This window comes from Methylobacterium sp. J-068 (assembly GCF_022829445.1).
GTDB lineage: Bacteria > Pseudomonadota > Alphaproteobacteria > Rhizobiales > Beijerinckiaceae > Methylobacterium.
The window spans coordinates 1-56,811 of record NZ_JAKSXY010000100.1; the positions used below are offsets into that span (position 1 = coordinate 1).

Annotated in this window: 49 protein-coding genes (1 of these 49 only partly in view); 22 read left to right on the plus strand and 27 right to left on the minus strand. The window is 70.9% G+C overall.

Annotation, left to right across the window (positions count from 1 at the left end):
• Window positions 1-277: 277 nt before the first annotated feature.
• From MKK54_RS16940 to MKK54_RS16970, 7 genes are all read right to left on the minus strand, one after another.
• Window positions 278-1,987, minus strand: coding sequence for an OFA family MFS transporter (locus MKK54_RS16940; RefSeq protein ID WP_244012375.1), 1,710 nt, complete (start codon window positions 1,985-1,987; stop codon window positions 278-280).
• 247 nt (window positions 1,988-2,234) lie between these two features.
• A complete protein-coding gene (pyk, locus tag MKK54_RS16945; RefSeq protein WP_244012376.1) occupies window positions 2,235-3,656 on the minus strand; it encodes a pyruvate kinase in 1,422 nt (473 codons plus the stop codon).
• 78 nt (window positions 3,657-3,734) lie between these two features.
• Window positions 3,735-4,274 (minus strand): gamma carbonic anhydrase family protein, encoded by a 540-nt coding sequence (locus tag MKK54_RS16950; protein ID WP_244012377.1) that lies wholly within the window; start codon window positions 4,272-4,274, stop codon window positions 3,735-3,737.
• Between the two features lie 26 nt (window positions 4,275-4,300).
• Window positions 4,301-5,086: an enoyl-CoA hydratase gene (locus tag MKK54_RS16955; RefSeq protein ID WP_244012378.1), complete on the minus strand. Its 786-nt coding sequence runs from the start codon at window positions 5,084-5,086 to the stop codon at window positions 4,301-4,303.
• The gene (locus tag MKK54_RS16960; RefSeq protein ID WP_244012379.1) at window positions 5,083-6,306 is read right to left on the minus strand and encodes a CaiB/BaiF CoA transferase family protein; all 1,224 of its coding nucleotides are present in this window, start codon (window positions 6,304-6,306) and stop codon (window positions 5,083-5,085) included. Before MKK54_RS16960 ends, MKK54_RS16955 begins: the two co-directional genes overlap by 4 nt.
• Window positions 6,307-6,438: 132 nt before the next feature.
• A complete protein-coding gene (locus tag MKK54_RS16965; protein ID WP_244012380.1) occupies window positions 6,439-7,761 on the minus strand; it encodes an MFS transporter in 1,323 nt (440 codons plus the stop codon).
• A 127-nt stretch (window positions 7,762-7,888) separates the two neighbouring features.
• Window positions 7,889-9,064, minus strand: a complete 1,176-nt coding sequence (locus MKK54_RS16970; RefSeq protein ID WP_244012381.1) for a pyridoxal-phosphate-dependent aminotransferase family protein — start codon at window positions 9,062-9,064, stop codon at window positions 7,889-7,891.
• Between the two features lie 184 nt (window positions 9,065-9,248).
• On the opposite strand from MKK54_RS16970, the gene MKK54_RS16975 reads away from it, so the two are divergent.
• Window positions 9,249-10,067 carry a GntR family transcriptional regulator gene (locus tag MKK54_RS16975; RefSeq protein ID WP_409564198.1) on the plus strand — a complete coding sequence of 273 codons (819 nt, stop codon included), beginning with the start codon at window positions 9,249-9,251 and terminating at the stop codon, window positions 10,065-10,067.
• A 48-nt stretch (window positions 10,068-10,115) separates the two neighbouring features.
• Here the strand turns inward: MKK54_RS16975 and MKK54_RS16980 are convergent, their stop codons facing one another.
• On the minus strand, window positions 10,116-11,165 hold the full coding sequence (locus MKK54_RS16980; RefSeq protein WP_244012382.1) for a threonine aldolase family protein: 1,050 nt from the start codon (window positions 11,163-11,165) through the stop codon (window positions 10,116-10,118).
• 134 nt (window positions 11,166-11,299) lie between these two features.
• Here MKK54_RS16980 and MKK54_RS16985 point away from each other — a divergent pair, with 134 nt between their 5' ends.
• A complete protein-coding gene (locus tag MKK54_RS16985; protein ID WP_244012383.1) occupies window positions 11,300-14,275 on the plus strand; it encodes an FAD-binding and (Fe-S)-binding domain-containing protein in 2,976 nt (991 codons plus the stop codon).
• 274 nt (window positions 14,276-14,549) lie between these two features.
• Here the strand turns inward: MKK54_RS16985 and MKK54_RS16990 are convergent, their stop codons facing one another.
• The 7 genes from MKK54_RS16990 to MKK54_RS17020 all read right to left on the minus strand — a co-directional run bounded on the left by MKK54_RS16990 (window position 14,550) and on the right by MKK54_RS17020 (window position 22,910).
• Window positions 14,550-16,022: an amino acid permease gene (locus tag MKK54_RS16990; protein ID WP_244012384.1), complete on the minus strand. Its 1,473-nt coding sequence runs from the start codon at window positions 16,020-16,022 to the stop codon at window positions 14,550-14,552.
• A gap of 877 nt (window positions 16,023-16,899) precedes the next feature.
• Window positions 16,900-17,235: a helix-turn-helix domain-containing protein gene (locus MKK54_RS16995; RefSeq protein WP_244012385.1), complete on the minus strand. Its 336-nt coding sequence runs from the start codon at window positions 17,233-17,235 to the stop codon at window positions 16,900-16,902.
• Window positions 17,236-17,545: 310 nt separating this feature from the next.
• Window positions 17,546-18,208 (minus strand): DJ-1/PfpI family protein, encoded by a 663-nt coding sequence (locus MKK54_RS17000; protein ID WP_244012453.1) that lies wholly within the window; start codon window positions 18,206-18,208, stop codon window positions 17,546-17,548.
• Between the two features lie 137 nt (window positions 18,209-18,345).
• Complete coding sequence (locus MKK54_RS17005; protein ID WP_244012386.1) at window positions 18,346-18,723, minus strand: response regulator; 378 nt, start codon at window positions 18,721-18,723, stop codon at window positions 18,346-18,348.
• Window positions 18,724-18,755: 32 nt separating this feature from the next.
• Window positions 18,756-20,027, minus strand: a complete 1,272-nt coding sequence (locus MKK54_RS17010; protein ID WP_244012387.1) for an ATP-binding protein — start codon at window positions 20,025-20,027, stop codon at window positions 18,756-18,758.
• 472 nt (window positions 20,028-20,499) lie between these two features.
• The gene (locus tag MKK54_RS17015) at window positions 20,500-22,035 is read right to left on the minus strand and encodes a M48 family metalloprotease (protein ID WP_244012388.1); all 1,536 of its coding nucleotides are present in this window, start codon (window positions 22,033-22,035) and stop codon (window positions 20,500-20,502) included.
• A 5-nt stretch (window positions 22,036-22,040) separates the two neighbouring features.
• Window positions 22,041-22,910 (minus strand): DNA-binding protein, encoded by an 870-nt coding sequence (locus MKK54_RS17020; protein WP_409564199.1) that lies wholly within the window; start codon window positions 22,908-22,910, stop codon window positions 22,041-22,043.
• A 589-nt stretch (window positions 22,911-23,499) separates the two neighbouring features.
• On the opposite strand from MKK54_RS17020, the gene MKK54_RS17025 reads away from it, so the two are divergent.
• Window positions 23,500-23,754, plus strand: coding sequence for a DUF6894 family protein (locus MKK54_RS17025; RefSeq protein WP_244012389.1), 255 nt, complete (start codon window positions 23,500-23,502; stop codon window positions 23,752-23,754).
• A gap of 63 nt (window positions 23,755-23,817) precedes the next feature.
• On the opposite strand, the gene MKK54_RS17030 is transcribed toward MKK54_RS17025, so the two are convergent.
• Window positions 23,818-24,027 (minus strand): DUF2735 domain-containing protein, encoded by a 210-nt coding sequence (locus MKK54_RS17030; protein WP_244012390.1) that lies wholly within the window; start codon window positions 24,025-24,027, stop codon window positions 23,818-23,820.
• Between the two features lie 152 nt (window positions 24,028-24,179).
• On the opposite strand from MKK54_RS17030, the gene MKK54_RS17035 reads away from it, so the two are divergent.
• From MKK54_RS17035 to MKK54_RS17060, 6 genes are all read left to right on the plus strand, one after another.
• Window positions 24,180-24,365, plus strand: coding sequence for a hypothetical protein (locus MKK54_RS17035; RefSeq protein ID WP_244012391.1), 186 nt, complete (start codon window positions 24,180-24,182; stop codon window positions 24,363-24,365).
• The gene (locus tag MKK54_RS17040; protein WP_244012459.1) at window positions 24,362-24,535 is read left to right on the plus strand and encodes a hypothetical protein; all 174 of its coding nucleotides are present in this window, start codon (window positions 24,362-24,364) and stop codon (window positions 24,533-24,535) included. The genes MKK54_RS17035 and MKK54_RS17040 overlap by 4 nt, the downstream gene beginning before the upstream one ends.
• Window positions 24,536-24,693: 158 nt before the next feature.
• Entirely contained in the window at window positions 24,694-25,113 is a 420-nt protein-coding gene (locus MKK54_RS17045) for a helix-turn-helix domain-containing protein (protein ID WP_244012392.1), read from the plus strand.
• 145 nt (window positions 25,114-25,258) lie between these two features.
• Complete coding sequence (metK, locus tag MKK54_RS17050; RefSeq protein ID WP_244012393.1) at window positions 25,259-26,437, plus strand: methionine adenosyltransferase; 1,179 nt, start codon at window positions 25,259-25,261, stop codon at window positions 26,435-26,437.
• A 4-nt stretch (window positions 26,438-26,441) separates the two neighbouring features.
• Complete coding sequence (locus MKK54_RS17055) at window positions 26,442-27,200, plus strand: tRNA (guanine(46)-N(7))-methyltransferase TrmB (protein ID WP_244012394.1); 759 nt, start codon at window positions 26,442-26,444, stop codon at window positions 27,198-27,200.
• A gap of 262 nt (window positions 27,201-27,462) precedes the next feature.
• A complete protein-coding gene (locus MKK54_RS17060; protein ID WP_244012455.1) occupies window positions 27,463-29,151 on the plus strand; it encodes an HWE histidine kinase domain-containing protein in 1,689 nt (562 codons plus the stop codon).
• Window positions 29,152-29,173: 22 nt separating this feature from the next.
• Here the strand turns inward: MKK54_RS17060 and MKK54_RS17065 are convergent, their stop codons facing one another.
• Complete coding sequence (locus MKK54_RS17065) at window positions 29,174-30,193, minus strand: hypothetical protein (RefSeq protein WP_244012395.1); 1,020 nt, start codon at window positions 30,191-30,193, stop codon at window positions 29,174-29,176.
• 237 nt (window positions 30,194-30,430) lie between these two features.
• Between MKK54_RS17065 and MKK54_RS17070 the strand changes: the two genes are divergently transcribed.
• Together MKK54_RS17070 and murJ are read left to right on the plus strand one after the other, a co-directional pair.
• Complete coding sequence (locus MKK54_RS17070; protein ID WP_244012396.1) at window positions 30,431-31,030, plus strand: superoxide dismutase; 600 nt, start codon at window positions 30,431-30,433, stop codon at window positions 31,028-31,030.
• A gap of 297 nt (window positions 31,031-31,327) precedes the next feature.
• Window positions 31,328-32,863 carry a murein biosynthesis integral membrane protein MurJ gene (murJ, locus tag MKK54_RS17075; RefSeq protein WP_244012397.1) on the plus strand — a complete coding sequence of 512 codons (1,536 nt, stop codon included), beginning with the start codon at window positions 31,328-31,330 and terminating at the stop codon, window positions 32,861-32,863.
• A 71-nt stretch (window positions 32,864-32,934) separates the two neighbouring features.
• On the opposite strand, the gene MKK54_RS17080 is transcribed toward murJ, so the two are convergent.
• A complete protein-coding gene (locus MKK54_RS17080) occupies window positions 32,935-36,591 on the minus strand; it encodes an AsmA family protein (protein WP_244012398.1) in 3,657 nt (1,218 codons plus the stop codon).
• 239 nt (window positions 36,592-36,830) lie between these two features.
• On the opposite strand from MKK54_RS17080, the gene MKK54_RS17085 reads away from it, so the two are divergent.
• The 4 genes from MKK54_RS17085 to MKK54_RS17100 all read left to right on the plus strand — a co-directional run bounded on the left by MKK54_RS17085 (window position 36,831) and on the right by MKK54_RS17100 (window position 41,456).
• Window positions 36,831-39,203, plus strand: coding sequence for an ATP-dependent helicase (locus MKK54_RS17085; RefSeq protein WP_244012399.1), 2,373 nt, complete (start codon window positions 36,831-36,833; stop codon window positions 39,201-39,203).
• A 408-nt stretch (window positions 39,204-39,611) separates the two neighbouring features.
• Window positions 39,612-40,328, plus strand: coding sequence for a PhoH family protein (locus tag MKK54_RS17090; protein WP_244012400.1), 717 nt, complete (start codon window positions 39,612-39,614; stop codon window positions 40,326-40,328).
• 134 nt (window positions 40,329-40,462) lie between these two features.
• Window positions 40,463-40,708 (plus strand): hypothetical protein, encoded by a 246-nt coding sequence (locus MKK54_RS17095; RefSeq protein WP_244012401.1) that lies wholly within the window; start codon window positions 40,463-40,465, stop codon window positions 40,706-40,708.
• A 124-nt stretch (window positions 40,709-40,832) separates the two neighbouring features.
• Window positions 40,833-41,456, plus strand: coding sequence for a LysE family translocator (locus tag MKK54_RS17100; RefSeq protein WP_244012402.1), 624 nt, complete (start codon window positions 40,833-40,835; stop codon window positions 41,454-41,456).
• Between the two features lie 16 nt (window positions 41,457-41,472).
• Here MKK54_RS17100 and MKK54_RS17105 read toward each other — a convergent pair whose 3' ends face one another.
• From MKK54_RS17105 to MKK54_RS17115, 3 genes are all read right to left on the minus strand, one after another.
• A complete protein-coding gene (locus MKK54_RS17105; protein WP_244012403.1) occupies window positions 41,473-43,005 on the minus strand; it encodes a murein L,D-transpeptidase family protein in 1,533 nt (510 codons plus the stop codon).
• A 354-nt stretch (window positions 43,006-43,359) separates the two neighbouring features.
• Window positions 43,360-44,313 (minus strand): acetyl-CoA carboxylase carboxyltransferase subunit alpha, encoded by a 954-nt coding sequence (locus MKK54_RS17110; protein ID WP_244012456.1) that lies wholly within the window; start codon window positions 44,311-44,313, stop codon window positions 43,360-43,362.
• 197 nt (window positions 44,314-44,510) lie between these two features.
• On the minus strand, window positions 44,511-45,440 hold the full coding sequence (locus tag MKK54_RS17115) for an AEC family transporter (RefSeq protein WP_244012404.1): 930 nt from the start codon (window positions 45,438-45,440) through the stop codon (window positions 44,511-44,513).
• 285 nt (window positions 45,441-45,725) lie between these two features.
• Between MKK54_RS17115 and MKK54_RS17120 the strand changes: the two genes are divergently transcribed.
• Window positions 45,726-46,511: a 3-hydroxybutyrate dehydrogenase gene (locus MKK54_RS17120; RefSeq protein WP_244012405.1), complete on the plus strand. Its 786-nt coding sequence runs from the start codon at window positions 45,726-45,728 to the stop codon at window positions 46,509-46,511.
• 66 nt (window positions 46,512-46,577) lie between these two features.
• Here the strand turns inward: MKK54_RS17120 and MKK54_RS17125 are convergent, their stop codons facing one another.
• The 3 genes from MKK54_RS17125 to meaB form a co-directional block, all read right to left on the minus strand.
• A complete protein-coding gene (locus MKK54_RS17125; protein ID WP_244012406.1) occupies window positions 46,578-46,922 on the minus strand; it encodes a CsbD family protein in 345 nt (114 codons plus the stop codon).
• Between the two features lie 183 nt (window positions 46,923-47,105).
• Window positions 47,106-47,738, minus strand: coding sequence for a peptidase C15 (locus MKK54_RS17130; protein WP_244012407.1), 633 nt, complete (start codon window positions 47,736-47,738; stop codon window positions 47,106-47,108).
• On the minus strand, window positions 47,735-48,739 hold the full coding sequence (meaB, locus tag MKK54_RS17135) for a methylmalonyl Co-A mutase-associated GTPase MeaB (RefSeq protein ID WP_244012408.1): 1,005 nt from the start codon (window positions 48,737-48,739) through the stop codon (window positions 47,735-47,737). The genes MKK54_RS17130 and meaB overlap by 4 nt, the downstream gene beginning before the upstream one ends.
• A 271-nt stretch (window positions 48,740-49,010) precedes the next feature.
• On the opposite strand from meaB, the gene MKK54_RS17140 reads away from it, so the two are divergent.
• From MKK54_RS17140 to MKK54_RS17150, 3 genes are all read left to right on the plus strand, one after another.
• Complete coding sequence (locus tag MKK54_RS17140; RefSeq protein ID WP_244012409.1) at window positions 49,011-50,054, plus strand: alpha/beta hydrolase; 1,044 nt, start codon at window positions 49,011-49,013, stop codon at window positions 50,052-50,054.
• 143 nt (window positions 50,055-50,197) lie between these two features.
• On the plus strand, window positions 50,198-50,575 hold the full coding sequence (locus tag MKK54_RS17145; RefSeq protein WP_244012410.1) for a hypothetical protein: 378 nt from the start codon (window positions 50,198-50,200) through the stop codon (window positions 50,573-50,575).
• A 207-nt stretch (window positions 50,576-50,782) separates the two neighbouring features.
• A complete protein-coding gene (locus MKK54_RS17150; RefSeq protein ID WP_244012411.1) occupies window positions 50,783-51,121 on the plus strand; it encodes a hypothetical protein in 339 nt (112 codons plus the stop codon).
• A 102-nt stretch (window positions 51,122-51,223) separates the two neighbouring features.
• Here the strand turns inward: MKK54_RS17150 and MKK54_RS17155 are convergent, their stop codons facing one another.
• Entirely contained in the window at window positions 51,224-52,879 is a 1,656-nt protein-coding gene (locus MKK54_RS17155; protein WP_244012412.1) for a murein L,D-transpeptidase, read from the minus strand.
• A 141-nt stretch (window positions 52,880-53,020) separates the two neighbouring features.
• Between MKK54_RS17155 and MKK54_RS17160 the strand changes: the two genes are divergently transcribed.
• The 3 genes from MKK54_RS17160 to MKK54_RS17170 all read left to right on the plus strand — a co-directional run bounded on the left by MKK54_RS17160 (window position 53,021) and on the right by MKK54_RS17170 (window position 56,380).
• Window positions 53,021-53,887, plus strand: coding sequence for an SDR family NAD(P)-dependent oxidoreductase (locus tag MKK54_RS17160; RefSeq protein WP_244012413.1), 867 nt, complete (start codon window positions 53,021-53,023; stop codon window positions 53,885-53,887).
• 158 nt (window positions 53,888-54,045) lie between these two features.
• Window positions 54,046-55,524, plus strand: coding sequence for a glucose-6-phosphate dehydrogenase (gene zwf / locus MKK54_RS17165; protein ID WP_244012414.1), 1,479 nt, complete (start codon window positions 54,046-54,048; stop codon window positions 55,522-55,524).
• A 157-nt stretch (window positions 55,525-55,681) separates the two neighbouring features.
• A complete protein-coding gene (locus MKK54_RS17170; protein WP_244012415.1) occupies window positions 55,682-56,380 on the plus strand; it encodes a GntR family transcriptional regulator in 699 nt (232 codons plus the stop codon).
• Window positions 56,381-56,451: 71 nt separating this feature from the next.
• Here the strand turns inward: MKK54_RS17170 and MKK54_RS17175 are convergent, their stop codons facing one another.
• A complete protein-coding gene (locus MKK54_RS17175; protein ID WP_244012416.1) occupies window positions 56,452-56,628 on the minus strand; it encodes a ribosome modulation factor in 177 nt (58 codons plus the stop codon).
• A gap of 66 nt (window positions 56,629-56,694) precedes the next feature.
• Window positions 56,695-56,811: the 3' end of a hypothetical protein gene (locus tag MKK54_RS17180; RefSeq protein WP_244012417.1), read on the minus strand. 120 nt of this gene lie beyond the right edge of the window; 117 of the gene's 237 nt are visible here — the last part of the coding sequence; its start codon lies beyond the right edge, outside the window; the stop codon is at window positions 56,695-56,697.

Consider the following 56,811-nt stretch of genomic DNA (forward strand, 5'->3'; position numbering starts at 1 on the left):
CGGCTACCCGAGGTCCAGAACCGTATCGAGCAACGCTGCCGACACCTCGAAGCCCAGCCAGACACCCTGCGCGCCAACACCCTCTTCCACTGGTGGCCCCAGCAAACCATGCCGAGCTAATCACACGGATTTGGTATGAGACCGTCTTCCGCCTGATCGAAGCCCGAATCCGCCATCCCGAAGGGATCAGCCGGACCCGGTCCGAGAGGCCGAACGAAGCGAGGGAGGCGGGGGCCGCGACGGGGCCCCCGCCTCCTTGTCGTGAGTCCCGAACCGCTCAGCCGAACAGGATCAGCGCCTTGGTGAGGGTGGTCCAGATCCCCCAGGCGATGGGAACGCCCACCGCGATCCAGGCGAGGAGCGCCAGCGTCGTCAGGCCTCCGCGTCCGATGCCGAAATCGCCGGCCCGGCCGGGCGCGCCCGTGACACCGCCCTTCGAGACACTGCCCTTCGAGACACCTGCCTTCGAGACACCGGCCTTCGAGACGGCGGCGAGTTCGGCGTCGCTCATGAACCAGCGCGCCGCCAGGGGACGGACCAGGAGGTTGGCCACGAAGCCCGCCGCCAGGAAGGCCGCCAGGATGTACATCGTGCGCGTGTAGAGTTCGGCGCCCTGGATGCCCGCATCCACCTGCGCCTGCCGGATCGCCGTGACCACGAAGGGGCCGACCACGCCCGCCGTCGACCAGGCGGTGAGGAGCCGTCCGTGGATGGCGCCCACGAACTGCGTGCCGAAGACGTCGGCGAGGTAGGCCGGGATGGTGGCGAACCCGCCGCCATACATCGACAGGATCACGCAGAAGAACGCCACGAACAGCGCCTTCGAGCCGATGCCGGCGGCCCAGGGGGCCGCCGCGTAGAGCACGCAGCCCAGCGCGAAGAAGGTGGCGTAGGTCACCTTGCGGCCGATCTTGTCCGACATCGAGGCCCAGAAGAAGCGGCCGAGGATGTTGAACAGCGAGAGCATGCCGACGAAGCCGGCCGCCACGGCGGCGATCTGCGTCTTCTGTCCGGCATCGAGCTGCGCGAAGCCGAGGCCCGGCTGCCCGATCAGCGCGCCGCCGAAGATCTCCTGAAGCATCGGCGAGGCGAGCGCCAGCACGCCGATACCCGCCGAGACGTTGAGGCAGAGTACCGCCCAGAGCAGCCAGAATTGCGGGGTCTTGTGGGCCTTGTCGAGATGGACGTGGCCCGAGGTGATCATCGCGCTCTTCGAGGCCGGCGCGGTCCAGCCTTCCGGCTGCCAGCCGGCGGGCGGCACCCGGTAGCCGAAGGCGCCGCAGAGCATCGCCAGGATGTAGAGGCCGCCCATCACCGCCAGCGTCTGCCAGACGCCGGCCGCGTTCGGGGTCTTGAAGGTGTTGATGAGGAGGGTCGCCAGGGGCGAGCCGATCATGGCCCCGCCGCCGAAGCCCATGATGGCCATGCCGGTGGCCATGCCGCGCCGGTCGGGGAACCACTTCACCAGGGTCGAGACCGGCGAGATGTAGCCGAGGCCGAGGCCGATGCCGCCGATCAGGCCCATGCCGAGCCAGATCAGCCAGAGCTGATGGAGATAGACGCCGGCCGAACCGATGAGGAAGCCGCCGCCCCAGCACAGGGCCGCCGCGAGGCCCGCCTTGCGCGGCCCGGCCCGCTCCAGCCATCCGCCGAACACCGCGGCCGACAGGCCCAGCATGACGATGCCGATGGAGAACACGATGACGAGGTCGCTGACGCGCCAGTCGCAGGTCGTCGTGAACAGGGCCGTGGCGAGGCCCATGTCCGGGCATGCGGCGGGGGCCGGTTGGCCGACGCTCAGCGCCCGCGACAGCGGCAGCCAGAACACGGACAGCCCGTAGGACATCCCGATGCAGAGATGGATGGCGAGCGCCGCGGGCGGCACGAGCCAGCGGTTGAAGCCCGGCTTGGCGATGATGTTTTCGCGGGAGAGCCAGCCTGGTGCGCGCGCGTCCGCGAGGGACGCGTCACCGACGCGAACATTCATGTCCAGTCTCTCCCCGTAGATGACCATCAGCGGTCATTTTTCCGAGGATTAATACACGCTCCGAAACGTGGCGCCATGCCTCGAGGCCGGAAGATCCGACGGACGAGCCGCATCCGAGCGTCATCGGGCGCGGTTTGTCCGGGCTTGTGCCGACTTTCACGACGCCGGCCCGCGGATCTCGCACGGCGATCTCGCGCCACCACGGACACCGCGCGCACGAGAACGAGCGTCGGGTCCGAGCGAAGGCTCAGGCCGGCGGGACCTGGGCGATGCGGATGTTGTTGGTGGTGCCGGCGACCGCGAAGGGGATGCCGGCGGCGATGACGACGCGGTCGTTGGCCCTGGCGAAGCCCTCCTCCACGGCGTGGGCGACCGCGCCCGCCACCATGGCCTCGTAGGTGTCGACCTCGTCCGCCCGGACGCTGTGCGCCCCCCAGAGCAGGCAGAGCCGGCGCGAGGTCGCCTCATCCGGCGTCAGCGCCAGGATCGGCACCTCCGGGCGGCGGCGCGCGACCCGGGCCGCGGTCGTGCCGCTCAGGGTGTAGGCCACGATGGCCGCCGCCCCCACCGCATCGGCGAGTGTGGCGGTGGCCGTCGCGACCGCGTGGGGCGGGGTCTCCTCCTCGCCGGGATCGGACGCGGTGATGATCGAGCGGTAGAGCTTGTGCGTCTCGGTGCGGTGGATGATGCGCGCCATCATCGCCACGGTCTCGACGGGAAAGCGCCCCGTGGCGGATTCGGCCGAGAGCATCACCGCGTCCGCCCCGTCGTAGATCGCGGTGGCGACGTCCGAGGCTTCCGCGCGGGTCGGCGTCGGGGCCGAGACCATCGAGTCGAGCATCTGCGTCGCCACCACCACGGGCTTCACGGCCAGGCGACAGGCGCGGATGAGCTCCTTCTGGCGCCCCGGCACGTCCTCGTGCGGGATCTCGACGCCGAGATCCCCGCGCGCCACCATCACGGCGTCCGAGAGGCGGATGATGTCCGCGATGCGCTCCAGGGCCTGGGGCTTCTCGACCTTGGTCATGATGCCGGCCCGGTCCCCGATCAGCCCGCGTGCCTCGATCACGTCGGAGGGCTTCTGCACGAAGGACAGCGCCACCCAGTCGACGCCGAGGTCGAGGCCGAAGGCGAGGTCGGCCCGGTCCTTGGGCGTCAGGGGCGAGACGTCGAGAAGGGTTCCGGGCAGGTTGACGCCCTTGCGGTTCGAGAGGGCGCCGCCGATCACCACCTCGGCCGTGAGGCTGTCGGCGGTCAGGCCGGTGACGCGCACGCGCACGCGTCCGTCGTCGATGAGCAGGTCCTGGCCGGGCGCGATGGCGGCGAAGATCTCGGGGTGCGGCAGCGGGATCGCGTCGCGGTTCCCCTCGGCGCCCTCGAGGACGAAGCGCAGGCGCTCGCCGGGCGCCACGTCGAGGCGTCCGCCGGCAAGCGTGCCGAGGCGGATCTTGGGCCCTTGCAGGTCCTGCAGGATGCCGATGGGCCGGCCGACGTCGCGCTCCAGGGCGCGGATGGCGGCATGCACCGTCGCGTGGTCGTCCTGGCTGCCGTGGCTGAAGTTGAGGCGGAAGGTGTCGACGCCGGCCAGGAACAGGGCGTGCAGCATTTCGGGCGAGGAGGAAGCCGGCCCGACGGTGGCGACGATCTTGGCGTGGCGGTTGCGGCGCATGGCTCATCCGGCCGCGAACGGCCGCCTTCTGGGCAAGGAGAATCGCGGCGGCGAGGCTAGACTTGCGCGCCGCCGATGTCAGGTCCCGTCGGACAACGCCCGCAGATCGGCCGCGAAGCGGCGGCCGTTGGCGACGTAGTTCCCGGCCGTCCGGGCGAGCCCGGCCGCCGCGTCGGGGTCCAGTGTGCGGATGGCCTTGGCGGGGGCGCCGACGATGAGGCTGTTGTCCGGGAACACCTTGCCCTCGGTCACCAGGGCGTTGGCGCCGACGAGGCAGTTGCGGCCGATGCGGGCGCCGTTGAGGATGGTGGCCCCCATGCCCACCAGGGACCCGGCCCCGATGGTGCAGCCATGCACGATGGCGCGGTGCCCGACGGTGACGTCGTCGCCGAGTTCCAGCGGAAAGCCCGGATCGGCGTGCAGCACGGCCCCGTCCTGGACGTTGCAGCGGTCGCCGAGCCGGATCGTGTCGTTGTCCCCCCGCAGCACCGCCCCGAACCAGATCGAGACGTCGAGGCCGAGTTGGACCTGCCCGATGACGTGGGCGCCGGGCGCGATCCAGGCGCGCGCCGCGTCGGCGAGCCGGGGGTGGTGGGGGCCGAGCGCGTAGAGGGTCATGGATCGTCCTTGGTCGAAGTCCCGGGTCAGCCGCCGGTCCAGGCGGCGGGGCGCTTGGCCACGAAGGCCGCGACGCCCTCGGCGAAGTCCCGGCTGCCATAGCATTCCGCGATCAGGTCCGTCGCCTCGGCCTCGGGGTCGCGTTCGAGGCGGCGCAGCATCTCGCGGGTCACCCGCATCGTCACCGGGGCATGGCCGAGGAGGCGCTCGCAGACCTTGGCCAGCTCGGCCTCGAGCCCGCCCGGCTCCGTCACGGCGGCGAGGTAGCCCAGCGGCGCCAGGGTCTCGGCGGTGGGCATCTCGGCCAGCAGCATCATGCGGCCGACGAGGCTCCGGCCCAGCGTCGCGGTGAGGCGGCGCAGGTTGGCCGGCGAGAGGCAGTTACCGAGGGTCCGGGCGATCGGCACGCCGAAGCGGGCGCCGGCCTCCGCGATGCGGATGTCGCAGGCATTGGCGATGGCGAGGCCGCCGCCCACCGCGAAGCCCTCGATCACCGCCACGGTCGGCACGCGCGCGCGTTCCAGCCCGGCGATGTAGCCCTCGATGCGCGCCTCGTAGGCGACGCCGTCCGCCCCGGTGAAGCCGACGAACTGCTCGATGTCGGTGCCGGCCACGAAGGCCTTGCCGCCGGCCCCGCGCAGCACCGCGACGCGCACGGAGGGGTCGGCCTCGATGCGCGCCAGCCCCTCGGCCAGGGCATCGTACATCGCGAAGGTCATCGCGTTGCGCGCGGCCGGGCGATCGAAGGTGAGGTGGGCGATGCCGCCCTCGACGCGGTAGCGGACCGCGCCCTCGTGGGGGATCGCACTCATGCGGTGAAGGCTCCGGCGGCGCGCAGGGCCTCGACCGCCTCGGCCGAGAGACCGAGTTCGGTCAGGATCTCGTCCGAATGCTCGCCGAGCAGGGGCGCGTGCCGCCGCGCCCGCGCGGGCGTGCCCAAAAGCTTCACCGGGAAGCCGATGTTCGGCACGCTGCCCTCGATCGGGTGCGGCACCTCGATGCGCATCTCGCGGTGGCGCCCATGCGCGCTCTCGAAGGCTTCCGGGTAGGTGTTCATGCGCCCGGCCGGGATGCCGGCGGCGAGGAGGTCGGCCACCCAGGCCTCCGCGTCCTTGGCGGCGAAGCTCGTTTCCAGCTCCGCGATCAGGGCCTCGCGGTTGGCGAGCCGCCCCGCGATGTCGAGGAAGCGTGCATCCGTGAACAGGTCCTCGCGGCCGAGCGTGTCGCAAAGCAGGCGCCAGAGCTTCTGGTTCGTCGCCCCCATGACGAAGTAGCCGTCCGCCGCCCGCACGGCCTGGTAGGGCGCGCTCATGCGGTTGGCGGTGCCGAGCGGTTCCGGAATCCGCCCCGTGCCCCAGTATTCCGAGACGTCCCAGATCGAGAAGGCGAGGGCCGAGTCGAACAGGGAGGCGTCGATGTACTGGCCCTCGCCGCCGGCCTGCCGGCCGATATAGGCGCTCAGGATGCCGTAGACCGCGAAGAGCGCGCAGCCGATATCCGCCACCGGCACGCCGGCCTTGACCGGCGGTCCGCCGGGATGGCCGGTCACGCTCATCACGCCCGACATCGCCTGGGCCATCAGGTCGTAGCCCGGACGCTTGGCCCAGGGGCCGGTCTGGCCGAAGCCCGAGATGCTGGCATAGATCAGACCCCGGTTGCGCGCCCGCATCGCCTCGTAGCCGAGGCCGAGCCGGGCCATGACGCCGGGGCGGTAATTCTCCACCACGATGTCGGCGCTCTCCGCCATGTCGAGGAGCAGGTCGCGCCCCGCCGGGCTCTTCAGGTTCAGGGCGAGGCTGCGCTTGTTCCGGTTCATGTTGAGGAAGCCCATGCTGTCGGGCCCCTTCATCTTGAACCCCATGGCGCCCCGGGTCTGGTCCCCCGTGCCCGGCGGCTCGATCTTGATCACGTCGGCCCCGAGATCGGCGAGCAGCATGCTGCAGACCGGCCCCGCCATCACCTGCGTCACGTCGAGGACGCGCAGGCCCGCGAGGGGGAGGGGGCGGGGTGTGTCGTGCACGGGTTCGTCCATCGTGCTCGGTTCCCTGTGTGGCTCGCGTCGCTCTCCCGCCCCGTGCGAGGCGGCGTTGGATGTGAGGGTCCGTTCGCTTCCCCCTCCGCGGGCACCCTCTCCCACGGCGGGGAAAGGGTGAGATCCGGGGCGCTACTCCGCCGGCACCGCCCGCCCGACGGGTGCGGCCGGCTCCTCCTCGAAGGGGCGCTCCGGGTGCATGGTGAAGGCGAGGCCGGCGCCCAGCAGGCAGAGGCCGATGGACCCGACGAAGGGCAGGGTCCAGCTTCCCGTCATGTCGACGATCATCCCGAACACGATCGGCGAGATGATGGCCGCCACCGCCGAGCCGGTGTTCATCAGGCCGGCGGCCGTGCCCGAATAGGTCGGCGCGATGTCCATCGGCACCGACCAGATCGGGCCGATGACGAGTTCGGCGAAGAAGAAGCCCGAGCTGAGCAGCAGCGCCACCAGGGTCAGGTCCTTGGTGAAGAACACGCCCGTCAGGCTCGCCGCCGCCCCGAGGAAGCCGACGACGATGACGCTCAGCCGGGCGAGCTTGAGGTTGCCGGTGCGCTTGAGGATGCGGTCGCTGAAGACGCCGCCCAGGGTGTCGCCGACGACGCCGGCGAAGAACACGCCGGAGGCGAACAGGGCCGAGCTCTTCAAGTCGAGGCCGTAATTGAGCTTGAAGAAGCTAGGCAGCCAGCCGAGGAACAGCCACAGGGTCCAGCCGTAGCAGAAATAGGTCAGCGTCACCGGCAGGATGCGCATCGTCAGCCGCCCCCAGGGGATGGTCTGCTTGGCGCCGACCTTGCGCGGCTCCGGCAGGACCGCGAGCTCCTCCGGGGTGATGCGGGGGTGATCCTTCGGATCGTCGCGGAAGTAGAGATACCAGACCACGACCCAGGCGAAGCTCGCCGCGCCGAGGACGACGAAGCCGAGGCGCCAGCCGACATGATAGATCAGGAAGGCCACGATGGGCGGCGCCACGGCGTTGCCCAGCCGCGCGAAGGCGTGGGTGATGCCTTGCGCGAAGCCGCGCTTGCCCGGCGCCGTCCAGTTCTGCATGGCGCGGGTGGCGGTGGGGAAGGTCGCGCCCTCGCCGAAGCCGAGGAGCACGCGGGCGAGGAACAGGCTGACGAGGCCGCCGACGAACCCCGTGAGGATCGTCGCCGAGGCCCAGATCAGGCCGCAGACGAGGAGCGTGCGGCGCGCCCCGAACTTGTCGCCGACCGAGCCGCCGATGACCTGGAAGATGGCGTAAGGGTAGGCGAAGGCGGACAGGATGAGGCCGAACTGGGTGTTCGACATCCCGAGATCCTTCATGATCTCGCCGCCCGCCGTGGCGATGTTCACCCGGTCGAGATAGGTGACGAAATACATCAGGCAGAGCAGGAACAGCACCATGTTCGACGCAGAGACGCGTTTCTTGGTGGTGGCCGACGCGGGGACGCGTCCATTGGCAGGCGTCATCGGGGGTTCCTCCGGTTGAACGCGTCCCCCCGCCCGATCTGATCGCCGGGCTGTTGTCAGGGCGGTGCGTGGATGTTCGGTGTCGTCCGGGCCGTTCCCCTCCCCGCGAGGGGGAGGGACGGTCTCCTTAATCGTCCAGCCCGGTGCGCAGGGCGTCCATGGCGGCCAGCACGCCGCCGCGCTCGTGCGGGACGCCGCCGGCCTTGAGGCCCATCTCGACGCCGGACAGAGCAGCCATCAGCGTGAGATCGTTGGTCTCGCCGAGATGGCCGATGCGGAACACCTTGCCGGCGACCTTGGCGAGGCCGGTGCCGAGGGAGAGGTCGTACTTCTCGAGGATCAGGTTGCGCAGGGCGTCCGCGTCGTGGCCCTCCGGCATCACCACGGCGGTGAGCACGGGGGAATAATCCGCGGGCTCCTGGCACAGGACCTCCAGGCCCCAGGCCTCGACGGCGGCCCGGGTGGCGGCGGCGAGGTGCTGGTGGCGGGCGAAGACCTGGGGCAGGCCTTCCTCCAGCAGCATGGCGATGGCCTCGCGCAGGCCGTAGAGCAGGTTGGTGGCGGGCGTGTAGGGGAAGTATCCGGCCGCGTTCGGCTTGAGCATCTCCTGCCAGTCCCAGTAGGAGCGCGGCAGCGTCGCGGTCTTCGTCGCGGCGAGCGCCTTGTCCGAGAGCGCCACGAGGCCGAGCCCCGGCGGCAGCATCAGGCCCTTCTGCGAGCAGCTCACCGAGACGTCGACGCCCCACGCGTCGTGGGCGTACTCGGCCGAGCCGAGGCCCGAGATGGTGTCGACCAGGAACAGGGCGGGATGGTTCGCCCGGTCGATGGCCCGGCGGATCTCGGCGATCCGGCTCGTGGCGCCGGTGGAGGTCTCGTTGTGGACCACCATCACGGCCTTGATGGACTTGGCGCGGTCCTCGGCCAGGATCGCCTCGACGCGTGCCGGGTCGACGCCGCGGCGCCAGTCGCCCGGGACGAACTCGACCTCGATGCCCCAGCGCGCCGCCATCCCCCGCCACAGGGTGGCGAAGTGGCCGGTCTCGAACATCAGCACCCGGTCGCCGGCCGAGAGCGTGTTGACGATGGCGGCCTCCCAGGCCCCCGTGCCGGAGCCCGGATAGAGGATCACCGGCGACCGGGTCTGGAACACCGCCTGCGACCCCTCCAGCACGGCCCGGCCGAGCTTGGCGAAGTCCGGCCCGCGATGGTCGATCACCGGCATGTCCATGGCGCGCAGGACGCGCTCGGGCACCGGGCTCGGCCCCGGAATGTGCAGGAAGTGGCGTCCGGTCCGTGTCGTCATCGGGGCCTCGCAGGCTGTTTTGGAGACGGCGCGCGTCGCCCGTATGGCGATCGGGATCGTCGGCGATCCGGCGCTCGTTCGGTTTGATGGAGCGGAAAATTGCATTCATTTTTGGAAGACACAAGCACTATTTTGCGAACCGTTCTGCTCGACCTCGGCATGCGAGGCTGCTAGAAATGGAACGATGATGCTTGATTCCACCCTGGATTCCGCGACCGACGCGGGCGCTGCCACGCAGCCTGTACCCCCGGCCGGCGTCGCATGGGGCGCATCGCTGCACGGCGCCCTGCTCGCGCATCTGCGCGACTACATCGTCGAGGGAAATCTGGCCCCCGGGGCGCGGGTGCCGGAGCGGGCCCTGTGCGAGCGCTTCGGCGTCTCGCGCACGCCCCTGCGCGAAGCCCTCAAGGTCCTGGCCTCGGAGGGGCTGATCGAACTCCTGCCGAACCGGGGCGCGCGGGTGCGCCAGCTCGGCGCCGACGAGATGGTCGCGCTCTTCGACGTCATGGGCGGTCTCGAGGCCCTGGCCGGCCGGCTCGCCTGCGAGAAGATCACCGAGTCCGGCTACGCGGTGATCGAGCGCCTGCACCACGACATGTACGCCGCCTACCTGCGCCGCGACCTGCACGGCTACTTCACCTGCAACCAGGCGATCCACGACCGGATCGTCGAGGCCGCCGACAACGAACCCCTGGCGACGACCTACGCCAACTTCGCCGGGCGCCTGCGGCGGGTGCGCTACGCGGCCAACCTGGACAAGAACCGGGACCGCTGGGGCGAGGCCATGCGCGAGCACGAGGAGATCCTCGACGCCCTGCGCCGCCGCGCCGGCCCGGAACTCAGCGACATCCTGTTCCGGCACCTGCGCAACAAGCGCAAGGCGGCGGCCGTTCAGGAGACGGTCGTGCAAGGGACGACCGTGCAAGGGACGACCGTGCAAGAGGCGGCCGTGCAGGAGACGGGCGCGAAAGAGACGGCCGCGCCGGCTCCGGCCGTTGGCTGACCGCGCGCCATGGCAGCCTCCCGGTCGGTCGCAGGGCTTCGTCGGACCTCAATCCCCGCGCGGGGTGGACAGGCGCTCGGCCTCGGCGCGGATCGCCGCCGCGGCCCGCAGGATGCCGGCCTCGTCCACCTCCAGATGGGTGGTGGCGCGGATCTGATACGCGCCGATCGCCCGGACCCGGACCTCGTGCGCCAGGCAGGCCTTCGCGAAATCCGAGGCCGTCACGCCCAGCGGCTCCACCGAGAAGCACAGGATGTTGGACTGGGCCGCCCCAGCCTCGATGGCGAGCCCCGGCGCCCCCGCGATCCGGTCGCGCAGCAGCGCGGCGTTGGCGTTGTCGCGGCCGAGCTGGTCGAGATGGTGGTCGAGGGCGTAGAGCCCGGCCGCCGCCAGGATGCCGGACTGGCGCATGGCGCCCCCGAGCCGGTACTTCCAGCGCCAGGCTTGCACGACGAAGTCGCGCGTTCCGCACAACACCGCCCCGACCGGGCAGCCGAGGCCCTTGCTCAGGTCGATCCAGGCGCTGTCGAACCCCTGCGCGTAGTCCCGGGCCGGGATGCCGGTGGCGGCCACCGCGTTGAGGAGGCGGGCGCCGTCGATATGCGCCTTCAGCCCGCGCCCCTGGGCGATGTCGCGGATGCGCCGCATGTCCTCCAGCGCCCAGACCGATCCGCCGGAAAAACTCGTGGTCTGCTCGATGGAGACCAGGGCCGAGCGCGGCGCCGTGCGCGCCGGCGCCCGGATGGCGGCCTCGAACGCCTCCGGGGTGTAGACCCCCGCCGGGGTCTTCAGGGCCGCCACCGACACCCCCGCGACGGCCGCCGAGCCGGCGGCCTCCGTGTTGTAGATGTGGGACTGGTCGTCCACGACGATCTCGTCGCCGGGCCGCGTCTGGACCAGGATCGAGACGAGGTTGCACATCGTGCCGGACGGCATGAACACGCCGGCCTCCAGGCCCAGCAGGTCCGCCACCCGCGCGCACAGGGCCAGGGTCGTCGGATCGGAATCCGACTGCTCGTCGCCCACCTCGGCCTCCGCCATGGCGGCGCGCATTCCCGCCGTCGGCCGCGTCTGGGTGTCGCTGAACAGGTCGATCATCGTGCGAGTCCGTTTGAATACAAAACTTGGCCCATATCTTAGCCCGAATGGCTGCGACCGCCATCCCGCTCCCGCCCGCCGGACCCGAGCTTTCGGGCGTGGAGCCGTTTTCCGCCACGCGAGGACGATGAAGCATGACCGCCACGGCTGAGCCCGCGACCACGCCCCGCGCGGCGACCCGTCAGAACGCCGGGCTCGCACGGCGGCTCGCCGAGGCCCTTCAGGGCGAGGCCCGCTTCGACGCCTTCACCCGGGGCCGCTACGCCACGGATGCCTCGATCTACCAGATCGTGCCGGCCGGCGTGGTCTTCCCCCGGAGCGCGGCCGACATCGCCGCCACCCTGAAGATCGCCGCCGAGCACGACGTCCCGGTGATCATGCGCGGCGGCGGCACCTCGCAGAACGGCCAGCCCATCGGGCACGGCCTCGTGGTCGATTGCTCGCGCCACTTCAACGGCATCACCGCCTACGATTCGGAGCGCGGCACCGTCACGGTGCAGCCCGGCATGGTGCTGGAGCGCCTCAACACGCGGGTGAAGGCCGATGGCTGGTTCTTCCCCGTGGAGCCCTCCACCGCCACCCGCTGCACCATCGGGGGCATGGCGGGCAACAATTCCTGCGGCGCGCGCTCGCTCCGTTTCGGCAAGATGAGCGACAACGTCCTCGCGATGGAGGCCCTGTTCCACGATGGCGCGGCCTTCGGCTTCGGGTTGACCGGCAACGACGCCTCGGGCGTGACCGGGTCCGGCCGGGCCGAATCGCTCGCCGCCGCCATGCTCGCCCTCGCCGAATCGGAGCGCGCCGAGATCCTGGCGCGGTTTCCGCAGGTCCAGCGCCGGGTCGGCGGCTACAACCTCGACGCCCTGATCGAGCCGCGCCCGAACCTCGCCCATCTCCTCGTCGGCTCGGAGGGGACGCTGGCGGCCACCACCGGCGTGACCCTGAAGCTGTCGCGCCTGCCGGCCCACCGGGTCATGGGCGTGTGCCACTTTCCCTCCTTCCGCTCCGCCATGGAGACCACGAAGGCGCTGGTCGATCTCGGGCCCGTGGCCGTCGAGCTCGTCGACAACAACGTCCTGGTGCTGGGCGCCGACATCCCGCTGTTCCGCACCACGCTCGCCGACATCACGCGGGGCAGGCCGAACTGCCTGCTGCTGGTGGAGTTCGCGGGCGACGACCGCGACGCGCTGCTGCGCGACCTGAAGCGCCTCGACGCCTGCATGAGCGATCACGGCTTCGCCCAGGCCGTCGTGGAGGTGCCCGAGCCGGTCCGGCAGAAGTCGGTCTGGGAGGTGCGCGAGGCCTGCCTCAACATCATGATGTCGATGAAGGGCGACGCCAAGCCCGTCTCCTTCATCGAGGATTGCGCGGTGCCGCTGGAGCATCTGGCCGACTACACCGACGCGGTGACCGAGGTCTTCACCCGGCACGGCACGCGCGGCACCTGGTACGCCCATGCCTCGGTCGGCTGCCTGCACGTCCGGCCCATCCTCGACATGAAGCAGGGCGGCGACGTCGCCAAGATGCGGGCCATCGCCGAGGAGGCGAGCGCCGAGGTCCGCCGCTTCAAGGGCTCCTATTCCGGCGAGCACGGCGACGGCATCTCGCGCTCGGAATACATCGCGCCGATGTTCGGCGCGCGCCTGACCCGCGCCTTCGAGGCGGTGAAGGACGGCTTCGATCCGGACAACCGGCTGAACCCCGGCAAGATCGTCCGCCCCCTGCGGATGGACGACCGTTCGCTGATGCGCTTCCAGCCCGGCTACGCCGTGACGAAGCCCGACGCGCCGGCCCTCGACTGGTCGGATTGGGGCGGCTTCGGCCCCGCGGTGGAGATGTGCAACAGCAACGGCACCTGCCGGAAGCTCGCCGGCGGCGCGATGTGCCCGTCCTATCGCGTCACCGGGGAGGAGCAGCACCTCACCCGGGGCCGGGCGAATTCCCTGCGGCTGGCGATCTCGGGGCAGCTCGGGCCGGATGCCTTCACCAGCCCCGAGATGAAGCGCACCCTGGATCTCTGCGTCTCCTGCAAGGCCTGCCGCCGCGAATGCCCGACCGGCGTCGACATGGCCAAGATGAAGATCGAGTTCCTGCACCATTACCACGCCCGGCACGGCCTGCCCCTGAAGGAGCGGCTGGTGGCGGCCCTGCCGCTCTACGCGAGCACGGCCGCGCGGCTCGCCCCCCTCCTGAACCTGCGCGATCGCCTGCCCGCCCTCGCCCGGTTGTCGGAGCGCCTGGTCGGCCTCTCCGCGCGCCGGACCCTGCCGCAATGGCGCAGGCCCTGGAGCGAGGGGGGCGAGCCGGCGCATCCGGCGGATGTCACCGGCGATTTTCGCGACGTCGTCCTGTTCGGCGACACCTTCAACCGGGCCTTCGAGCGCGAGAATCTGGAGGCCGCCGAGCGGGTCCTGATCGCCGCCGGATACCGCCTGCACCGCGTCTTCCCGAGCCGGGGGCGGCGTCCGCTCTGCTGCGGACGCACCTATCTGGCCTCGGGCCAGACCGATCGGGCCCGCGCGGAGGCGCGGCGCACGCTGACGGCGCTGCTGCCCTACGTGCGGGCCGGCGCCCGGGTCGTCGGACTCGAGCCCTCCTGCCTGCTCACCTTCCGGGACGAGTTCGCCTCGCTGCTGCCCGGCCCCGAGGCGGCCGAACTCGGCAATGCGAGCGTCCTCTTCGAGGAGTTGCTGGCCGTGGACCTCAAGGCCGGGCGCATCGCCCTGCCGCTCGCGGACCAGCGCGGGCGGGTGGCCCATCTCCACGGCCATTGTCACCAGAAGGCCTTCGCGGCCATGGGGGCGGTCGAGACGGTGCTGCGCGCGGTGCCCGGGCTCGACGTGCGGATGATCGAGTCGAGCTGCTGCGGCATGGCGGGCGCGTTCGGCTACGGCGCCGACACCATCGACGTCTCCCTGGCGATGGCCGAGCTGTCGCTGTTCCCGGCCCTGCGCAAGGCGGGCCCCGACGACCTCGTGGTCGCCGACGGCACCAGCTGCCGCCACCAGATCCACGACGGCCTCGGGCTCGAGGCCCGCCACGTCGCGCGGGTGCTCGACGCGGCTCTGCTGGATCCCTCCGGGGCGCCCTCGCCGGCCGGGATGCCCTGATCCGCTCTTCGATGGATCACCCCGGTCGTGACAGGCGCGATCCGCCGAAAGGCGAGGCGATCGGATGGGGCGCCACCCGGTCATTCCGGGTCGCTGGAGGCGAGCCCTGCGGCTGTCCTATGCCGGTTCCGGTTGCTCCCTTCGGAACGATCAGACGCGACGGGCTCCCTCTCCTGGAAGGAGAGGGGACCCGCGAGTCACCACATCACCGAACGGATCAGGCCGAAACAGTAAGATGCCAGACCTCGATGAGCATCCTCATCGAGGTCTGGTGTCACGCCGCCTCCTCGCGCCCGATGCGGCTGTGGCGCCGGCTCCAGCCGAAATAGATGACGAGACCGATGGCGAGCCAGACGACGAGGCGCAGCCAGGTCTCCCCGTCCAGCGACACCATCATGGCAAAGCAGCTCAGGATGCCGAGGATCGGCACCAGGGGCACCAGAGGGGTCCGGTAGTCGCGCCGCGCATCGGGCTGGGTCCGGCGCAGGATGATCACGCCGACGCAGACCAGGATGAAGGCGAGCAGGGTGCCGATGCTGGTCATGTGGCCGAGCTGGCTGATCGGCAGGAAGCCGCCGAGCGCGCTGGTGAACACCATGAAGAACAGGTTCGAGCGGTAGGGCGTCTTCCAGGTCGGGTGGATCTTCGAGAAGAAGCCCGGCAGCAGCCGGTCCTGGCTCATGGAATAGAACACGCGGCTCTGGCCGAGCAGCAGCACCAGGATCACCGTGGAGAAGCCCGCGATGACGCCCAGCGTCACGAGGCTGCGCAGCCAGGGAAACGGCGTCTGCGCGATGGCGGTGTTCACCGGGGCGGCGTCGCCCCGCATCTGGTCGTAATGGACGAGGCCGGTGAGCACGCCCGCGAAGGCGATGTAGATCACCGTGCAGATGGCGAGCGAGCCCAGGATGCCGATCATCATGTTGCGCTGGGGGTTCTTGGCCTCCTGCGCCGCCGTCGAGACCGCGTCGAAGCCCACATAGGCGAAGAACACCACGCCGGCCCCGCGCATGATCCCGCTCCAGCCGTACTCGCCGAAGGTGCCGGTGTTCTCGGGGATGAACGGCACGTAGTTCTGCGCCTTGATGTAGAACAGGCCGACGCCGACCACGACCGCCACCACGGCGAGCTTCACCAGCACCACGACGGCGTTGACCCGGGCGGATTCGCGGATGCCGATCATCAGGAGCGCCGAGGCCGCCACGATGATGAGGATCGCCGGCAGGTTGACGAGGCCGTGCGCCATTGCCCCGTCGGCGAGCTTGTAGGTCTCGAAGGGCGAGTGGACGAGGCTGGGCGGCAGGTTGATGCCCAGCGTGTCGCGCAGGAAGCGCGTGACGTAGCTCGACCAGCTCACCGAGACCGTGGCGGCGCCGACCGCGTATTCGAGCACGAGGTCCCAGCCGATGATCCAGGCCACGAACTCGCCCATGGTGGCGTAGGCGTAGGTATAGGCCGAGCCCGCCACCGGGATCATGCCGGCGAGCTCGCTGTAGCACATGCCCGCGAAGGCGCAGGCGATGGAGGCGATGGCGAAGGAGATCACCACCGCCGGGCCCGCGTGCTCGGCCGCCGCGATGCCGGTGAGCGAGAACAGGCCGGCGCCGATCACCGCGCCGATGCCGAGCGCGATCAGGCTCCAGGGGCCCAGGGTGCGGGCGAGCTTGTGTTCACCGCCCTCCGCGTCGCTGTTCAGCCGTTCCAGCGATTTCGTCCGCGTGAGGTCGCCCGCGAGGCCTGCCGCCATGGGTTCGTCCTATTCCTGATCAATCTTGGTCGGAAGCGGGTAATGTCTCAATTTGAAATTAGGGGCGATCGTTCCACGCAGACATGAATGTGCAGGATGCTTCGGCAAAGGCGTGAGTTGCAGGACACATTGCAGCTACAATCCGCTGGAGATCACGGTGCCGTTGCTCCAAAGGTAGACAGAAGATGGGTTCATGATGAGCGATGCGGTTTCTCAAAGATAGAAGCTCATCAGAAATTGTCCAAGCCGATCGTATTTGCAATGCGGCGTCATGTGGGAAAATGCGCGCTAAGTTGTAGCGCCAGACGTGAGGCACCTCATAGCTCCTAGAAAGTTGAGAAACCCAAAATCCTGCCGAGAGGTCAGCAACAATCGAAGGTAGAGGAGCGGGTGAAATTCCTCGCGACCTCTCTTGGCGACCCACCGCATCCTGCAGCCGGGATAGATCCATGCGGGTCAATTGTCTCCGTGCCTTTCGCTCGTCATATGCCCAGGCGGGACTATACTTCCAGCAGAGAAACTCATTCATGCGGTTGCGGAAGCATACTTCCCAAGCCTGCAGATAGATATACATCGCTTGAGAAAGCTTTGAGTTCCAATGATATAGGCATATTGCCCTAACATCATCGCCTCTAGAGGCCGATAAATACCTCGCAAATCTCGGAGAACTTAGAGAAATTTTTAAGGAGCGGGTAAGTATTTGGTTTTCACCAAAAATCTCTTGCATCATACGCTGGACCGCTCTATGTAGGCATGGTGAGCCTCAGGACCCGGTCACTGCGCTTTGACGCACACCCCCAAAGGACGGGACTAAGGTGAGGGCGAGCTTGAAAAAGCTCGCCCTTCGCTTTTAAAGATTTATATAATTAGATTGCATCTATTTTTCAGGAAGTATCTCAAGTCGAAGTTTCACTCTATCAGCGGGAACACCGTTTAGTGCCGCTATTTTTATTTCGGCAAGCCTAATTATCTCGGCCGGAGCTTGAGCTAGGCTTTCCTTGTCGGACTTATCTCCGCTTATTATGTATTCCTGGCTTACTTGCAGAGCTTTTGCTATTTCCTGCAGAACGTCTTTGCGCGGTTTTGAGCCATTTTCTTCCCAATTCCAAACGGCCGTCGTTGTTACATTAACGGCACGCGCTAAATCCGCTTTGGAAAGCCCAAGGGATTCCCTTTTGCACTTTATACGCTCTGCCATAGTTCGAGTGGCCATTAAGCGCCTCGTACGATCTGTCATTGATATATGCAGCGATCTGAAAAATTCGTCAAGCGAAATGAAGCAAAAAATTCATGTTACGTGATGCGCTTCTTACATTAGTTCCGCTTGCCAGAGACAGGCGCGGCGGTCTCCACAAGTGCCGCCACGTCTTCCATGCTCCAAGCCGATTGGGCACGCCAGCAGCTATGGCCGGACTCGTGGCGTCCAGGGTCGGCCCGCGATCTCGGTGCTCAATCTTTGCGCATGCCGCAGACGCTGGCAAACGGCGAATCATGGCATGGCCGGGTTCCGGGCCGCCTCCGCTTTACCGGTGCAGGCTCGCCTCGGCGGCGGCTTCGGATTCGGCGATCAGGGACGCGAGGATCGCCCGCGCCCGCGCGGTGATCGCGGGGCCGGCCGCCTCCGGCGTTCCCGCCGCGAAGGGCGGCGCGGGGGCGTATTCGGCGACCAGCTGACTCGTGCGGGCCGAATCGGGTCCACGCAGGCGCGCCGCGAGGGCCAGGGCGAAGTCGAGCCCCGCCGAGATCCCCGCCGCCGTGACGCGGTTGCGGTCGAACACCACGCGTTCGTTCACCGGGATCGCGCCGAGGCGCGGCAGCACGCGGTCCCGCACGCACCAGTGCGAGGTGGCGCGGTAGCCCTCGAGCAGCCCGGCCGCGCCGAGGATCAGGGAGCCGGTGCAGACGCTGGTGACCCAGGCCGCCCGCGCGCCCCGGTCGCGCAGGAAGGCGAGGGTCTCGGCGTCGCGCATCTGCGCCGGGGTGCCGTCGCCGCCCGGCACGAACAGCACGTCGAGGTCGCGCGGGCAGGTTGTGAAATCGTCGCCGGCCATCAGGACGAGGCCGGTGTCGGAGGGCACGGGCCCGGCCGCCCGCGCCACGAGGCGCAAGCCGCCCTCCGCGATCCCCGCCAGCAGCGCCTGCGGGCCGACGAGGTCGAGGGCGGTCATGCCGGGATAGAGCAGCATCGCGATCCGCAGGGGGCCGGTCTCCGTCTCCGCCGCCCGCCCCGCCGCCCGCGTCCGCGCGGTGGCGACGGCCAGCGACGTCCCGGCCGCGAGGGCGGCGGCGGCGAAGGCGCGCCGGCTCGGGCGGGGCGCGCGGCTCACGCCCCCGGCGCGGCCGTGAGGGACTGGATCGCCCGGATGATGGCGGTGGCGCGATAGGGCTTGGTGAAGAACAGGCTGCCGTCGATGAGCCGGGGCGGCGTCTGGGAGAAGCCCGTCGCGTAGATGACCGGCAGGTCGGGCCGCAGGGTCCGGGCGGCCTCCGCGAGCTGCCATCCGTCCATCTGGCCGGGCAGGCGGATGTCCGTGAACAGAAGGTCGACCGACGAGCCAGCCCTAAGGATGTTCATGGCGCCCTCGGCGGTCTCGGCCTGGAACACGCCGAATCCCGCATCCTCGAGGTCCGCGGTGATGACCTCGAGCAGGAGGGCCTCGTCCTCGACCAGCAGGATCTGGAGTTTGGGGGGGCCGCTCATCGTCGACAGGGTTCCGTCACGTCAAGATTCCGTCACGCGAAGCCGAGGCACGGTGGGGGAGAGGTCCGTACAGCCTCCGCCCCCGGCTGCGCCGACGATAGCCCGGTTCGGTCCCGTGGCAAGTAGAGCCAGACGGTGGTGCCGCTGCCCGGGTGGCTGACGATCTCCGCATGACCGTCGGATTGCTTGGCGAAGCCGAAGACCTGGGACAGGCCGAGGCCGGTGCCCTCGCCCACGGCCTTGGTGGTGAAGAACGGCTCGAAGGCCCGCGCGATCACCTCCGCGCTCATGCCGCTGCCTTGGTCCTCCACCGCGATCCCGACGTGATCGACGGGGTGCAGTCCGGCGATGTCGGCGGCCTCGGCGGCCGGCACGTTGCGGGTGCGGATCACGGCGCGCCCGCCGCCCGGCATCGCGTCGCGGGCATTCACCGAGAGGTTGAGGAGGGCGTTCTCCAGCTGGTTGGGATCGACGCGGACGGGCCACAGATCGGGCGCGAGGGCCATCTCGGGCATCTCGACGGTCCCGAGCGCGCCGCGCAGGAGCTCCGACAGGTCCCCGATGAGCCGGTTCGGCTCCACCGGGACGGGCTGGAGGGGCTGGCGCCGCGCGAAGGCCAGCATCTTCTGCACCAGCGCGGCGGCGCGCTCGGCCCCGCTCATGGCGCTGCGCAGGGAGCGGCGGGCGCCGCTCTCGGCGGGCAGGAAGCGCTCGATGCGATCGAGGTTGCTGATGACGACGCCGAGCAGGTTGTTGAAATCGTGCGCGACGCCTCCGGTGAGGGCGCCGATCGCGTCCATCTTCTGGCTCTGGCGCAGCATGTCCTCGGCGCGGTCGCGCTCGGCATAGGCCTCGCGCAGGGCCTCGAGGGCCGCGTCGCGCTCGCACACGCGCGCCTCGAGGTCGGCATTGGCCCTGCGCAGCTGTTCGGGCGAGGGAAGGGCGAGCGCCTGGGGCAGCAGCATCCAGAGCAGGACCGCGGTGACGATCGAGCCGGAGGCCGTCACCGCCTTGACCGCGGCCTCGGCCGCGTAGTCCGGCACCCACAGCGTCCAGATCGCGAACAGGTGGGTGATGCCGCAGGCCATGATGAAGACCGCGAAGGCCCAGAACATCCATCGGAACGCGATATCGCGACGCCGCGTCACGAAGAGGCCGAGGGCCACGGGAATCGTGAAATAGGCGAGCGCGATGGTGGCGTCCGATACCACGTGGGTCCAGATCAACTCCGGCCGCCACAGGAGGCAGATCCCGTGCGGCGCGAGGCTGCTTCGATCGAGGAAGCCGGTCAGGGTCTCGAGCATATCGGGTCTCGACGGATCATGGGCTCGGCCGCGCGCCGAGGGCGGCCGCGGCGGAGGGGAATGCCGCACATCCTATAGCCGGAAATCTTGTCGCCAGAAGTTGATTCGGCTTCGCAAAGTCGAGAGGTCTCGCCTAAAATGAACTTATTCAGTTCAAATCGGACGCGCGATACACTTTTATCAAGGCGGTCTCGATCGTGGTCTTCGGCCGACTTGGTTAAGGTATGTCATACTGGGTCTCGATGAGCCCGACCCATAGGTCGGGCTCATCGAGGTTCGGCGGACGCCCGCCGCCGCGCGGTCGCGCGGGCAGACCTCGCCGAGTCGGTCTCACCGAGGTCTGGCATCAGGCGCGAACGCCCCGGATCGCGTGCCGAGAACACGACGCGGCGGCGCGGCGCGGCCTTCGCCGGCGTCTTCCCGTTCCGGGCAGGCATCGTTCCGGCCGGTCCGAGGCTCAGCGCCGGCGGGGCTATTCCACCACGATCTTGTAGCTCTGGCCGGTCCGCACGCTCGCGCCGCGCTCGAGGCCGTTGAGCACCAGGAAGCGCTCCAGGGCCTTGTCGGGCACCGCCATGCGCTGGGCCAGGGCCTCGGCCGTCTCGCCGGGGCCGGCGGTGACGACGGCGAGCCGCAGGGGGCGCAAGGCGCGGGTCTCGGCGGGGTCGAGCGTCGACAGGCTCTCGGTCCAGCGCCGGAAGGCGCCGTCCGGATCGGTGCTGCCCTTGGCGGCCATGATCATCCGGAAGGTGGTGTCGCCCACCCGGATCGCGGCGAGGCGGAAGGTCCAGTCCTTGCCGCGCGACAGGGCGGTCACGCCCGGATTGCCCGCCACCACACGCGCCTCCAGGGAGCCGGGCTCGATGACGTCGTTCCAGGTTCCCTTGAGCACCGCGTCGAGGCCCTGGCCGGCATGGCTCTCGACCTGGTCGAACAGCAGGCGCCGGCTGCCCTCGCCCGTGGTGCCGAGCACCGCGTTCCGGGTGTTCTCGATCGAGAAGCCCTCGGGCACCTCGAAGGCGATGCCGAGGCCGGGATGCAGGAAGCGGCGTCCGCGCACGAGGCCGTCGCCGGGATTGTCGCCGTAGGCGATGCCGTCGATGGCCGCGAGGTAGCGCGCGCGCTCGTCGACGCCGAGGCCCGGCGCGCCGATGAGGCGGGCGGCGCGGGTCACCAGGGTGACGCGCTCCGCGGTGCCCGGATGGGTCGCCAGCATGTCCGGTTCGCCCGCCAGGCCGGTGCCGGTCTTCAGCGCCGTGGTCCGGTTCAGGGCGGTGAGGAAGCGCCCGGCGCCGAACGGGTCGTAGCCCGCGCGGGCGAGCGTGCGCACGCCGACGCCGTCCGCCTCAAGCTCCTGGTCGCGCGAGAAGCGCGCCAGGGCGAATTTCGACTGGTTCTGGAGCTGGGCGCCCGTGACGGGGTCGTTGAGCACGTCGGCCACGACCTTGCTGACGAGCTGCGAGCGCAGGGCCAACTCGGTGCGCGCGGTGGCGTGGCGCAGGGTGACGTGGGCGATCTCGTGGGCGAGCACCGCCGCGATCTCGGAGGTGTCGCTCGCCAGGGCGAGCAGCCCACGCGTGACGTAGAGCCGGCCGCTCGGCAGCGCGAAGGCGTTGACGACGGGCGAATCCAGCAGGGTGACCGCGTAGGTCTCCTCGGGGCGCTCGGTGGCCCGCACGAGGCGGTCGGTCACCTCCGTGAGGAGCCTGAGGCTCGTGGGCGCCCGGTACTCGCCGCCGAAGGAGGAGACCAGCTTGGCGTGGTCGGCATCCGAGCTGTTGCGCTCGCGGCCCGTGGTGCGCGGCGCCTCGCGCGGTACCGCGATGGCGGCCGGCTGCACCGTGGCGCCGGTCTGGTCGCCGATGCAGCCCGAGAGCAGCAGGGGGACGAGCAGGGCCGTGGCGGACCAGATGCGGGTGCGAGTGTGGGTCCAGGCGCACGTGCGCCGGGGGCCGCCGGGTGTCGGTCCGGCGCGGAGGGTCGGGCGGAGATTCGGGATCGAGGCCATGCCGTTCAGCGCCGCTGCGCCCGCTCCCCATCCAGGACTTCGGCCGCCGGACCTTCGGCGGGCAGGATTTCGATCATGTCGGCACTCGCGACGTCGAGGGTCGGGCCGCGCCACGCCTCGAGCCGTCCCCGCACGCGGACCTGCCGGCCCCGCAGGTTCGCGGCACTCAAACCACGTTCCTGCAACTGGCGCCAAGTGCGTTTCGACACGGTCACGGTGAGCCCGTTCTCACCCTTTCGCGCGAAGTCGAGATAGGTCCGCCGCGCCCGCTCGCCGACCCACAGCACCGCGCCTTCCGCGACCACGAACCGGCCCATCCGGGCCCGCAGCGCGGCGCCGTCGCGGACCCCCGGCCCCGTCGCGTTCCAGATGCCCCGTCCCGCCCGGCGGGCACCCGCCTCGACGGCGAGGAGGGCCGGCCGGCACAGGGAGTCACGCTCCCCCGCATCGACCTGCGCGAGCCCGGCCTCCACCAGGCCGGCCGCGAGATCCGCGACCTCCGCGTCCTCGCTCCGCCCCCCGGGCAGAACACCGGCATCCGCACTGGCGTCGACATGCGCCCGGCCCCAACGGTCGGTCTCGCCCCGCGCCACGAGGGTGAGGCGGCGGCCGCGATGCCGGAGGAGGCGGGCTTCCGCCGCTTCCGCCTCGGGGCCGGGCTCGGGCCAGTGGATGCCGTCGAGCACGGCGCGGGCGCCGGAGGCGAGGTGCAGTTCGCCGCGCGGCCCGAGGCCGGCGAGGACGTCCGTGCGCGCGGGCGCCTCCCGGCACTCGGGAGCGGCGGCCGGGGCCGGACCCGCTGACCCCGGCGCCGCCAGGGCGCCGAGGAGCAGCGCTCCCGGTCCGATCGGCGATCGTCGCTGCGCGCCCCCCACGAAGTCGGCTCCCGAAGGTTGTGTGCGAATCCGTTCGTATTGTGCCGCCCGGATACCGGCCCAGGCAAGGAAGGCGGAGCCTCCGGGACGACGGTTCGCCCCGCATTGCGGCAGGATCGCCACAGGTCGGCGGGCCATTCGCGGCGCGATCGCGCGGCACGCGCCGGTTGGCGGGCCGGCGCGATGATGCTAGGACGCCCTCGGTGAGTCTCCGTAGCTCAGCTGGACAGAGCACAGGTTTCCTAAAGTCAAAATTGGGCGTCGCGAGGGGAAACCGCGCGGCGGATCCGCTCAAATTCGGGGAACGCTCACCGCCCACGGGTCCGTGGACGCAGCCGATCCCGAGCCAAGCCCGGATGTCTCGCCTCGCGGGGCGCCGGGACGGTGTAGAGACTAGACGGGCGGCACCTAAGGGCCCCGGCGACGGGGCCTACGGTGAAGGGATAGTCCAGACCACGAACGCAGCCCGCGCGGGCTGCGGCGGCGGAAGCCGAAGTGGGATGAAACCTGGGGTCGCAGGTTCGAGACCTGCCGGGGACGCCACCCGCTTTTTTTCGCAGCGCGTTCCGCTGCGCCCGGATCGGCACGCATGCCCCGCTACTTCTTCCATACCCGGATCGGCGACGATCGCGTCGCGGATGCCGAAGGCACGGACCTGCGTGACCCCGACCGGGCCTGGGAGGTGGCGCGCGACACGATTCGGGCCGCCATGGCCGAGCCCGGCAATCAGGCGCGCCTGATCGGCGCCTGCCTCGTCGTCACGGATGAGAGCGGCGACGTGATCCTCGAATTTCCCTTCGCCGAGGCGATGCTCTCCGGGCCTGGGGACGGACGGCTGCACTGAGCGGTCGGAGGGCCGCGGCGCGGAAAGCGCCGCGGGATGGCGCCCCGTCGCGGCGGGGCGGCGTCAGGGCTTGCGGCCGTGCGAGGCCTCGTCGATCGCCGCCTGATGATACCAGCTGTCGGTGAAGTCCGGCCGCGCGATCCGCTGCGTCTTGCCCGCGCCGCCCGCCGATCCGGTCGACCGCGCCCCGTGGCCCTCGTCCTTGCCCGAGGCTCGTGCCCGGCCGGGAAAGGGAAGGATCGTCGCCGTGTGCGGATGATGTCCCGTCGTCATGAAGGTGGATGTCCTTTTGTGCGCTGCCCTCGCACCCAGTCAGGATTAGAGTATAGGCACGTCTGCCCGCCTTTGCATCGCTGGTCGGCGTAGAAAGCGTCATGTTGCGAGAAATATAGGCGTGCCGAACATTCTTCCATCTTCGGTCATGAATGCTGACCGAACCGGGGCCGTTCGGACGTAACGCTTTCTTCACCCTGCTCGACGCCGGGGCCTCCACCGAAGGGGTCGTCGCGGACGCGTGTGCGCTGGCGCAACGCCGCCGCCCCGAGCCGAAGCTAGACCGCACGCCCTCGAGCCGGCGGATCGGCTTGCGGGCTGAAGGCGGAAAACCGTGACGTCCCATACGATGATGTCCGAGACGGCCAGGACCCGGGTGGTTCTGGCTCTGACGCTGATCGTCTTCCTGACGACCGGCCGGGCACCCGGCATGCGGGAATTGCGCAATCCCGATGCGGAGGCGGGGTGGGGCCGCGTCGCGCATGCCCTCAAGCGGGATCTGGCGTGACGGCGGCGGCGATCATCGGGCCGGCGCCAGGGACAAATCCGCCCGCCGGGCCGCGGCGGGTTTGACGCGCGCGGTGGTGGGACCTACCGTCCCGCGCCTACGGGTTTGGACGCGATCGAGAGCCGTCGCGGGCGTGGGCGGAGCACGGGGCACGCGGAATGGCTGGGCAGAAGACCGACGCGCGGGACGTCTATGTGGGACAGCGGATCGCCGAGCAGCGCAAGAAGGCGTCGCTGACACAGAAGCGGGTGGCCCAGAGCTTCGGAATGTCCGCCGCCCAGTTGCAGAAATACGAGAAGGGCACCAATCGCATCAGCGCGATCCATCTCGACACCTTCAGCCGGATGACGGGCATCCCGGTCTCCTATTTCTTCGACGGGATGGACCGCGGCGGCGAGGCGGCGGCGCCCGGCTTCGCGGAGGCCGAGCAGCAGCCCTACACGCCCGCCGCGACGGCCAATCCCTGGGAAGGACTTGCCGAGGTCGCGGCCCGCTACGTCGCCGAACACTTTTCCGAACAGGATAAGCAGCGGATCGTGGCCGCCGTGCAGGCCCTCGAGCGCAAGCTCGGCGGCTGATCTAACGTCCGTTTCGTTCTGTTTGGCGGATTTATCCGGTTTTTCGGCTTGACCGTTCGGAGTCCGACTGCCAGACACGCAGCCTTCAGACGATCGGGTGAGGCGCCGCGACATCTTGGGCGCGCCCAGACACCGGGGACCCTCCATGCCGCGTTCGAACTATCTCTTCACGAGTGAGTCGGTCTCCGAAGGTCATCCCGACAAGGTCTGCGACCGGATCTCCGACACCGTCGTGGACGCCTACCTCGCCGTGATGCCGGAGGCCCGGCTCGGCGTCGAGACGCTGGCCACCACCAACCGCATCGTCATCGCGGGCGAGGTGCGCGGCCCCGATTCCGTGACCTTCGACCACTTGGAGCACCTGACCCGCGAGGCGGTGAAGGACATCGGCTACGAGCAGTCGGGCTTCCACTGGAAGAACAACGACATCGCGATCCACCTGCACGCCCAGTCCGCCGACATCGCGCAGGGCGTGGATTCCTCGGGCAACAAGGACGAGGGCGCGGGCGACCAGGGCATCATGTTCGGCTACGCGTCCGACGAGACGCCCGAGCTGATGCCGGCGCCCATCTACTACGCCCACAAGATCCTCAAGGACCTCGCCGACGCTCGCAAGGGCCGGCAGGGCGACGCCGCCAAGCTCGGCCCCGATGCCAAGAGCCAAGTCACCGTGCGCTACGAGAACGGCCGCCCGGTCGGCGTCACCCAGATCGTGCTCTCCACCCAACACATCGACGAGAGCCTCGACTCGGCCGACGTCCGCGCCATCGTCGAGCCCTACATCCTCGCCGCCCTGCCGCGGAACTGGGTCTCCGAGGAGACGGTCTGGCACGTGAACCCCACGGGCAAGTTCGTCATCGGCGGTCCCGACGGTGACGCCGGCCTCACCGGCCGCAAGATCATCGTCGACACCTACGGCGGCGCGGCGCCCCACGGCGGCGGCGCCTTCTCGGGCAAGGACCCGACGAAGGTCGACCGCTCGGCCGCCTATGCGGCGCGCTACCTCGCCAAGAACGTGGTGGCGGCGGGCCTCGCCACCCGCGCCACGATCCAGCTCGCCTACGCCATCGGCGTCGCCAAGCCGCTCTCGATCTACGTCGATCTGCACGGCACCGGCCAGGTCGACGAGGCCCGGCTCGAGGACGTGCTGATGAACGCCCTCGACCTGTCGCCGCGCGGCATCCGGACGAAGCTCGGCCTCAACAAGCCGATCTACGCCCGCACCTCGGCCTACGGCCATTTCGGCCGTGCCCCGGAGGCCGATGGCGGCTTCTCGTGGGAGCGGACCGACCTCGCCGACAGCCTCAAGTCGGCCCTGGCCTGACCCCATGAGCCTGGGGCGGGACCACCTCCCGCCCCATCCGGGCGGGCACGCGTCGGAAAACCAGGACGCGGAGGCGGCCGGGCGCGCCTTCTACGGGCGGCGCAAGGGCAAGCGCCTGCGCGCCGGTCAGGAGCAGCGCCTCGCCGAATTGCTGCCGGCCCTTCGGCTGACCTTGCCGCCAACGGGCCAAGCCCTCGATCCGAAGAGCCTGTTTCCCGTGCCGACCGACGAGGTCTGGCTGGAGATCGGCTTCGGCGGCGGCGAGCACCTCGCGGCGCAGGCGCATGCCAACCCGCGCACCGGCATCATCGGGGCCGAGCCGTTCGTGAACGGCGTCGTCAAGCTCCTGCGGGCGGTGGACGAGGGGGATCTGCGCAACGTCCGGGTCTGGGACGAGGACGCGACCGCGCTGCTGGCCGCCCTGCCCGATGCGAGCCTCGCCCGCGTCTACCTGCTCTATCCCGATCCCTGGCCCAAGCGCCGTCAGCGCAAGCGCCGCTTCGTCTCCGACGCCGCGCTCGCCGAGATCGCCCGCGTGCTGAGGCCCGGCGGCGTCTTCCGGTTCGCCAGCGACATCGACGATTACGCCGGCTGGACGCTGGTGCGCGCCGCGCGCTGCCGGGACCTCGACTGGACCGCCGGGGCGGCCTCCGACTGGACGCGCCCGTGGGCCGACTGGCCGGGCACGCGCTACGAGGCGAAGGCGCTCGCCGCCGGCCGGCCTCCGAGCTACCTCGAATTCCGCCGCGTCGCCCCCATCTGACCTCTGCGACGATGCGCGCGGATGGCCGGGCAAGGGCCGGCGCGCGGGGTGCCCCGATATCCCGCGCTATCGACCGAGGACGGTCTTGTTCCGTCCGATCTTCGGTTGTCTGATGGCGCCCGACCGGGTTTCGGGCCGGTGGCGCGCGGTTGGCCCCGCTGAGCGAGGATGTGGAGTGCAGGACGCATCGAACCCACCCTCGAGCGCCGGCGGACCTTCGAGCGGCGAGGGGGGTGACGCCCCGGGTGCGGACCTCCACGGGATCGCGTTCGCGCAGGCGCCGGTCGGTATCCTCGTCGTCGACGGTGCGGGTCTGATCCGCGAGGCCAACCCCGCCCTCTGCGACCTCCTCGGCTACGCCGCCGGGACGCTGGACGGGCGCGCCCTCTCCGTCCTCGGGGCCGTGGCGCAACGCAGCTGCATCCGGCGCTGGCTGCGGGCGGACGGCACCGGCCTCGACCTGCGCATCCGGCCATCCCCGGCGCGCGGCGACTTCCGGGTCCTGATCGCCGAGGCCGTGGATGCGGACGAGGTGGTGCGGGCCGAGGAGAACCGCGCCGCCCTGACCGCCGCCGGCCTCGGCGAATGGCGCTACGACTTCGCCGACGGGCAGGTCGCGCTCTCGCGCCGGGCGGCGCACATCCTCGGCTTCGCCCCCGGCGCGGCCGTGAGCTGGGCGACGATGCAGGCGGCCCTGGAGGGCGGCGAGACCGGCCGCATCCGGGCCCAGGTCCGCGCCTCCTTGCGCGAGACCAAGCCCTTCGCCCTCGAATGCCGCCTGCGCCGGGACAGCGACGGGGTCGCGATCGACGCCGAGGTGCGGGGCCAGGCGATCCTCGGTCCGGAGGGCGGGCGGCGCCCGATCGCCGTGGTCGGCGTGATCGAGGACGTCACCACCCGGGTCGAGGCGCGTAACGCCCTGCGCGACGGCGAGCAGCGCCTGCGCATCGCCACGTCGCTCGCGGCTTTGGGCATCTTCGAGTGGCACATGCTCGACGACCAGGCCGTCTGGGAGAACGAGCGCATGTTCGCGATCTTCGGACGCCGTCCCTCCGACGGTGCCCTGGGCAAGCGTGAATTCCTCGACGCCGTGCTCCACCCGGAGGACCGTCCGGCCTTCCGCGCCGCCATCACCCGCGCGCTGCGCGAGGACAGCGTCCTGGAGGCCACGGGCCGCATCCGCCGGCTCAGCGACGGGGCCTGGCGGATCCTCGACTTCGCCGGGCGCTTCGAGCGCGACGCCCCCCACCGCCTGCCGCGCCGGCTGATCGGGGTCGTGGCCGACGTGACCGAGCGCCGCCTCGCCGAGGAGCGCCAGACGCTGCTGATCCGCGAGCTTCACCACCGGGTGAAGAACACCCTCGCCACGGTGCAGGCCATCGTCGGATCGACCGCCCGCACCGCCTCCAGCATCGAGAGCTTCTACGAAGCCTTCGTCGGGCGGATCATGTCGCTGGCCCACACCCACTCGGTCCTCACCGAGGACACCTGGCAGACCGCCTCCCTGCGCAGCCTCCTGGCCAACGAGCTCAAGCCCTATGCGGAGGGGAGTCTGGACGGGTCGGCGGATGGGGATGCCCGGATCCAGCTCGTCGGCCCGCCCGTCGACATGTCCTCCGAGGTCGCGGTGCCGATCGGCATGGCGATCCACGAACTCACCACCAATGCGGCCAAGTACGGCGCGCTGTCCACCCGCGACGGCCGGGTCTCGATCGCCTGGGCGCTCGAACCCGGCGGCCCGGCCGGCACCTTGCGCTTCTCCTGGGTGGAGAGCGGCGGGCCGCCGGTGAGCCCCCCGACGCGCCAGGGCTTCGGCTCGCGCCTGCTCCAGCGCGTGCTGACCGCTCAAGTCCGGGCCGAGGTGACGATGACCTATCCGCCCGAAGGCTTCGCGCTGACCATGCTGGCGCCGCTGCCCGCCCGTAACGACGCGCTGAACCCGCTGGCCTGACCTCCGGGCGTTTGCGGGACGCTCAGGCCGCGCCGCGCGCGTCGGTTTCCCCGCCGGCCTCGACGAAGGCCTTGAGTTCGTCCAGCGACGCGAAGGTGTAGCGCCCGCGCGGCGTCTCGGCCTCGATCACCCCGGTGGAATACATCACGTAGGTGTTGCCCCCCGACGCGTAGGTGCCCACCACCTGCCGCTCGGCCTCGGTGAAGGGCGCCTCCTCGACCGGCGTCGGCTCGGGCACCGGGTCGGGCGCGGCGGCCGGAAGCTCGGTGAACTCCGCCGGCTCGGCGAGGGCGGGACGCAGTGGCGGCGGCTCCTCCGGCTGCGGATCGGCGGGCGGCGCCGGTTCGGGCCGGATCTCGAGGATCGGTTCCGCATAGGGCGCCTGCTGGACATGCGGCGCCGGCTCGACATGCGGCGCCGGCTCGACGTGGGGCGCGGGCTCGGACTCGACGAAACGGGGTGCGTCCGAGTCGGGCAGCGCGAACAGCAACTCCTCCTCGGTCGGGTGAGCCGGGGCGGGCGCCACGGCGGTGTCCGGGTGCGGGGCGGTGTCCGGGTGCGTCCGCTCGGGCGTGGGCTCCGCATGTGTCTCGTGCGGGGGCAGAAGGTCCGGCAGCAGCGGCTCGGCGGAGGCAAGGTCCGCGGCGGACGGCTCGGGCGCGGGCGGCGGCGCGGGGTCGAAGAAGCTCGGCTCCCGGCCGGCGCGCAGGGTGGCCGCGCCGCCGAGACCCGCCGCGGTCAGGCCGCCGAGGCTCGCGGCGGTGGCGGCGAGGCTCGGCCGTTGGCGCGCGGGCTCGGCGCCCTCCGGGTCGAGGCCGGGCGCCTCGGCGCGCGGCGCGGCGCGCCAGGCCCGCTCCAGGCTGCGCAGGCCGCGCGCGACGACGGCGAGGCCGAGCACGACGGCCCCGGCCGAGGCCGTGGTCGCGCCCGCGATGGTCATGGCGAGGCCGCTCTCCAGCCGCACGAAGGGGAACCCCTGGATGACCGACACGATGCCACCGACGATCATGACGGCGGCCAGCGCGAACAGCGCGATGCTCATGGACTTCTCGACAAACGCCTGCACTCCGCGTGCGGCGCGCACACTAAAGGCCTGACCGGCATTTGCAAAATCCCGGCTTCCACGAAATCGACCGGACAGGCGATGCGCCGGCCCGCCCCATCGCGGGCATCGACTTCGCCGAGGCACCGACTTAGGTAACGGCGCGTTGGTGCGGAGACGGTGCGCCGGTTGGCGCGCGCCGTCCCGCCCGATGTCTCACGAGCCGGAGAGTTGCCCATGACCTTCACCCTGCCCGAACTGCCCTACGCCTACGACGCGCTCGGCCCCTACATGTCGAAGGAAACCCTCGAGTTTCACCACGACAAGCACCACAAGGCCTATGTCGACACGGGCAACAAGCTGCTCGAGGGCACGGGTCTCGAGGGCAAGAGCGTCGAGGAGGTCCTGACCTCGGCCTACGGCAACAACCAGCCGCTCTTCAACAATGCCGGCCAGCACTACAACCACATCCATTTCTGGCAGTGGATGAAGCCCAATGGCGGCGGCGCCGTGCCGGGCGCGCTCGCCAAGAAGATCGACGAGGACCTCGGCGGCCTCGAGAAGTTCAAGGCCGACTTCATCCAGGCCGGCATCGGCCAGTTCGGCTCCGGCTGGGCCTGGCTCGCGGTCAAGGACGGCAAGCTCGCCATCATGAAGACCCCGAACGGTGAGAACCCGCTGGTCCACGGCGCCAAGCCGATCCTCGGCGTCGACGTCTGGGAGCACTCCTACTACATCGATTACCGCAACCGCCGCCCCGACTACCTCAAGGCGTTCATCGAGAACCTGGTGAACTGGGAGCACGTCGAGAAGATGTACGGCGAGGCGACGGCGTAAGGCCTACCCGCGCCGATACGGGCTCGCGGCGACACCACCGCCCCCGACACACGGCCTCCAAGCAGAACAGGTCCCTCTCCCCTTGTGGGGAGAGGTTCGGCGTGGGGGCCGGGGCCGTCATCGGTCGACCGAGGGCCGCGCGGCGCTTGGCGGCCGAGCGCTTGGCGGCCGAGCACTTGGCAGCCTAGCACTCGGCAATCTGTGGCTGCGCCGGCTGGGTTCGCGTTTGCGCCCCGCCGCCCGGCATGGTCTAGGGCTCGCCCATCGCATCCGAGCCCCCCGTCCGGCAGCCCATCCATGATCCGCAGCATCCTCTCCGTCGGCGGCTGGACGCTGGTCTCGCGCGTCACCGGATTCGCCCGCGACGTGGTCATGGCCGCGATCCTGGGCGCCGGGCCGGTGGCCGACGCCTTCGTGGTGGCGTTCCGCCTGCCGAACCACTTCCGCGCGATCTTCGGCGAGGGCGCCTTCAACACGGCGTTCGTGCCGAGCTATGCCGGCCTGTCCGAGACCGAGAAGGCCGAGACCGGGGCCGCCCGGCGCTTCGCCGACCGCATCTTCACGTTGATGCTCCTCGTGCAGGTCGCCTTCCTGGCGCTGGCCATGCCGGCGATGCCCCTCGTGGTGCGGGCCCTCGCGCCGGGCTTCTCCGAGGACCCGGAGCGCTTCGCGCTGGCCGTCTCGCTGACCCGGATCACCTTCCCCTACCTCCTGTTCATGACGCTGGTGACCCTGTTCTCGGGGTTGCTCAACGCACACCGGCGCTTCGCCGTGGCGGCCGGCGCGCCGGTGCTCCTCAACCTGTCCATGCTGGCGGCCCTCGCGCTTTCCGCGTTCTTCCCGAACGCCGCCTACGCCGCCGCCTGGGGCGTCACGGTCTCGGGCGTGCTGCAACTGGCGCTCGTCTGGTGGGATTGCCGGCGCGCCGGCATCGCGCCCGGGCTGACGACGCCCACCCTGCGCGACCCGGCCATGCGGCGCTTCTTCCGGGTGCTGGGGCCGGCGGTGATCGGCTCGGCGGGGTTCCAGATCGCCTCGTTCGCCGACACCATCATCGCGAGCTTCCTGCCCACCGGCGCGGTCTCGGCCCTGTACTACGCCGACCGGCTCTACCAGTTGCCCTTCGGGGTCATCGCCATCGCGGCCGGCACGGTGCTGCTGCCCGAGATGAGCCGGCGCATCGCGGGCGGCGACGTCGCCGGGGCGCACGCGGCGCAGAACCGGGCGGCGGGCTTCTCCCTCGCCCTCTCGGCGCCCTTCACGGTGGCCTTCCTCACCCTGCCGGCCCTCATCATGACGGCCCTGTTCCAGCGTGGCGCCTTCGGGGCGGAGGATGCCGCGCGCGCCGCCTCGGTGCTCGCCGCCTACGGATTGGCGCTGCCCGCCGTAGTGCTCCTGCGCAGCGCGCTGGCGAGCTTCTACGCCCGCCAGGACACGATGACGCCGCTCATCGCCTCGCTCTCGGCCATCGCCATCAACGTGGCCCTGAAGGTGGTGCTGACCGGGCCCTACGGCGTCACCGGCCTCGCGCTCGCGACCGCCATCGGGCAGTGGATCAACCTCGCGATCCTGGTGGCGCTGGCCTGGCGGCGCGGCTGGATGGCGCCGGGCCGGACGCTCGGCGTCACCGCCCTCGGGGTGGTGGTGGCCTGTGCCGCGCTGGCCGCCACCGCCCGCTATGGCCTGCCGCTGGTCGAGGCGGCGGTGCCGGCCCTGCCGCGCCTGCGCGAGATCGCCGTCCTGAGCGTCCTCGGGCTCGCCGGAACGCTGGTCTACGCGGTGCTGTTGTTGGGAACGCTGCGCCTGTTCGGACTTCGCATGACGCGCGCCTGAGGAGACCGCATGCCCGAATCCGCCATCCCGACGGGATCGACCGGATTTGGCGTGACCCCGGATGCAGAGCGCTACGGCTGGGGCACCGGCGCCGCTTCGCCCGGCGGGGTCTCCGCATCCGGCCGCTGCCGCCGGGCCGCCTCGGCGTCGCGCGCCTGTTCTCTCGCCTGCTCCCGCGCCTGCGCCTGACGGGCCGCCTCCTCTGCCGCCTGCTGCGCGCGCAGGCGGGCCTGGCGCGCGGCCTCCTCGGCGGCCGCCTTCTCGGCCGCGAGCTTGTCCGCCGCCGCCTTGTCGGCTGCCGCTTTCAGCGCGGCGGCGCGGGCCTTGTCCATCTCGATGCGGCCACGGCGGCGCTGCCGCTCGGTCTGGTCCGCCTCGAACAGCTCGATCTTCTCGAGTTCACGCTGCAGCACCAGGGCCGCGAGGCCGTTCGTCACCGGCCCCGCGTCGAGGCTGCGCTGCGGCTCGCGGATCGGCCCGCCGAACCCGAGCTGGATCGCCGGCGCCGCCCCGCTCCAGCCCTTCGGGCTCGCGCCCGCCGTGAGGGTGCCGCGCGCGTCGAGGCGCGCGTCCCGCAGGTCGAGGCCGAGGGTTCCGGTCCAGCGTGCCGCCCCGAGGTCGAGGGTCAGCGGACCGGCCCGCAGGGTGCCGCCGACGAGGCTCGCCGGGCTGGTCACGGGGGCCGTGACGGTGAGCGGACCGGCGCCGAGTTCCTCCGCCACCAGCGCGGCGAGACGTCCCTCCCGCAAGGGATCGTCCTCGGCCAGCGCCCGCGTCAGGGCCCGGGGCAGGCCGGCGGGGTCGGCGCCGGGCAGGCGAAGCCCCGCCAGGGTGAGGCTGCCGCTGCCCCCGAGATTGTTCGCCAGCCCAATGAGGCTCTCGGCCGAGGCGCCGAAGCGCAGCTGCGCCGTGACCCGGCCCGAGACCGCGCCCTCGCCGGCCAGACCCGCGATGGTCGCATCCGTGATCGTGCCCTCGCCGGAGATCGCCGCGGCGCCCCCCTGGCGGCTGAGCGTCGCGCTGCCGGCGATGCGGCCTCCGGCGAGGCTCCCTGAGAGGTCGCGCAGGGTCAGGGTCTCGCCGTCGAGGCTGGCGCCGAGGGCCGCGCCCGTGGCGGTGAGCCCGCGCCCGAGGTCGAGGGCGTCGACCCGCAGGCTGAGGGCGATCGCGGGCCGGCCGGCCGGCAGGGCGGCGAACCGGGCGCCGCCCGGGTCCAGCGGCAGGACGGTCGCGCTCGCGAGCTGCGGCAGGGACAGGCGGGCGAGGGTGGCGCTGCCGCCGATCTCGCCCTCCGGGGCCCGCGTCAGGTCGGCCGAGACGGGTTGCCCCGCGATCCGGCCGACGATGCCGATCCGCGCGTCCGGCCCGGCGCGCGACAGGGTGAGGCTCAGGTCCGCCGGCAGCGGGCCGGGGAGGGGCGCGGCGCTTCCCGCCAGGGTGAGAAGTGGCGTCAGGTCCGGAATGCCGAGTTGCAGCGCGCCGGCGCGCGGCACGTTCTCGCCGGGTTCGAGCAGCACGGGCTGCACCGTCGCGACGCTGATGTCGGAAGCCGTCCCGCTGAGACGCAGGGCGAGCGCGCCCGCCGCGATTCCGGCCTGGGACGGTGCCGGGGCGCCGACGAGGCGCAGGCGGCCGGGGCGGCGCAGGGCGGGAATGTCGGCGCGCCCGAACCAGGGCGCCGCGTTGGCCGCCGCGACCGTGAGGTCGAGGGTCTCGATGCGCCCCGCCCGGCTCAGGAGGTCGAGGTCGAGGGTACCGCCGGCGGCATTCCCCTTGGCTCCGACCCGCAGGGTGTCGGCGGCGCCCGCATCCCGCTCCAGGTTCACCGCGAGGTCGAGGGCGCCCGCGCGCAGGAAGGCCGGAACGTGGCGCGCCTCCGCGACCCAGACGCGGTCGAGGAGGGCGAACAGGGGCGCGGCGACGGCGGCCGAGACCCGGCCGGCGATGCGGCCGGTGCCGTCGGGGGCGATCCGGCCGGAGAGGCGGGCATTGGCGCCGGCCAGATCCGTGACGTCGAGGCTGTCGACCACGAGGCTGGCGCCGTCCGACTGGATGCTGGCCGCGATGGTGCCGTTGCCCGAATGCGCGGGGCCGTAGCGCACGTCGCGGGCCTGGAAGGTCAGCCCGAGATCGTGGCCCTTCAACTCCGACAGGGTGCCGCCGAGGGCCGGCAGGGTGGCGATGTCGAGGCCCTGGCCCACGAGCTGCGCGTCGAAGCGGCCCCGGGTTTCGCCCTCGCCGGCGGTGTAGCGGGCGTTGCCGGTGATGCGGGCCTCACCCAATCCGAGGCGCAGGTTGCGCAGCGACAGGCTGGGGGCCGCCACCGACAGGTCGGTGGCGACCTGGACCGGGCGCCCGTCCATCACCGCGACCATGGGCCCCTCGACCCCGAGCCGGCGCAGGTAACGGCCGAACCCGTCCGAGGCCGGCGCGTCGAGGGAGAGGCGGCCGGTGAAGCGCAAGGCCGCCTTTCCCGTCTCCGTCTTCGGCCCCGTCTCGGTGTCGATCTCGCCGCTCGCACCGACGACGGCCGCACCGGGCGCCGTGACGTCGAGTCGGCGCAGGACGAGGCCTCCGGTGCGGTCGAGGGTGGCGCCGAGCGCGAGGCCGGACCATTCGTCGAGCCCGAGCGCCAGGCTCTCCACCGCGAGGTCGAGGTCGAGCATGATCGGCAGGCCGAGGCCGTCGCGCCCGCCCAGGCCGGGCACGCCGCGCGCGATCAGCGCCTGTCCGGACGCCGAGGTCAGGAAGGCGTCGAGGTCGAGGCGCCGGGCGGATAGCGCGAGGCCGCCGCGCCACTGCTTCAGGTCGAGCCGGCCGGTGCCGCCGAGGCGCAGGGCCTGGCCGCCCGGATCCACCTCCAGGGCGACGTCGCCGAAGCGGGCATTCAGCCCGCGCGCCGTGAACTTGCCGCCGAGGGAGAAGGGCAGGTAGGCGCCCGCGGCCTGGGTCGGCGGGCCGACGACGATGCGGGCCGTTCCCTCGGCCTCGGGCACCACCGTTCGCAGGCCGGCGGCCTTGGCGGCCGGGGCCGCCTTCAGCGTCGCCAGGGTGATGCGGGCATCGGCCTCGAAGCGGGGCTGCGTGTCGCCCCCGCCCGCGATCTTGACGCTGACCCCCTCCGGGCTCGCCTCGCCGGTCGAGACCCGGAACGGCACGCCCCGGCTCGTCCCCTCCGCGCGCCACGGCCCGAGGATCGCCGGGGCCGAAACCCGCAGGGCCTCGGCGTAGAACTGCTCGACCCGCCCCGTGGCCGGCACCTGCGTGGTCAGCACGAACTGCTTGATCGCGAGGTCCTCGATCGCGAGGTCGCGCCGCGCGGCGGCGGACAATCCGCCGGCCGGGAGCAGCATTCCATCGCCGTCGGTGACGGGCAGCCGCACCTCGGCCCGGCCGATCCGTGTCTCGGTGAAGCGGATCTCGCCCTTCAGCAGCGGCGCCAGGGCGATCTCGGCCTTGAGCCATTGCAGATCGAGACTCGGCAGATCGAGATTCGGCCGGTCGCCGGCGCCCGCGCCGAGCCGCAGGCGGTCGAGCTTGAGGCGCGGCGAGGGCAGGAGGCGGAGGCCGATCCGCCCCTCGGTGCGGGCCTCCACGCCGAGGGAGCGGGTGATCGTCCGGTCGATCGTGCCGCGATAGCCCTCCCAGCCCACGAAGGGCGGAACGGCGAGCGCCGCGACGAGGAGCAGGATGACGGCGCCCGCCAGCGCGGTCAGGATGTCACGCACCGTTTCTGTTCCGCCTCGTCATCCGGGCACAGGCCCCGCGCGCTGAGTCACGCCCCGCTCCGAGGCGGGCCTCGCACCGGGGCCGACATAGCACAGTGGGTGCCGGTGCGCGCCACGCCGGATTTTCGCATCCTGCCTCGGAGGTCAGGAGGAGGCCGGAGACCGCGCGCGAGGACGCCATAGCGGGGGCAGCGCGCGCGCCCTCGACGCCGTTCGCGTTTTGGTCCAGGGAAGGGCGCATGACCCAGCACTCCGACGCGGCCGGCGCTTCCGCCTCCGACGCCGCCCCGACCTCCATCGCCGCCCGTGCCATGGCCTCCCTGCGGCCGCAGGGCGGGTCCTACCTCGAAGGGCTGAACGCCGAGCAGCGCCGCGCCGTCGAGGCGACGGACGGGCCGGTGCTCGTGCTGGCCGGGGCCGGCACCGGCAAGACGCGGGTGCTGACGACGCGCATCGCCCATCTCATCGCCACCGGCAAGGCGCGGCCCTTCGACATCCTCTCGGTGACCTTCACCAACAAGGCCGCCCGCGAGATGAAGCACCGCATCGGCGGGCTCATCGGCCCGGCCGGGGAGGGCATGCCCTGGCTCGGCACCTTCCACTCCATCGGCACCAAGATCCTGCGCCGCCACGCGGAACTCGTCGGCCTGCGCTCCGACTTCACGATTCTCGGCATGGACGATCAGCTTCGCCTGATGAAGCAGGTCATCGTCGATCAGAACATCGACGAGAAGCGCTGGCCCGCCCGCGCCCTGTCCTCGGCCATCGACGGCTGGAAGAACCGCGGCCTCCTGCCCGAGCAGGTGCCGCCGGGCGAGGCGGGCGCCTTCGCCTTCGGCAAGGGCGGCGCGCTCTATTCCGCCTATCAGGCCCGGCTCCTGACCCTGAACGCCGCCGATTTCGGCGACCTGCTGCTGCTCTGCCTCAAGCTCTGGCGCGAGAACCCGGACGTGCTGGAGAATTACCAGCAACGCTTCCGCTACATCCTGGTGGACGAGTACCAGGACACCAACGTCGCCCAGTACCTCTGGCTGCGCCTGCTGGCGCAGGGGCACCGCAACGTCGCCTGCGTGGGCGACGACGACCAGTCGATCTACGGCTGGCGCGGAGCGGAAGTCGACAACATCCTGCGCTTCGAGCACGACTTTCCCGGCGCCGTGGTGGTGCGCCTGGAGCGCAACTACCGCTCCACCGGGCACATCCTGGCCGCCGCCTCGGGCCTGATCGCCAGGAACGAGGGCCGGCTCGGCAAGACCCTGCGCACCGAGGACGTCGCCGGCGAGAAGGTGACGGTCTCGGGCGCCTGGGATTCGGAGGAGGAGGCGCGCCAGGTCGCGGAGGCGATCGAGAGCCTTCAGGTGAAGCAGCACCCCCTCTCCGAGATCGCCGTGCTGGTGCGCATCTCCGCGCAGATGCGCGAGATCGAGGACCGCTTCGTCCAGCTCGGCCTGCCCTACCGGGTCATCGGCGGCCCGCGCTTCTACGAGCGGGCCGAGATCCGCGACGCGCTGGCCTACCTGCGCGTCACCGCCAACCCGGCCGACGACCTCGCCTTCGAGCGCATCTTCAACACCCCGAAGCGGGGTTTGGGCGACGCGACGCTTCAGGCGCTGCACGCCTATGCCCGCGCCGAGCGGGTGCCGCTGCTCCAGGCCGCCCGCCTCGTGGTCGAGACCGACGAGCTCAAGCCCCGCGCCCGCTCCGGCGTGCGCGCCCTGGTCGAGAGCTTTTCACGCTGGTCGCGCCTCGTCGGCACCCAGCCGCACTCGGAGGTGGCGCAGACCATCCTGGAGGAATCCGGCTACACCGAGATGTGGCAGAAGGATAAGTCCGCCGACGCCGCCGGGCGGCTCGAGAACCTCAAGGAGTTCGTGCGCTCCATGGAGGAGTTCCCGGATCTGGCCGCCTTCCTGGAGCACGTCTCCCTGGTGATGGAGGCCAGCGAGCAGGAGGGGGCCGACCGCGTCTCGCTGATGACGCTGCACGCCGCCAAGGGCCTGGAATTCGACACCGTGTTCCTGCCCGGCTGGGAGGACGGCCTGTTCCCGAACCAGCGCGCCCTCGACGAGAGCGGCCGGGCCGGCCTGGAGGAGGAGCGCCGGCTGGCCCATGTGGGCCTGACCCGCGCCCGCAAGCGCGCCAAGCTGTCCTTCGCGGTCAACCGGCGCATCCACGGCCTGTGGTCCTCCACCGTCCCGAGCCGCTTCATCGACGAGTTGCCGGAGGACAGCGTGGACGTGATCGACGCCCCCGCCCATTTCTCGGCCGGCGCCTCGCGCTTCGACCGCAACCCCGCCCCCTTCGGCTCGTCCTACGCCACGCCGGGCTGGCAGCGGGCGCAGGCGAACACCGCGGAGGCCGCCAGGGGAAACGCCAACGGCTACGGCGTCGGCAACCGCTCCCCCGCCCAGCGCGGCGGCCCGCGCCAGATCGAGGGCGAACTCATCGCCAAGTCGACGGGCGCGCCCTCCGCCTTCACGGTCGACATGCGGGTGTTCCACACCAAGTTCGGCCCCGGCACCGTCGCGGGTGTGGACGGCAACAAGCTCACCGTTGATTTCGACAAGGCCGGCCGGAAGATGGTCCTCGACAGCTTCATCCAGGCGGCCTGACCTTCGGGCCGTCGGCTGGGCGCGCGGGGCGAACGCCGATGGGGTTTGCGTCTTCCAGGACACGGGACCGCGCGATCGGTGCGCTGCGTGCCGCCATCGCTCCCGGATCGCGCAAGCAACGCGAACTTTTTACATCATTCCCAAGAATAGTTGGTGTCACGCCCCTGTCGTGCCCGGCGCGGCATGGTGCGTGCAACGCCAGTTCCGGCGGTCGGCGAGGCCGCGTCTGGAAATCCACAGGCTTGAAGGGCCTTCCCGGAACCCGGCTGCGGTCTCCGGATTGGCTTGAAGGGGCGCGGAAGAAAGGTTCGCCGCGAGACGATCGGTTCGAAGGATGACACGAGACACGTTCAGCAAGTCAGGCTCAGATTGAATCCAGGTTGGCAAGTCCGGTTGGAGTGTTGATCGATGAAGAGACGCCGCACACGACTTGAACTCGTTGAGGACCGCCCGGTCCGTCTGCACAAGACCCGCTTCGACGAGGAACGCAACTTAAGCCCGATCCAACCCCTCACCGACCGGCAGGCGCAATACCTCGACGCCCTCGCCCTGCACAAGCAAGTCATCGTCCTCGGCCCCGCCGGCACCGGCAAGACCTTCATCGCCGGCACCCGCGCCGCCGACCAGCTCCGCCAGCGCCGCATCGGCAAGGTCATCATCACCCGGCCCAACGTGCCCTCGGGCCGCTCGCTCGGCTTCTTCCCCGGAACCCTGGAAGAGAAGATCGCCCCCTGGGTCGCCCCGCTCACCGAGACCATGAAGGAGCGCATGGGCGAGGCCGCCTTCGACATCGCGGTGAAGACCGGCGACATCGAGGTGGTGCCCTTCGAAGTGATGCGCGGGCGCACCTTCAAGAACTGTCTCGTGATCCTCGACGAGGCGCAGAACACCACCACCGCCGAGATCAAGATGTTTCTCACCCGCATCGGCGACGATTGCCAGGTGATCATCAACGGCGACGTGTCCCAGACCGATCTGCGCGAGACCTCGGGCCTGCGGACCGTGATCCACCTCATCAAGAGCCGGATGATGCCGATCCCCGTGGTGGAATTCACCCTCGACGACATCGTCCGCTCAGGAATTTGTGCTGAGTGGGTGCGGGCTTTCGAGGAAACGAATCTCTGACTTGCGGGTTATCAGCGGCGGACCGGAACGGGGTCCGCCGCTCACTCCGGTGCGCGAGACGGTTCCGGCCGGCCCCCTGGCCGCGGGAACCTGCCGGGGGCCGCGCTCGGACATAAGAGAATGGGAGTCTATACGTGAGGAAACTGACCCTTGCCTTCGCCGTGCTCGCCTCGCTCGGCGGTGCCAGCCTCGCCACCTCCGCCTCGGCCGCGCCCGGTGCCCCGATGGGCGTGACCGCCCCCGAGACCGTGTCCACCGTGCAGATGCGCATGGAGCGCCGGATGGAGCGTCGCATGATGCACCGTCGCATGGAGCGCCGCATGATGCGCCGTCACATGGAGCGCCGCATGATGCACCGTCGCATGATGCGCCGGATGTGATCGGCATCTTCGCCTGATCGTTTCGAAGAAGGGTCCCTCGCGGGGCCCTTTTTCTTGTGATGGGGGCGCTCGGCGGCCGCTCAGGGTGTATGCGGGCGGCTCGGCATCCCTGCGGCGAGGCGCCATGACGTTTCACACTTGGTGGCTGTTCCTCGGCGCCGTCTTCGCGCTTTCCGGGACGCCCGGTCCGAACATGCTCCACATCCTGGCGCGCAGCGTCCGCGTCGGCCTCCGCCGGAGCGGGGCGGCCATGGCGGGCTGCCTCAGCGCCGTCATCCTGGTCCTGCTGGCTTCCGCCGCGGGCCTCAGCGCCGTTCTCCTGGCCTCGCCCGTGCTGTTCGATGTCCTGCGCTACGCCGGCGTCGCCTACCTGCTCGTCCTCGGCATCCGGGCCTGGCGCGGCGACGAGGCTTCGATCACCGTGGAGGGCGGGGCCGGTCCGGCGCCGCTGTCCTTGCGCCGCCTCTACCGCGACGGCCTGCTGATCGGCCTGAGCAACCCGAAGCTGCTGCTCTTCGCGAGCGCGTTCCTGCCGCAATTCGTCGATCCCGCGCGGCCGCAGGGGCCGCAATTCGCGATCCTCGTGGCGACCTTCGCGGGCGCGGAGCTGTTCTGGTACGGCGTCTATGCCCTCGGCGGCCGCAAGCTCGCCGCCGCGCTGACCCGTCCGGCGCTGAAGCGCGCCTTCGACCGGCTCACCGGGGCGATCTTCGTTGGCTTCGGGGCGATGCTGCTCGGCGCGCGCTGAGCTCCGGGTCGGCGCCTCAATTCTTCGGCGTCGTCGAACCCGTCGTCTTGGGAGCCGGCGCGGCGCTCGCCGCCGACGCGGTCCTGTGGACCGGCTTCGCCTTGTCGTCGTGGGCGGATTTCGCCTTGTCGTCGCCGGCCGGCTTGGCCTTGTCGTCCCCGGCTGGCTTCGCCTTGGCGGCATGGGCGAGCCTGGTATGCGCCGCCTTCGCGTCCGTCTTGGCGTCCGGCCTCGGCTCGGGGGCCGCCGGCACCGTCGCGGCGACGGCCGGCACGGTCGCGGCGTCGGTGGCCGGCGTCGCGGGGGCGCCATTGCTGAACAGGTTGCCCAGCAGCTTCTTGTAGGCCGCCGGATCGCCGTCGGCATCGGCCACCATCACGCGGGCGGGCTTGGCCGGCTCGGCCACCACGGGCTCTGCCTTCGCGGGCGGCGTGGCGCCCTTCCGGGCGAGGTTCGCGGCGGCGGCCTTGGTGGGGATCGGCGCGGCGGCGGCCATCATGACCGGACGGCCCTTGGCGTCGACCTCGATCTCGCGCTCGCCGGCCGCGAGGCTCTCGGGCCGGCTGACGTCGCCGAGCTTGTGCAGGGCGTAGTCCTTCGGATCGTAGGGCAGTTCGGGCTCCGGCTTGCCGAGGCTCGCGAAGGTGAGGGTGTTGGCCGGAGTCTGCTGCTGGCCGCGGAAGACCGGGTTCTGGCTGCCGTCGTCGTAGACGAGGCGCGTGGCCGGCGTGCCCTTGGCGATCAGCTCGGCGATCTCGTGATTGTCGCGCTCGCGCTTCTCGGCGACCAACGGCTCGACCTTCGGGGTGCAGGAGCCCGCCGCCGCGTCGGCGCCGCCGAAGACGTACCGCGTGCCGCACAGGCCCACGCGCGGCTCCTCGCGCAGGGCCTCGAAATAGTCCGAGCCCTCCTTGAGGTTCTTCCAGAACGGCGCGTTGGGATCGTTGCGGAACTTGGCGACGTTCGCCGCCGTCATCCGGAAGGGATAGGACTGGAACTGGAACGCGCGCTGTCCGCCCGCGAAGGAATCGCGCGCCAGCGCGTAGATCTCGCCCATCGACTCGTCCGTCATGGCAAAGCAGCCCGAGGACGAGCAGGTGCCGTGCACCATGATGTAGTTGCCGGTGCGTCCGTTCGCCCGGTCATAGGCGTTCGGGTAGCCGGTATCGAACGAGAGGTAATAGGACGAGTTCGGGTTCATCTGGCCCGGCGTCACGGTGTAGAAGCCCTCCGGGGCCTGCCGGTCGCCCTGCTTGGTCTTGGGGCCGAGCTGGCCCGACCAGCGACAGATCGGGAAGGTCTTCAGGAGCGCGTACTGCCCGTTGGTGCCGCGCTTCCAGACCTCCATCTCGGCCTCGCGCTTGTAGGCGCGGATCAGGATCGGATCGTTCTGGGCCATGCCCTTCTGCGCCATGAGCGCGAGGGTCTTGGGGGGCACGGGCGCGAGGGCCCGGAGCGGGATGCCACCACCCGTCGAACCGTCCTGGCAGGCGCCGAGCGATAGTGCGAGCACAGCGAAAGCAGCGGCCACGAATGGGCGCATAGCCATGGGGAACCCCGTCCTCAGTCACGCGGTCGCGGGATCTCACCCGTCGAACGCCACTCCCCAACCCCTTAGCGTCGTTAAACTTACCCGGTTGTTACCGCAAGGCGAGGCCGTGGGCCGAAGGGCGGCGGTGTGGATTGCGGTCACGGGCGAGGACGTGCCCCGATGCCGCCGCAAAGACCGGCTCGGCCGATCGGACGCCGCGTGGGGCGAGACGAGAGGATTGAATTCACTCGCGTTTCACGCGCTGGCATACCAGCCTCGGAGCCGTCACAGTCTCGCCAGGCGCGGTGAAGGATTGTTGCTATGGTTCCACCGCTCGTCCGCGCCATAACGCCGCAGATAGAGCGGGCGGTCCTACAGCTTGCGGCCGATATCGAGGAACTTCGCCGCGCGCCGGTCGCGGATCTCGTCGGGGCTCAGGCCGTCGAACTCGCCGAGGGCCGCCTGGATCGCGGCGCCCGCCGCCTCGATGGCCGCCTCGCGCCCGCGATGCGCGCCGCCCGTGGCCTCGGGCACGATGCCGTCGATGATGCCGAGGCGCAGCAGGTCCTGCGCGGTGATCTTCATGGCTGTGGCGGCATCCGCCGCGCGCCCCTGGTCGCGCCACAGGATCGAGGCCGCGCCCTCCGGCGAGATCACGCCGTAGATCGCGTGTTCCAGCATCAGCACCCGGTTCGCGGTGGCGATCGCGATGGCGCCGCCCGAGCCGCCCTCGCCGATGACGAGCGCGACGTTGGGCGTGCCCAGCGCCAGGCAGGCCTCAGTCGAGCGGGCGATGGCCTCGGCCTGGCCCCGCTCCTCCGCCTCGATGCCCGGAAAGGCGCCGGCCGTGTCGACGAAGGCCAGCACCGGCAGGCCGAAGCGGTCGGCGAGTTCCATCAGGCGGACGGCCTTGCGGTAGCCCTCGGGCTTGGCCATCCCGAAATTGTGCCGCAGGCGGGTCTCGGTGGTGGAGCCCTTCTCCTGGCCGAGCACGCAGACCGGGCGGCCCCGGAAGCGCCCGAACCCGCCCACGATGGCCTCGTCCTCGCCGAAGGAGCGGTCGCCCGCCATCGGAGTGAACTCGGTGATGAGGCCGGCGCAGTAATCGATGAAGTGCGGACGCTGCGGGTGGCGGGCCACCTGCGTCTTCTGCCACGGCGTCAGGCCCGCGTAGATGTCGGAGAGGGCGGCGGCGGCCTTGGCCTCCAGGCGCCCGACCTCCTCGCTGATCGAGACCGCGCCGTCGCGCGCGCCCATGGCGCGCAGCTCCTCGACCTTGCCCTCGAGTTCGGCGACGGGCTTCTCGAAATCCAGGTAGGTGCGCATCACCGTCATCGAGGGGGGATCCATTTCGTGCTCGGGCGCGGCACCGGGAGGCCCGGGGGCCGCGCGACCGTTCTCATGCAGATCGTGTCGGGCCTATGGCGCGCGCCGACGACGGCGGCGCGGGCCGGGTGTTGGGGATGGAGGCGCGGGTGTCAACCGCGATCCGGCGCCCGGCCCCGGCCCGTCCGCGTCGCGCCTCACCCGACGAATCCGAGGAGCCCGATCAGGACGATCGGCATGCCGACCCCGGCGAGCACGGTCTGCACGGCGGTGATCCCGGCCATCAGGGGCGCGTCTCCGCCGAGCTGGCGGGCCATGATGTAGGAGGACGAGGCGGTCGGCAGCGCCTGGAACAGCAGGGCCGTGGCGGCGGCCGGTCCGTGCAGGCCGAAGGCGAGGCAGGCCGCCAGGGTCGCGAGCGGCATCGCCACGAACTTCGCCGCCGAGGCGACGAGCACGGGCCGCATCCAGCGCCGCGCCGCGCCGAATTCCAGGGCGGCGCCCACGCAGAGAAGGCCCAGCGGCAGGGAGGCCTGGCCGAGCGCCCGCAGGACCGGTTCGATCCCGGGCGGGAGGCCGATGCCCGCGACCTTCAGGCCGATGCCGACGAGGCAGGCGAGGACGAGGGGATTGAGGGCGAGGAGCCGCAGGATTCCGGTGGGCGAGAGCCGGCCGAGGGTGCCGAACCGGGCGAAGACCAGCACGCACAGGACGTTCACCGTGGGCACGATGGCGGCGTTGGCCACGGCCGCCATCGCGATGCCCTGGGCGCCGTACAACCCGGCCGCCACCGAGACGCCGACGTAATTGTTGAAGCGGATGCCGCCCTGGAAGATCGAGGTGAAGGCGGCGCCCTCGAAGCCGAGGAACCGGCGGCTCGCGAGGAGCCCGGCCGCGACGGCGAGGGTGGAGGCCACCAGCACGCCGGCGAGCGCCCCGATGGGAACGCCCTCCAGGGGTGCGCCGACGAGGCCGTGGACGAACAGGGCGGGGAGCAGGACGTAGAAGCCCAGCCGTTCCGCCTGCGGCCAGAAGGCCTCGCCGAGGAAGCGCCATCGGCGCAGGGCCGCGCCGAGTCCGATGAGAAGGACGATGGGCAGCAGCGCGAGGAGGATCGTGCCGGTCATGAATCCGGGTTCCGATCCGGGCCGAGGGAAGGGGCCGGCTTAGCGGCGCCGCGCCGGTTTCACCACCCGAGCGCGCGGTCCGGCCTCGGCCAAGGGTGACAAAGACCGGGTGGGCGTCTCGCGGATGGGCTGCAGGCCCTGGCCTGCGCGGCCATCTTGCGTGCTGGTGTCGGCACGACCGACCGTGCGGCGGGACGGACCCGCCGCATGCCCATACGGCCGACCCGTGCACGTGACCCTTGCCCCCGACCCCGCACCTGACGTCCCGATCGGAGCCCGACGACCATGAGCTTGAAGAACAAGACCGCCGCCGTGACCGGTTCGACCAGCGGCATCGGCCTCGCCGTGGCCCGGGCCTACGCGGCCCAGGGTGCCAACATCGTCCTCAACGGCTTCGGCAAGCCCGAGGACATCGAGGCGGCGCGCAGCGGCATCGAGTCCGAGTTCGGAATCCGGGCGGTCCACTCGGCCGCCGACATGACGAAGCCCGACCAGATCGAGGGCTTCGTCGGGCTGGCCGAGGAGACCTTCGGCTCCCTCGACATTCTGGTGAACAACGCCGGCATGCAGTTCGTGTCGCCGATCGAGGATTTCCCGCCGGAGAAGTGGGAGCTGATCCTCGCCCTCAACCTGTCCTCGGCCTTCTACACCATGCGGGCGGCGATCCCCGGCATGAAGCGGCGCGGCTGGGGCCGGATCATCAACACGGCCTCGGCGCATTCCATGGTCGCCTCGCCGTTCAAGTCGGCCTACGTGGCGGCCAAGCACGGACTCGTCGGCCTCTCCAAGGCCGCCGCCCTCGAACTCGCGACCCACGGCATCACCGTGAACTGCATCTCGCCGGGCTACGTCTGGACCCCGCTGGTGGAGAGCCAGATTCCCGACACCATGAAGGCGCGGGGCATGACCGAGGATCAGGTGATCAACGAGGTGCTGCTCAAGGCCCAGCCCACGAAGGAATTCGTCACCATCGATCAGGTCGCGGCGCTTGCGGTGTTCCTGGCCTCCGACGCGGCGAGTCAGATCACCGGCGCCAACATGGCGATGGATGGCGGCTGGACCGCGCAGTGATCCTGGAGCCCGAGGCCCCGTCCCGCCGCTCTTCCGAGTGACGGCGGCACGGGGCCAGACGGCGCCTCAGCGGCGGCCGTGCAGCAGCAGGGCGAGGCCGTAGCCCACGGCGCCCGCGATCACGAGGGCGATCAGCGGGTTCTCCTCGACGCGGCCGCTGACCGCGCGGCCGCCGTCGCGCAGGTAGTGGCCGCCGCGATCATAGGCGTCGCCGGCATAATCCGAGACGTTGTCGGCCACGTCGCGCAGCGTGTCCTTGGCCTGTCCGTAGATGTCCTGGGCGCGGCCCTCCGCCTCGCGGTAGCGGCCCTCCGCCGAACTCCGCGACGACCCCGCGAGGTCTCCTGAGGCGCTCTGCACCTTGCCGCCGAACTCCTTGGCGGCTCCGACGATGCGATCCGTATCGACCATGGTCTCTCTCCTGAACGCGGGTGACGCGGGCGATGTCTTCCAGGGAGGCATCGCCTGAAAGGTCGGTGGCGCCCGCATCCGACGATCACAGAACGCTCGACCGCCCGAAGCGCACCAATGCGAGGCCGAAAATCTCGTCCGGACGCGACAATCCTGGCGCGCCGGCAAAGGACGGCGCCGCGCTCAGGCCCGGGCGCGGGCCCGCACGGCGAGGCGGCGCGCCACCTCCGCGAAGGCGTCCGCCATCGCGGCCTCCGGTCCCTGCCGGCGCGGCCGCGCGGGTTTGCCCGGGCGCCGGGTGCGCGGCGGCAGGGGGATGTGCAGGAACAGCACCGGGCAGCCTTCGCGCAGGGCCCGGAAATAGGTCGCGTTGCACAGGTAGCGGCCGGCATCGTGCGACGGGGTCGCCCGGAGGCCGGCCCGGCGCAGGACCGCGAGGCTCTGCGCCCCGGCCCGGGTCCAGCGGGCGGCCGGGCCGTCGCGCTCCAGGGCGAGGCGCGCCGCGATCCGCCCCGAGGCGTCGGGAAACAGCCGGCTCGTGCGGTTGCGGCCCCGCATCTCGACCCGCACGCAGCGGGCGCTCCTGGCGACGCCGAGCATCAGGATGGCGGCCGGACCTTCGGCGAGCGCCGGCTCCAGCAGCTCGGGGATCGCCGCGTAGGTCGTGCGCAGGATCAGGACCCGCACCGGCATCCCGCCGAGCCTGGCTGCCGCGTGGACGCCGATCCGGCGCGCCAGGGCGGCGCTGGGATTGCGGGGGACGCCCGGGAACGGACCGAACCCCGTGACCAGCAATCCGCCCCGTGTGCCCGTCACAGGCCGATCAGGGTGGCGATGGCCTCCGCGCCGGCGGCGGGCGAGGATTCCCCCCGCGAGACCGCGCCCTCGGCCTCCGCGGTCTGGCGGCGCACCTCGGCCGAGCCGACGAGGCGCTGGTGCAGGCGCTCATGCACGAGGGCCCACATCCACTTCACGTCCTGGGCCCGGCGCTTGCGCGCGATCTCGCCCGTGGCGGTGAGCTTGTCGCGGTGGTCGACCACCCGCTCCCACAGGCCGTCGAGGCCCTTGTTGTTCAGGCCCGAGATCGTGACCACGGGCGGTGTCCAGGTCGAGCTCGGCGCCGAGAGGATGTGCAGGGCCGCGCGGTACTCGGAGGCGGCGGCGCTGGCCCGGCGCTCGCCCTCGCCGTCATCGGCCTTGTTCACCGCGATCATGTCGGCGAGTTCCAGGATGCCCTTCTTGATGCCCTGCAGCTCGTCGCCGGCCCCCGGCAGCATTAGCACGAGGAAGAAGTCCGTGAGGTCGGCCACCGCCGTCTCGGACTGGCCGACGCCCACCGTCTCCACCAGGATGACGTCGAACCCCGCCGCCTCGCAGAGCAGCATGGTCTCGCGGGTCTTGGCCGCCACGCCGCCGAGCGTGCCCGAGGAGGGGGAGGGGCGGATGAAGGCGTTCGGATCGAGGGCGAGGCGCGCCATCCGGGTCTTGTCGCCGAGGATCGAGCCGCCGGTGCGCGTCGAGGACGGATCGACGGCGAGCACCGCCACCCGGTGCCCGGCCGCCGTGAGGTTGGCGCCCAGCGCGTCGATGGTGGTTGACTTGCCGACGCCCGGGACACCCGTGATGCCGACGCGGATCGCCGTGCCCGTATGGGGCAGGACCGCGTCGATGAGGCCGCGCGCCGCCGCCCGGTGATCGGCCCGCTTCGATTCGGCGAGCGTGATCGCGCGCGCCAAGGCGGCGCGGTCGCCGGCGAGCAGGCGCTCCCGCAGGGCATCGATGTCGAGGGCGGGGGGAGGGGCGGAGGACAGGGCCATGGCTGTCTTCTTTGCCGGTCCCGCCGGCTTTCGTCGAGGGGGAGTACGGGGTCCGCGCCACGTTTGCGCTCCGGGTTTGTGATCCGATCCCTGTGCGCGCGCCGCCACAGGGCGCCCTCTGCCCGCAATCCACATCGCCACGGCCACGCCTCCGCCGCGCGATGGTCACGATCTTGATCGACAGGGTAGCCACCACGATTGCCCGTTCCGGGCCGCCAGCGTCAGGGTCGCCTTGCACGACATGAACCGCCTCAAGCCTTCGGCCCGAGCCATGCTTCCCCAGCCCGTGTCCCCCAGCCGCCGCGCGCTCCTGCGCTTCGCCGCCCTGTCGGGCGTCGCCGCCCTCGCGCCGGGGCTCGCGGGTTGCGTGGCCGACGGTCTCGTCACCGGCGCGGTGGGCGGCGCGGCGCCCGAGCGGCAATCCGCCCTCGACGTCAGTCCCGTCCTGCTGGTGGCCACCACGCGCAAGCCCGTCGGCACGCCGCCCAAGAGCCCGTATTTCAGCTCCGAGCGCGGACGCGGCCTGAGCTTCGCCGAGGTCCGGCTCTCGGCGCCCGACCGCTCGCTGATCGGCACGGTCTCGTCCGTGGTGACGGGTGACTGGTCCGTGACGGCGGTGCCGCAGGTCGAGACCGGTCCGGGCGCCGCCGGGGCCTTCGCCCAGGCGGCCTTCGGGCGCGACGTGCTGATCTACGTCCACGGCTACCGCGAGAGCTTCCAGTCGGCGGCGGTCAGCGCGGCCCGGCTCTCGGACGGCATCCGCTTCCGGGGCGCCTCGGCCCTGTTCACCTGGCCCTCGGCCGCCGCGACCTTCGATTACGGCTACGACCGCGAGAGCGCCCTGTGGTCGCGCGACGGGTTCGAGGACCTGCTCAAGGCCCTGGCGAACTCGCCCTCGGGCGGGCGCATCAACATCGTGGCCCACTCCATGGGCACCCTGCTGACGCTAGAGACCCTGCGCATGCTCCGGGCCGAGGCCGGCGAGGCCGCGATGGCGCGCATCGGCGCGGTGGTGCTGGCCGCCCCCGACATCGACATCGACCTGTTCACGAGCGCCATCGAGCGCATGGGGCCGGACGTCAGCAAGGTCACGGTGATCTCGTCGACCAAGGACCGCGCCCTCGAACTCTCGGGCGCCATCGCGGGCGGCGTCGTCCGGGCCGGGGCCGCCGACCGCGAGCGCCTGGAGGCGCTCGGCGTGCGCGTGGCCGACGCCTCGGATTACGGCGGGGGCTTGATCAACCACGACCTGTTCCTGTCGAATCCCGACGTGCAGGGCGTGGTCAAGCGCGCGATCGCGCGCGGCAGCGCCTGACGCCCGGCCCTTCGCCGCACCCTCGGGCGGCTCCAGCCTCGGCCGTCACTCTGGCCTTCACCCTCCGCCTTCACTCTTGGCCTCCAGCCCGTTCGCCCCTACACGGACAGCGGCCCTGCGCCACGAAGAGATAAGGATTCGCGATGTTCACACTCGAGATCGATGGCGTGGCCATCGCGGTCATCAACGGCTCCGAGGAGGTCGCCAACGATCTCTTCACCTGCGATGGCTTCAAGGACGACATCCAAACCATGAAGAGCGACGGCAAGGTGCTGTGGAACGGCACCTCCCCGCTCAAGATCCGCGCCGCCACCGAGGAGGAGGTCGAGATCTTCGAGGACGCCCTGGCCGAGGATGATTCCGAGGAGGACGAGCCCTTCGAGCCGGACGCCCACCACGCCCAGGCTTCCAACGACGACAAGGCCTCCAACGACGACGAGTCGGACGAGGACGATGAGGAGGACGATGCCGACATCGTGTTCCTGGTCGACATCGACGAGGATGGCGGCCTCGACTCCTGAGTTTTTGGACATTCCGGGGGGCTGGCCGCCCGTCCCTCGGAGGTCTTTTTCGATGACCCCGCCCCCTTCGGGCGGGGTTTTTCGTTTGGGCGGTCCGTGCCTTGAGTGCCGCGCGGGCTGAGCCGAGCCCAGATCCGCCATCCCGAAGGGATCGACCGATTTGGGTGTGATACCCTCCCGTGGACATGTCGCGCGGGGCGGGGGCTCATGACCGGGAATTTGAGGAAAGACATCCGCACGGATGCGGGGGTGAGAGCCACCCGAACCATCAGGATCGAAGGAAATCCGATTATCCGGCACGCATCCGCCGTCGTCGGCCGTTACGAGAAGTCGCGCAGCGGCCTGCAGAAACCGGAGACGATCAAGTCGCTGGAAGTTGAGGCCGGCACCTACGGTAAGATCCTGGATTACAACGACACGGAGATCCTGATCAAATTCCAGATCGGATCGACGCGCGATACGGCCTCGCACAACACCGTCTCGTTGTGGATCCTGGCGTCCCAGTTCGGCGCCGCGTGCGAGATCCTGAAGGAGGACGCCGACTGATCGCCGGACGCGATCGCGTCCCGGCTCCCTGCGGGGAGGAGGGCCGCCGCGGCCTCCGCGCAAGCGTGGTGCGCACCCGGCCTGCCGGGGCGCGGGGAGCCGTCAGTTCATGACCGGGCGCGCCGCCCGGATGGGAATCAGGCCGGGCGGCACCGGGACATCGCTCGGCGGCGCCGCGGGAGCCGCGAGACCGGCCTCGACCTTGCCCGCGCGCGGCTTGGCCGGCGCCGGACCGGCCGCGTCCGATCTGCTCGCGGCACCCCCCGACGCACCGGTCTTCTCGAGCGGGACGGTCTTCTGGGGCAGAACGGTCTTCTGGGTTGTTGGTAGGGTCTTGCCCGGCGGCACCGCCGCCTTGGGCCCGATCGCCCCCGTGGTCGCCACCTCCGGCATCGGCGCGATCGGGCTGTCGATGCCGTAGATGTCGTCGCGGAAATGCGCGCGGCCGTCCGGGGTGGCGTAGCCGGTCAGATACACGAAGGTCACGGGGATCTGCTTGGGCAGCTTGATGTCCAGGCGCTCGTTGGTGGCGATGCTGGTCTCGATCTCGATCGGGCCCCAGGTCGAGCCGGCGCCGTTGGGGCCGGGCGTGCCCTCCAGCAGCCAGCCCGCGAGTTCCTTGACCTGGGCGACGCGCACGCAGCCATGCGAGTGGAACCGGACCTCGCGGGCGAACAGCGATTTCGACGGCGTGTCGTGCATGTAGACCGCCTGTTTGTTCGGCATGTCGATGCGGACCTGACCCAGCGAATTGTCGAGGCCGGAATCCTGCCGCAGGGTGTAGTTCGCCGCCTTCTCGCTCGACCAGTCGATGGCGGTGGGGTCGACTTGCGTGCCGCCGGGCCCGAGGATGCGGATGCGCTCGCGGGCGAGGTAGCCCGGATCCTTGCGCATCTTGGGGATGATCTCCTTCTTGATGATGGAGACCGGCAGGGTCCAGGTCGGGTTGAGGTTCACGTCGGTGATGCGCGCCTCGATGCGGGGCGTCGCCTTGTCGGGCTTGCCCACCACGGCGACGTAGCGGCGCACCACCACGCCGTGGTCCACGGCCTCGACGGTGGCCGAGGGGATGTTCACCACCACGTAGCGGTCGCCGTAAGCGAAGTTCGAGCCGATCTGTCGGGCGGCGGAGGCGGCGAGCTGGCGCTGGCGCGTGGCCGCCGGCACGTTCAGCGCCGCCACGGTCTGGCGCCCGAGGAAGCCGGTCTCGGGTAGCCCGTGCCGGGCCTGGAAGCTTTTCAGCGCCACCACCAGGGGCGCGTCGAGAGCGTCCGACACGGGCGTGTCGGCGGCCAGGTCGCCCACGAGGGCGAGATGCTTGCGCAGCGCGGGGATCGCCGGATCGCGGGCGCCGGGCTTGACCACCAGCCCCGGCGGCAGGCTCGCCCAGCCGCCGGCATCGGCGAGCGCCTGATAGCGGTCGGCCATCTTCAGGGTGTCGAGGAAGGTCGCGGGGCTCAAGGTCGGCACCGGATCGGACGAGACGCGGGCGACGACGAGGGGCGGCAGCTCGCGCGATTTCTTCGGAGCCGCCTCCTTGGCCAGGGTCTCGGCGTTGGGCGTGCCCGCCGGCACGATGGCCTGGATGGCGGGCGTCGCCGGAGCGGCGGCGGCCTGGGGGTCGATGCGCGGGGCGTCGGCCTTCGGCGTGGCCTTCGGGGCCGCATCCACGGGGGCCGGTTCGGCCCGCGCCGCGAGGCCCAGGGGCGACAGGCTCGCGCACAGGGCGGTGACGAAGAGCGTGTGGCGCGAAAGCATCGCGAACCCCATAAACCGACAATCGCCTCCGACCATGCGGGGCGTTGGTTACCAATCCCCTGCCGGTTCGGACGCGCCCCTGACGCAGGGGGGCGCCCGCCCTACCTCAGGCGCGAAACCGCACACGGGAGCGTTCCCCACATGACGGACAGCCCAGATTCGCCCCGACACCCCGCCCTCCGCCCCGGCGCCGCGGCCGTCGTCACGGGAGCGGCGAGCGGCATCGGGCTCGCCGCCGCCACGCGCTTTGCCGCCGAAGGCATGGCCGTCTGGCTCGCCGACCTGCCCGGAGACGCCCTCGACGCGGCGCGCGAGACCGTGGCGGCGGCGGCCTCCGGGGGCGCGCCCGTCCGGGCCTTGCCCACGGATGTGGGGAATCGCGACGCCATGGACGCCCTGCGCGAGGCGGCCTCGGCCGACGGCCCTCCGGCCCTCGTGATGCTCAACGCCGGCATCGAGGCCGGCGGAAAACTGTTCTCGGATGCCGGGACCTGGGCGCGCATCCTCGACACCAACCTCTGGGGCGTGATCAACGGCATCCAGGCCTTCGCGCCCGGAATGATCGCGGGCGGGCAGCCCGGCGCCATCGTGGTCACGGGCTCGAAGCAGGGCATCACCACGCCCCCGGGCAACACGCCCTACAACGTGTCGAAAGCGGGCGTGAAGGTCGTCACCGAGGCGCTGGCGCACGAGTTGCGGAGCGGTGAGGGCGCGCGGATCAGCGCCCACCTGCTCATTCCCGGCTTCGTCTATACCGGCCTGACCAAGGCACGCGGCGTCGCCGAGAAGCCCGAGGGCGCCTGGACTCCGGACGAGACGGTGGCGTTCCTGATCGCCGGGCTGACGCGCGGCGACTTCTACATCCTGTGCCCCGACAACGAGACCACGCGGGCGCAGGACGAGACGCGCATCGCCTGGGCGGCCGGCGACATCGTCGAGAACCGCCCGGCCCTGTCGCGCTGGCACCCGGACCACGCCGAGGCGTTCCGCCGCTTCAGCGCGGGCTGAGCGGCCGCGCGGGGTTCCCGTGCCGGCACCCGCCATGCGTGGCGGACGCCTTGCATCGGGGTGCCGGTCGGCCGACACAGCGGATGCGAATCTCCGCAGCCCGCGCCTGCAGACCGACTTGCTTGCAGACCATCGTGCAAACCGAACGGGAGCCGCCCTTGGCCACCATCATCCCCGTCGCCTCCTTCGACTGCGTCGTCTTCGGCGCCACCGGCGACCTGACCACGCGCAAGCTCCTGCCGGCCCTGTATTACCGCTTCAAGGACGGTCAGATTCCGGGCACGAGCCGCATCATCGGCGCCTCGCGCTCGGAGATGAGCGCCGAGGCCTTCCGCGAGCGCGCCCGCGACGCGATCAAGCGCTTCGTGCCGGCCGATGACATCGGCGAGGACAAGCTCGCCGCCTTCCTCGATCACCTCGACTACGTGGCGGTGGACGGGGCCGGCGACGAGGGCTGGGAGGACCTCGCCGCCAAGCTCGCCGAGCGCCCGGACCAGGTCCGGCCCTACTACCTCGCCACCTCGCCCGACCTCTACGGCTCGATCTGCCAGAACCTCGCGAAGCACGGCCTGATCGGCGAGAAGTCCCGCGTCGTCCTGGAAAAACCCATCGGCAAGGATCTGAAATCGGCCCGCGCCATCAACGACGCCGTCGGCAAGGTGTTTCCGGAGGAGCAGATCTTCCGCATCGACCACTATCTCGGCAAGGAGACGGTCCAGAACCTGCTGGCGCTGCGCTTCGCCAACACCATCTTCGAGCGGCTCTGGACGGCGGACGTGATCGACCACGTCCAGATCACCGTGGGCGAGACCGTCGGCGTCGAGGGCCGGGCGGGCTACTACGACACGTCCGGGGCGCTGCGCGACATGGTGCAGAACCACATGCTTCAGCTCCTCTGCCTGATGGCGATGGAGAGCCCGCTCTCGCTGGACGCCAACTCGGTGCGCGACGAGAAGCTGAAGGTCCTGCGCGCCCTCAAGCCCATCACCCCGCACGACGTGCAGACCGTCACGGTGCGCGGCCAGTACGCGCCCGGCGCCGTCGGCGGCAAGCCGGTGGATGGCTACCGCGCCGATCTCGGGGGCGAGACCGACAGCCGGACCGAGACCTTCGTCGCCCTGAAGCTGGAGGTGCAATCCTGGCGCTGGGCCGGCGTGCCGTTCTACCTGCGCACCGGCAAGCGCCTGCCCCAGAAGCTCTCCGAGATCGTGGTGCAGTTCCGCGCCTCGCCGTTCTCGATCTTCCCGGCGGAATCCTTCGGGCGTGAGCCGAACCGCCTCGTCATCCGGCTCCAGCCGGAGGAGGGCATCAAGCTCGAGGTCATGACCAAGGATCCGGGCCCCGGCGGCATGCGCCTGCGGCCGACCAACCTCGACATCTCCTTCGAGGAGACCTTCAAGCAGCGCTATCCCGACGCCTACGAGCGCTTGCTGATGGACGTGGTGCGCGGCAACGCCACCCTGTTCATGCGCCGCGACGAGGTCGAGGTGGCCTGGGCCTGGGCCGATTCCCTGCTCAAGGCCTGGGCCGACCGGCCCGAGGCGCCGCGCCCCTACGCGGCCGGAAGCTGGGGGCCCACCGCCGCGATCGCGCTGATCGAGCGCGACGGCCGCACCTGGCACGAGGAGATCCGCTGAGCCGCGTCCGCCCGGGGAACGCCGAGCGCCGCCGGCCGGCGGTGCTCGGTCCTGTGCGCAGGCGCGCGGTATAGTTCCGGACTCCCTCGACAGGCCTCAGTCGGGCGATTAACAGAAGAGAGTATTGTTCCTATCCTCATCCAGACGTCGCGGACCCATGAACAAGATCGAGACGGGCCTCGGCATCAACCGGCGCTACCTCCACGATGAAGTCGTCGACCGAATGCGCGATCTCATCCGCTCCGGCGAGCTGGAGCCCCGCGCGCGGGTCAACGAAAGCGAGCTGACCGAGCGCTTCGGCATCTCGCGCACCCCCTTGCGCGAGGCGATCAAGATCCTCGCCACGGAAGGCCTGCTCGAATTGCTGCCCAACCGGGGCGCACGGGTCGCGAGCCTGTCGCAATCCGAGATCGAGGAGATGATCGAGGTGATCGCGGGCCTGGAGGCGACCGCGGCCGATCTCGCCTGCCGCATCATCACCGATGCCGAGATCGAGGGCATCTCGCGCGACCACGATGCCATGGTGGCCGCCTGGAAGGCCGGCGACGAGGGGATGTACTTCGCCCTCAACCGCGCGATCCACGAGGCGGTGATGCGGGCGAGCCGGAACGCCACCCTCGGGGGCATCTACGACAGCCTCTCGGGGCGCATCCAGCGCTCGCGCTACGCCGTCCACCAGACGCCCGAGCAATGGGCGCAATCCGTCGACGAGCACGAGCAGATGATCCGCCTGCTCCGCGCCCGCGACGGCGATGCACTCGCCGTGCTCATGCGGGCCCATATCCGGGCCCGCACCCCGGTGATCGCGCAGAATTTCGGCGCGGCGCGCCGCGAGGCGACGGCCTCCGAAGCCTGAAACCGAATTCGGTCGGTTTCGTCGGAACGGTGGATCGGGAATGCGCCGCGCAAGACGGTCGCGAGCCGGCGTCACGCTGTCCCGTCGCGCGCCTTCGCCTCCGGCGCGGCATCGTATCCGCTGATCCACTGCGCGTGGGCCTCGGTGCCCTTCGCATGGGGGCAGGCGTCACGGCCGAGTCCCTTGCCGGGCGCGTGGAAGCCCAGCGCGTAATGGTCGAGGTGATCGTCCGGCGGGTGTTGATGCATGACGTGAGCCTGGAGGCATGTCTCCGGGGGCTCGGACCCCGCGAGACCACTGCCATCCGTGATGATTCAGCGACCCGCCGCGCCGTCCGCGGACCCGGCCGCACCGGTCCCGGACGGCTGGGTCGCGATCGTCGAGCCCGTGGTCGCGCCGCGATTCTGCGTGTCTGCGGCCGAGGGACCGGT

Coding starts and splice junctions, on each gene's coding strand:
- MKK54_RS17045 (WP_244012392.1), top strand. CDS start 24,694: ATGGCTGGGCAGAAGACCGACGCGCGGGACGTCTATGTGGGACAGCGG.
- MKK54_RS17090 (WP_244012400.1), top strand. CDS start 39,612: ATGAAGAGACGCCGCACACGACTTGAACTCGTTGAGGACCGCCCGGTC.
- MKK54_RS17150 (WP_244012411.1), top strand. CDS start 50,783: ATGACCGGGAATTTGAGGAAAGACATCCGCACGGATGCGGGGGTGAGA.
- MKK54_RS16970 (WP_244012381.1), bottom strand. CDS start 9,064: ATGACGACACGGACCGGACGCCACTTCCTGCACATTCCGGGGCCGAGC.
- pyk (WP_244012376.1), bottom strand. CDS start 3,656: ATGCGCCGCAACCGCCACGCCAAGATCGTCGCCACCGTCGGGCCGGCT.
- MKK54_RS16965 (WP_244012380.1), bottom strand. CDS start 7,761: ATGACGCCTGCCAATGGACGCGTCCCCGCGTCGGCCACCACCAAGAAA.
- MKK54_RS17070 (WP_244012396.1), top strand. CDS start 30,431: ATGACCTTCACCCTGCCCGAACTGCCCTACGCCTACGACGCGCTCGGC.
- MKK54_RS17125 (WP_244012406.1), bottom strand. CDS start 46,922: ATGGTCGATACGGATCGCATCGTCGGAGCCGCCAAGGAGTTCGGCGGC.
- MKK54_RS17035 (WP_244012391.1), top strand. CDS start 24,180: ATGCTGACCGAACCGGGGCCGTTCGGACGTAACGCTTTCTTCACCCTG.
- MKK54_RS16955 (WP_244012378.1), bottom strand. CDS start 5,086: ATGAGTGCGATCCCCCACGAGGGCGCGGTCCGCTACCGCGTCGAGGGC.
- MKK54_RS16995 (WP_244012385.1), bottom strand. CDS start 17,235: ATGGCCACTCGAACTATGGCAGAGCGTATAAAGTGCAAAAGGGAATCC.
- MKK54_RS17155 (WP_244012412.1), bottom strand. CDS start 52,879: ATGCTTTCGCGCCACACGCTCTTCGTCACCGCCCTGTGCGCGAGCCTG.
- MKK54_RS16985 (WP_244012383.1), top strand. CDS start 11,300: ATGACCGCCACGGCTGAGCCCGCGACCACGCCCCGCGCGGCGACCCGT.
- MKK54_RS17055 (WP_244012394.1), top strand. CDS start 26,442: ATGAGCCTGGGGCGGGACCACCTCCCGCCCCATCCGGGCGGGCACGCG.
- MKK54_RS17175 (WP_244012416.1), bottom strand. CDS start 56,628: ATGCATCAACACCCGCCGGACGATCACCTCGACCATTACGCGCTGGGC.
- murJ (WP_244012397.1), top strand. CDS start 31,328: ATGATCCGCAGCATCCTCTCCGTCGGCGGCTGGACGCTGGTCTCGCGC.
- MKK54_RS17110 (WP_244012456.1), bottom strand. CDS start 44,313: ATGCGCACCTACCTGGATTTCGAGAAGCCCGTCGCCGAACTCGAGGGC.
- MKK54_RS17145 (WP_244012410.1), top strand. CDS start 50,198: ATGTTCACACTCGAGATCGATGGCGTGGCCATCGCGGTCATCAACGGC.
- MKK54_RS17085 (WP_244012399.1), top strand. CDS start 36,831: ATGACCCAGCACTCCGACGCGGCCGGCGCTTCCGCCTCCGACGCCGCC.
- MKK54_RS16940 (WP_244012375.1), bottom strand. CDS start 1,987: ATGAATGTTCGCGTCGGTGACGCGTCCCTCGCGGACGCGCGCGCACCA.
- metK (WP_244012393.1), top strand. CDS start 25,259: ATGCCGCGTTCGAACTATCTCTTCACGAGTGAGTCGGTCTCCGAAGGT.
- MKK54_RS17010 (WP_244012387.1), bottom strand. CDS start 20,027: ATGCTCGAGACCCTGACCGGCTTCCTCGATCGAAGCAGCCTCGCGCCG.
- meaB (WP_244012408.1), bottom strand. CDS start 48,739: ATGGCCCTGTCCTCCGCCCCTCCCCCCGCCCTCGACATCGATGCCCTG.
- MKK54_RS17030 (WP_244012390.1), bottom strand. CDS start 24,027: ATGACGACGGGACATCATCCGCACACGGCGACGATCCTTCCCTTTCCC.
- MKK54_RS17140 (WP_244012409.1), top strand. CDS start 49,011: ATGCTTCCCCAGCCCGTGTCCCCCAGCCGCCGCGCGCTCCTGCGCTTC.
- MKK54_RS16950 (WP_244012377.1), bottom strand. CDS start 4,274: ATGACCCTCTACGCGCTCGGCCCCCACCACCCCCGGCTCGCCGACGCG.
- MKK54_RS16980 (WP_244012382.1), bottom strand. CDS start 11,165: ATGATCGACCTGTTCAGCGACACCCAGACGCGGCCGACGGCGGGAATG.
- MKK54_RS17100 (WP_244012402.1), top strand. CDS start 40,833: ATGACGTTTCACACTTGGTGGCTGTTCCTCGGCGCCGTCTTCGCGCTT.
- MKK54_RS17015 (WP_244012388.1), bottom strand. CDS start 22,035: ATGGCCTCGATCCCGAATCTCCGCCCGACCCTCCGCGCCGGACCGACA.
- MKK54_RS17000 (WP_244012453.1), bottom strand. CDS start 18,208: ATGCTGCTCTATCCCGGCATGACCGCCCTCGACCTCGTCGGCCCGCAG.
- MKK54_RS17065 (WP_244012395.1), bottom strand. CDS start 30,193: ATGAGCATCGCGCTGTTCGCGCTGGCCGCCGTCATGATCGTCGGTGGC.
- MKK54_RS17115 (WP_244012404.1), bottom strand. CDS start 45,440: ATGACCGGCACGATCCTCCTCGCGCTGCTGCCCATCGTCCTTCTCATC.
- MKK54_RS17120 (WP_244012405.1), top strand. CDS start 45,726: ATGAGCTTGAAGAACAAGACCGCCGCCGTGACCGGTTCGACCAGCGGC.
- MKK54_RS17025 (WP_244012389.1), top strand. CDS start 23,500: ATGCCCCGCTACTTCTTCCATACCCGGATCGGCGACGATCGCGTCGCG.
- MKK54_RS17170 (WP_244012415.1), top strand. CDS start 55,682: ATGAACAAGATCGAGACGGGCCTCGGCATCAACCGGCGCTACCTCCAC.
- MKK54_RS16975 (WP_409564198.1), top strand. CDS start 9,249: ATGATGCTTGATTCCACCCTGGATTCCGCGACCGACGCGGGCGCTGCC.
- MKK54_RS16990 (WP_244012384.1), bottom strand. CDS start 16,022: ATGGCGGCAGGCCTCGCGGGCGACCTCACGCGGACGAAATCGCTGGAA.
- MKK54_RS17160 (WP_244012413.1), top strand. CDS start 53,021: ATGACGGACAGCCCAGATTCGCCCCGACACCCCGCCCTCCGCCCCGGC.
- MKK54_RS17105 (WP_244012403.1), bottom strand. CDS start 43,005: ATGGCTATGCGCCCATTCGTGGCCGCTGCTTTCGCTGTGCTCGCACTA.
- MKK54_RS16960 (WP_244012379.1), bottom strand. CDS start 6,306: ATGGACGAACCCGTGCACGACACACCCCGCCCCCTCCCCCTCGCGGGC.
- MKK54_RS17005 (WP_244012386.1), bottom strand. CDS start 18,723: ATGAGCGGCCCCCCCAAACTCCAGATCCTGCTGGTCGAGGACGAGGCC.